This window comes from Paractinoplanes rhizophilus, assembly GCF_042664765.1.
Classification (GTDB): Bacteria; Actinomycetota; Actinomycetes; order Mycobacteriales; family Micromonosporaceae; genus Actinoplanes; species Actinoplanes rhizophilus.
Window position 1 is genome coordinate 1 of the sequence record NZ_JBHTBJ010000038.1, and the last position, 54846, is coordinate 54846.

The window sequence follows — 54846 nt, forward strand, 5'->3', positions numbered from 1 at the left end:
GCCGGGCCACCGGGCCGCCGCGCCCACCGGGCCGCCGGACTGCCGGGCCGCCGGACTGCCGGGCCGCCGGACTGCCGGGCCGCCGGACTGCCGGGCCGCCGGACTGCCGGGCCGCGGACGGCCCGGTGTTGCAGCGGGCCGGGGCGCGGCGGCGAGGGCGGCGCGTCTGTGGTTGGGGGCGGTGCCCGCCTCGTACGGAAAATGGGGTTGATCCTGGGTTCGGATCCGCTCGCGGTGGGCATTGCGGTTACCGGTCGTAGTCGCACGTGGCGGGCACGTTGGCGTGCGCGGACCTCACCGTTTGTCCCGGAGGAAGCCTTTGTCCCGGAGGAAGCTGCGATGAAGTCAGGCCACAGCACCGACGATGACCGTCCGCGGGGCGGCACGCCCACGGCCGCCGCGCCCGAGTCGGCGGAGGCCGCCGAAGCCCGTGCCCGCGGCGCCGAGGATTACGACGTCGCGGCGGCGACGACCACGGATGTCGGCGAGGAGGGCAAATTGCCGTCACCCCCCGGGGTGCCGCCGTCGGCCGGGCCCGACTCGCCGACGCAGCTGCGGGGCAAGGGGTGGTTCGCCGCGTTCAAGCGGACGTTCGGGCAGTTCTCGGACGACAACGTCTCGGACTGGGCGGCGGCGCTGACCTACTACGGCGTGCTGTCGATCTTTCCGGGGGCGCTGGTGCTCGTGTCGGTCCTCGGGCTGCTGGGCTCGAGCGGCCGGAACACCGTGCAGGACACGATCAACGAGCTGACCACCAACCAGCAGATGCGTGAGCTCGTCGACACCGTGCTCACGCAGGTCAACGAGTCGGGCGCGGCCAGCGTCACGGCGATCATCGGTCTCGTGCTGGCGTTCTGGTCGGCGTCCGGGTACGTCGCCGCGTTCATGCGGGCGTCCAACGTCGTCTATGACGTGCCGGAGGGCCGGCCGATCTGGAAGACGCTGCCGATCCGGGTCGGCGTCACCGCGGTCGTCGGGGTCATGCTGATCGCCTCGGCCTTCATCGTGGTCTTCACCGGCGATCTGGCGCGCGTGGTCGGCGAGAAGCTCGGTTTCGGCGGCGTCGCCGTGACGGTGTGGAACGTCGCCAAGTGGCCGGTGCTGGTGGTGCTGGTCAGCTTGATGTTCGCGATCCTCTACTGGGCCTCGCCCAACGCCAAGACCGGCGGGTTCCGCTGGGTGAGCCCGGGCGGGATCTTCGCGGTGGTGCTGTGGCTGGTGGCGTCCGGCGCGTTCGCGATCTACTTGGCGAACTTCGCGAACTACTCGAAGACCTACGGCACGCTGGGCGGCGTCATCGCGTTCCTGGTGTGGCTGTGGATCACGAACATCGCCATCCTGATGGGCGCCGAGCTCGACGCCGAACTGGAACGCGGGCGCGCGATCGCGGCGGGCCACGACCCGGGCGAGGAGCCGTTCCTCGAGCTGCGCGACACCCGCAAGCTCAAGAAGCACGACGACACCTGACGGCCGGCCGGTCATTTGCAGAGCATCTTGCTCATGCGGCGGCCGGCCACGGTCAGGCCGAAGGCCAGCATCGCCAGCAGGTAGAGGACGTCCAGCGCCTGCAGCGGGCGCACCGGGCCGAGGCTCAGCGCCCGGGTCAGATCGACCGAACGGTAGAGCGGTGTCACCTCGATCAGCCAGCGGACCGGTGCGGGATAGGCCGTGGGCGGAACGAACGTGCCGGAGAACAGGAACAGGGCGAACTGGGCCGAGGCGATCAGGTCGAAATCCTGCCAGCTGCGGATGATCGTGGACGTGGCCATGCCGAGCGCGCCGAACGAGAAGCCGACCAGGATCGTCGCGGGCAACATCGCGGCCGCGCGGGCGGCCGAGGTCAGGTCGAGGGCGACCATGATGACCAGGAACGCGGCCGAGTACAGCACGCCGCGCACCATCGCCCACGCCAGCTCGCCGAGCGCGATCTCGATCGGCCGGATCGGCGTGGCGAGCATGCCCTCGTAGAGGCGCATGAACTTCATCTTGCCGAAGAAGTTGAACGTGGTCTCCGACAGTGCCCCGGACATCGCCGCGGCCGCGAGCATGGCCGGCGCGACGAACTCCGCGTAGCCGACCAGGCGGCCGTCGGGCAGCCGCAGGTCGCCGATCAGCCCGCCCACGCCGACGCCGATCGAGAACAAATAAAGCACCGGCTCGAGGAAGCCGGAGAGCATCACCACCCAGTACGCCGAGCGCAGGCAGTTGATGTTGCGCTCGGTCACCGACGCCGCGCGCCGGCCCATCCCCTCGAAGGCGACCAGGCGGGGCAGAACCAGGGCCAGCATGTCAGACCACCAACCGACGACGGAACCGGGAATGGGCGAGCCACCAGCCCAGCGCGCACCAGGCCAGCAGGTAGAGCAGGTGGCACAGGCCGAGCCATCCGGGCGACCGCCCGAGCATGGCGTCGCGGCTCAGATCGACGCCGTGCCACAGCGGCAGTGCCCAGGCCACCCAGCGCAGCACCGCCGGCAGCGCGTCGACCGGGAAGAAGACCCCGGAGAACAGCGACATCGGCAGGATCGCGAACCGCAGCAGGATCGCCAGATAGCTGTCGCTGGTGACCCACGAGCTGTAGGCGATCGTCGGCGCGGCCACCGCGCAGCCCACCAGCACCGACACCACCAGCGTGAGCGGCGCCCACCACGAGCGCACCGCACCGAACAGCACCGCCACCCCGAGGAACGCGGTGGCGCTGAGCAGGATCCGGAACAGCATGAACGCGAGGTGACCGCCGAGGATGTCGGCCACCCGCAGCGGCGCCGCGGCCTGCGCGAAGTAGACCTTGAGCCACTCGAAGTAGCTCAGCACCGGCCAGGTCGCCTCGCCGATCGCGGCCTGCACCGCGGTCGACGCGATCAGCCCGGGGACGATCCAGTCCAGATAGGGCACTCCCTCGACGCCACCCGACACGTACGCCCCGACGCCCACCCCGAAGCCGAGCATCGTCAGCAACGGCAGGACGAGTGTGGACAGTGCGCTCGACCGCCAGGTGCGCCGGTAGTTGACCAGGTGGTACTCCAGAACGTAAGCGCCGGGCGTCATCGCGTTGTCCCCAAGGTCGCGGCTGAGTTACCGTTAAGGTCGGACATCTTGGCGGCGAAACCTTCCGAGTCGGCGGTTTGGGTGTCCGAACCCGAGAGGGTCGTGTCGCTCCCGCCCCGGAGCTCTTCCCGGGGCGGGAGTCTCTTTTCCGGGGCTCTCGCCCGCGCGTGGGGTCTCGTTTCGCTGACCATCTGGGCGGGGCTCATCAGTCCACCAGCGTCCGGCCCGTGAGGTGCAGGAACACGTCCTCCAGGCTGCTGCGGCGCACCAGCACGCTGGCTGGCGTCAGCGACCGCCGCTGCACCTCGGCGGCGGCCTCGTCGCCGTCGGCGACATACAGCAGGATCCGGTCGGGCAGCACCTCGAGGCGCTCGCCGAGGCCCGCGAGCTTCCCCGCATACGGCTCCTGGGACTCGGCGGCGAACCGCAGCTCGACCACCTCGCGCGTCGAATACCGCTCGATCAGGGCACGCGGCGAGCCCTCGGCCACGATGCGGCCGGCGTCCATCACCACGAGCCGGTCGCACAGCTGCTCGGCCTCGTCCATGTAATGGGTGGTCAGCACCAGCGTCACGCCCTGCTGCTTGAGCCGGAACAACCGCTCCCACACCAGGTGCCGCGCCTGCGGGTCGAGGCCCGTGGTGGGCTCGTCGAGCAGCACGATCTCGGGTTCGTTCACCAGGGCGCGGGCGATCGTCAGCCGCCTTTTCATCCCGCCGGAGAGCGGCTCGACCTTGCTCTCGGCGCGCTCGCTCAGCTGCACGAACTCGAGCAGCTCGGCGGCGCGGCGGCGGGCCACCTTGCGCGGGATGCCGAAGAAACGGGCATAGGTCGTCAGGTTTTCCCGGACATTCAGCTCGATGTCCAGATTGTCCAGCTGGGGGCACACGCCGAGCCGGGCGCGGATGCGCGGGCCGTCGCGCTGCGGATCGAGCCCGAGGATGCGCAGCACCCCGCCCGACGGCGGCGACACACACCCGATCATGCGCATGGTCGAGCTCTTGCCCGCGCCGTTGGGCCCGAGGAACCCGAACGCCTCGCCGGGCCGCACGTCGACGTCGATGCCGTCGACCGCGGTGAAGTCGCCGAACCGCTTGACCAGACCACGCGCGTGAATGAGGGAGTCGTTGTCCACGCCGACGACCCTAGGCCGCGGGTACGACAAAAAACTCAGTCGCTCGGCGAGGCCGCTCCCTGCGCCGCCGACACCAGCTCGCCGGTCAGCTCGACCACCGCCGAGAGCGTCACCGGCGTGCCCGAGTCGTAGCGCACCGCCCAGCTGAGGCCGTCGTGACCGGGCACCCGGCGGCCGACCACGCGCACCCCGCCGGTGTTCAGCGGATGATGCGCCGTGTACCCCACCGACTTGGTCACCCGGGCCCGCACCTGCTCGGGCAAGTCACCGGGCTCCAGCAGCAGGAAACCCACCACCGGGCCGTCGACCAGCACCGCGTAGTCGTCGCGCACCTCGGCCACCTCGGCCGGCGTGATCCGCAGTTCCCGCCCTGACCACGCGGCCTTGTGAATCTCGTGCCAGCCCAGTCGTCTCATGGTTTTCATTCCGGGGTTTTCCGCCGCGGGTCGGCTCAGACCGTCCGGCAACCACAGCCCCAGGTTCGTGGCCACCAGCGCCCCGTCCGGCGCGGACACCGGCGCCCAGGCCAGCACCCGCTCCTCCGGATCGAGCGCGGGGCGCAATGAAGCCGGCAGCTTCGGCCGCCGTCGTAACCAACTCACAGTCCACCTGCCGCCTGTTCGCGCAACGCGCGCGCCTGCTGTTCCAGCGAGAAGAGCTCCCCGGCCAGGGCCAGGTACTCATCCTTGTGCACCACCGGGTTGAGCCGCTGGACCTTCGACTTCAGATCACGGATCCGGGTGGTCACCGAGCCGGCCTGGAGCCGGGCGAGGGTGACCTGCACGTACCGCGGGTCGACCACGCCGTCCACGCGCAGCGGCTCCACCGCCAGTTCCGAGATCAGGCCCTGGCCGGCCAGGTCGTCGCAGGCGTCGCGCACCTTCTCGATCCACACCACCCCGCCGGACGACGCCGACGACACGCCGCCCGCCGCCCCGATCGCCGACCGGATCGCCCGGTACACGCCGTCGCCGTAGTCCTCGGGACCGACCGTGTCGAACATCGGGCCGGCCAGCACCGGCTCCTGCAGCGCGAGCTTCAGCGATTCCCGCTCGACCAGCCGCTGCGGCGCCTCGGCGGCCCGCGCGACCGGCGCGGCCACCGGCTGATCGAGACCCCGCAGGGCCGCGTTCACCGCCCGCTGCACCGGCTCGAGGTCCATCCCCAGGTCGGCGGCGAGCTTCCGCGCGTACTCCGGGCGCTTCTCCCTGTCCTTGATCTTGGCCACCAGGGGGGCGGCCTTGCGCATCGCCTCCACCCGGCCCTCGACGGTGTCCAGGTCGAACCGCGAGATCGTGTGCCGCAGCGCGAAATCCACCAGCGGCTCCCGCCCGGCGATCATGTCGCGCACCGCCAGATCGCCCTTGGCCAGGCGCAGCTCGCACGGGTCCATGTTGTCGGGACTCACCGCGATGAACGTGCGCCCGACGAACCGCTGATCCTCCTCGAACGCCCGCAACGCGGCCTTCTGCCCGGCCGCGTCGCCGTCGAAGGTGTAGATGATCTCGCCGGTGAAGCTGTCGCTGTCCATCAGCAGCCGCCGCAGCACCCCGATGTGGTCGATGCCGAACGCCGTGCCGCAGGTCGCCACCGCCGTCGGCTCGCCCGCCTCGTGACAGGCCATCACGTCGGTGTACCCCTCGACGATCACCGCCCGGCCGCGCTTGGCGATCTCACGTTTCGCCTGGTCGATGCCGTAGAGCACGTGCGACTTCTTGTACAGCGGCGACTCCGGGGTGTTCAGGTATTTCGGGCCGTCGTCGTCGTCGAACAGCTTGCGCGCCCCGAACCCGATGACGTCCCCGGTCAGGTCGCGGATCGGCCACAGCAGCCGCCGCCGGAACCGGTCGATCAGCGACCCCGACCGGGCCGGCTTGGTCAGGCCCGCGGTGTTGAGCTCGTCGGTGGTGAAGCCCTTCTGCCGCAGGTGCTTGGCGAGCGCGTCCCACGAGTCGGGGGCGAAGCCACACCCGTACCGCTCGGCCGCGTCCCGCCCGAACCCGCGCTGCGCGAGAAACTCGCGCGCCTTGCGCGCGCCCGGCGTGGAGAGCTGGTCGCGATAGAACTCGAACGCCGCGACGTGGGCCGCGAGCAGCCGCTGCCGCTGCCCGGTCTGCGGGCGCGGCGCGCTGGGCGAGTTGTCGATGTCGTACCGGAGCTGAATCCCGGCGCGCGACGCGAGCCGCTCGACCGACTCGATGAACGACAGGTGCTCGGCGTCCATCAGGAACTTGATGGTGTCCCCGCCCTGCCCGCAACCGTGGCAGTAGAACACGCCGCGAGCTGGGGAAACCGTGAACGAGGGGGTCTTCTCGTCGTGGAAGGGGCACAGGCCCTTCAGGTTGCCGCCGCCCGCCGGGCGCAGCGTCACCGACTCACTGATGATGTCGGCGATCGACGTCCGGTCGCGGACCAGCGCGATGTCCTCGTCCTTGACCCTGCCCGCCACGGCATACATCCTGCCTCGCGCTACGTCCGCGCCGCCACCAGGGTCCGGTGCCACGCGACGGCGGCGTGGTCGGTGAGCGACGCGACCTGGTCGACCACCACTCTGAGTGCCGCGGCGTCACTCTCGGCGGCCTCGAAGAGAGGCCGGAAGACCACGTCCAGACCCGATGGCGTACGCATCAGCGCGTCCACCAGCTCGACCAGGATCGTCCGCTGCTGCTCGTACCAGTCCTCGGCGGCCCGCGACCGCATCACGTAGCGCAACGCCATGCCCTTCAGCAGCGCGCACTGGTTACGCACAGTGCGCGGCACGATGAGGTCGGCGTCGTATCGCCGGACCGGGCCGGTGCCGTACCGGCTCTGCGTGGCGCCGACCGCGGAGGCGACGAAGCGGCCGGTGAGGACGCTGGTCATCCGTTTGAGAGTGACCTGGGCGCCGTAGGTGCCGTCGTAGCCGGCGACCGAGCTCACCGCGGGGTCGGCGAGCAACTGGTCCAGGGCGGCCGCGAGCGCGTCGGCCGGCTCGTCGGAATAGGTGGCGGCGACGTCGGCGCAGAGCTCGGCCCGCTCGGCCGGGTCGTCGAGCAGCGGGCGCAGCGAGAGGTAGCCGCCGTGCACGCCGTCCTCGACGTCGTGCACGGAGTAGGCGACGTCGTCGGCCCAGTCCATGACCTGCGCCTCCAGGCAGCGGCGCTCGCCGAGGCCACCCGGAAGACCGCGCATCCAGTCGAAGATCGGCCGGTCGTCGGGGTAGACGCCGAACTTGCGGTAGCCGTCCTTGCGCGGCCACGGGTATTTGCTGCACGCGTCGAGGGAGGCGCGGGTGAGGTTGAGCCCGGCGCCGGGGACCTTGGCCTCGAGCCGGGTCAGGACCCGCAGGGTCTGCGCGTTGCCCTCGAAGCCGCCGCACGCCTGGGCGGCCCGGTCGAGGGCGGTTTCGCCGTTGTGGCCGAAGGGCGGGTGGCCGAGGTCGTGGGCGAGACCGGCGACGTCGACCACGTCGGGGTCGCAGCCGAGGCGGGCGCCCATCTCGCGGGAGATCTGGGCGACCTCGAGGGAATGCGTCAGACGCGTACGCAGGAAATCGTCCGACCCGGCCGTGTGCACCTGGGTCTTGGCCGCCAGGCGGCGGAAGCCGGCGGAGTGCAGCACCCGCGCCCGGTCCCGCTGGTAGGGGGTTCGCCCGTATCCGCTGTCCTTGGCCGGTTCGGGAACCCACCGCTGGGCGTCGACCGCCGTCATGATCTCAGCCTAAGCGTCACGTCACCCTTGCCGATCTGGTTGCCGTGGAGTCCGATGCACCGAGTCGCGCGGTCACGATCGTGGCGCGCCTGTTCATCATGGCCGCCGCGGGGTTGCTGTCGGTCGGCCTGGTCGTGGGATTCGCGATCTACAGCTCGTCGGTGCAGGCCGGCGCCAACCGGGACATCGCCCGGGTCAGCGACGGCATGAGCGACCAGTGGAACGCGGACATGATGCACGACGCGCTGCGCGCGGACGTGATGTCGGCGCTGTATGCGACGTCCGCCGATCAGCGGGCGAAGTACGGCGTGGCGGAGGTCTCCGAGCACGCCGAGACGATCCTGGAGATGTACGACGCGGCGGCGGCCGAAGCGCCGGCCGCCCTGCGGCCGGAGTACGCCGAGGTACGCCCGCGCCTGGCGGCGTACGCGGACGCGGCGAAGTCGGAGGTCGCCACCGCCGCCACCGATCATGACAAGGCGGAGGCGCAGCTCGGCGACTATCTGGCGATCTACGCGGAGCTCGAGGAGAAGTTGGGCGCGCTCGACGACCACATGCTCGCGGCCGTCAAGGCGGCGAGCGACCAGGGCGTCGCCTCGGCCCGGCGCAGCGACTGGATCATCGCGCTGGCCGGGCTGGCGGGCGTGCTGATCACCGTGTTCGCCGGGGTGCGGACGCTGCGGGCGATCCGCCGGCCGCTGCGCGAGATGCTCACCGGCCTGCGCGCCGCCGCCGCCTGCGACCTGACCGTACGGGTGCCGATGATCCGCCGCGACGAGCTGGGCGAGATGGCGGGGGCGCTGAACGAGGCGATGGACGCGCTGCGCGAGACCGTGGCCGCGACGGCGGCGCGAGTCGGCTCGCTGTCGGCGGCGAGCGTCGACCTGCGCGCGCTGGCCGGGAACCTGGACTCGTCGGCCGAGCAGACCTCGGTGCAGGCGCGCAGCGCGGACGCGTCGGCGCAGCAGGTGTCGGCGGCGGTGATGGACATGACGAGCGCGACCGAGCAGATGGCGTCGTCGATCCGGGAGATCTCCCGGCAGACCACGTCGGCGTCGGTCACCACCGGCGAGGCGACCCGGAACGCGGCGAGCACGGCCGACGCGGTGGGGCGGCTGAGCGAGGCGAGCCGGGAGGTCGGCGACATCGTGCGGCTGATCACCAACATCGCCGAGCAGACGAACCTGCTGGCGCTGAACGCGACGATCGAGGCGGCCCGGGCCGGCGAGCAGGGCAAGGGCTTCGCGGTGGTCGCGACCGAGGTGAAGGACCTGGCGCAGGAGACCGCGCAGGCGACCGCGGACATCACCGGCAAGATCTCGGCGATCCAGGAGATGACCTCGGGGACGGCGGAGGCCATCGCGGCGATCACCGCGGTGATCCAGCAGATCGACGACGGCCAGCGCGCGATCGCGGCGGCGGTCGAGGAGCAGTCGTCGACCACCGATCTGATGTCGCGCAACGTGAGCGAGGTCTCGACGGCCGCCACCGAGATCAGCGGCACGGTCTCGAACATCACCCGATCGACGGAAGCGACGGCCGAGGGCGCGAACACGACGCGCGGCTCCGCCGAGCTGGTGAGCTCGGCGGCCGGCGAGATCCAGACGCTGATCAGCCGCTTCCGCTACTGACGCTTCGCCGCCAGCACGCAGAACTCGTTGCCCTCGGGGTCGGCGAGGACGACCCAGGGCACGTCGCCCTGGCCGATGTCGACGTGCCGGGCGCCCATGTCGACCAGCCGCTCGACCTCGGCCTCCTGATCCTCCGGGCGCAGGTCGAGGTGCAGGCGGTTCTTCACCGTCTTGGGGTCGGGCGAGGCCCCGAACAGCAGGCCGGGCAGCTCGCCGGGGGATCGGCGGATCTCCACCTCGTCCGGCGCCTGGTGCACGATCACGTAGCCGAGCGCCTCGGCCCACCATCGGGCCAGGCGGTGGGGATCGTCGGCGTCCACGACGACCTGTTCCCAGCTGATCGGCATATGCCCTCCTCCTTATCGAAAAGTGACGATCATGTTACGCGCCCCCGGCGGCCGCCCTCCGGTCGATGCGCCGGACGATGCGCCGCACGAGGTGGCCCGGGACCACGACGCACAGCCGGTCCGACTTGCCGCCGCAGGGTCGCCGCAGGATGGCCCACGGTGACGGCGCGCCCCGGGACGCGCCGCGGAGGCGATACCACGCAGGGGGATACGGGTGCCCGGGGTCGATCACTGTCTACAGGAGGCCATGGCGATACCCGGCGCGGTCGGCGCCAGCATCGTCGACTACACCACCGGCTTCCCGGTCGCCACGACCGGAGCCGCACCGAACTCCGACCACGAGGCCGCCGCGGCCGGCACGGCGGACGTGGTCCAGGCCGCGAACAGCCGCTCGCTGTTCGTCTCGGCCCTGCCGCACGACCTGCTCGAGGACCTGATCATCACGACCGCCGGGGGCTACCACCTGCTCCGCCTCGTGCAGACCGAGTTCGACAGCCGGCTGGTCCTCTACGTCTGGCTGGACCGGACGCGGGGGAACCTCGCGGTGGCCCGCCGCCGCATGCAGACCCTCGTCAACGGCCTGGTATTCCACTAGGAGATGCTTTGACCACCTCGAAGACCGCCGCGCCCGCGCGCCTGCTCTCGCAGGTCGCCGGCGAGCGGCAGACCGGCGCGCTGGTGGTCGGCGGCCACCCGGGCGGCGCGGTCTACGTCCTCGAGGGACGGGTCATCTATGCCGAGTCGCCGGCCGCGCCCGGGGTCGGCGAGCTGCTCACCGCGTCCGGCCGGCTGGCCGGGCGTACCTGGCAGAACGCGCTCGACATGGGCACGTCGACGGCGCGGGTGGGGCGGCTGCTCGTCGAGCACGGGCACCTCACCCAGGGCGAGCTGGAGCTGTGCGTGCTCGGCGCGACCTACGACGCCGCGTATTTCGCCCTGTCACCGGCGAACGCGCCGGTCGAGTTCCTCGGCGGCGCCACCCACTGGCTGGGCCCGGTCGTGCACATCGACCCGGCCGCGGTCGCCCGCGAGGTGCGGCGGCGCACCAAGCTGCTCGACGAGATCTTCCCCGACCCGCGGGTCGACACCGCGATCGTGACGCCGGTCCCCCGGCCGCCGCGGGAGCGGGTCACGCTGACCGCGCCGCAGTGGGAGCTGCTGGTGCACGCCGACGGCCAGCGCACGCCGGCCGACCTGGCGCAGCTGCTGGGCCGGGCCGGCTACCCGACCATCCAGGAACTGCGGCGGCTCGCGGCCCTGGGCCTGCTCGAGCTGCCCGAAGTACGCCCGCCGGACGTGCCGGAGTTCGTGCGGCTGCCCCGCGCCCGCGGCACCGCCGTGGACGTACGCCGGCCGCAGATCCGCGCCGAGGACTCGCCGACCGTGCCGGTCATCGCCGGAGTGCGGCCCGCCGCCCCCGGCCGGCCGCCGGCACCGGCACCGGTCCCGATCGAGGAGACCGGCGCGAACGGGACGGTGTACCGCCCGCCCCGGCTCGCCCGCCGCAAACCCGGGGCGAAACTGCCGAAAGAGGTGGCCGGCGAGGCGCCCCCGGCGGCGCCCGGCACCGACGAAGTCCTGCTGAAACGCATCCGCACCGCACTGCGGGCCCTGCGGTGACCCGCGCGCCCCCGACCCTTCCGCCGCCGCCACCCGAGGCGGCCGACCGCCCGAGGCCGCCGCCCGCCCGAGGAAGAAAGCGAGACCGAGGATGACCGTGGACCCGGCGGTGCTCCAGGAGCTCGACCGCCTGCGCGCCAGGGTGCCGGAGCTGTCCGGCAGCGTGCTCGCCACCACCGACGGGCTGGTGGTGGCGCACGACGCGCACGGCATCGAACCGGACGGTCTCGCCGCGCTGGCCGCCGCCCATTTCGCGCTGGCCCGGCGCTTCGCCCACGCGGTGAACCACGGCGAGTTGCGCGAATCGGTGGTCGAGTGCGACCGGGGCTACATCACGACGTACACCGCCGGCCCGAACGCGCTGCTCACCGTCGTCACGTCGGGCGACGCGAACCTCGCCATGGTGCACCTCGAGGCGCGCCGCTGCGTACGGCGGCTCGTCAAGATCCTGGCGATCGAGGCGAAACGGAACCGCCCGGAGATACCCACGCAGGCCGGTCCGGCGGCGCCGCTGGCGCGGCGCACGCCCATGGCCACCCTGCCCAACAACGCCCGGCGCCGGCAGGCGACGGGTTGATCGCACCGCGGCACCGGGCCGCGGGCCCCACCGGTACCGCCGTCGGGCGGACCGCCATCCCACCGCATACGGAGGACCTATCCATGGCCGACATGGACACCGCACTCAAGGAAATCATGGAGATCGACGGATCGATCGGCGTCGCCCTCGTGGACCACACGAGCGGCATGGCGCTGGGCACCGTCGGCGGCGGCAAGGAGCTCGACCTCACGGTCGCGGCGGCCGGCAACACCGACGTGGTCCGGGCGAAGCTGCGGGCGATGGAGATGCTCAACATCTCCGAGAAGATCGAGGACATCCTCATCACGCTCGACACCCAGTACCACATGATCCGCCCGCTCACCAGCCGCTCCGGCAAGGGCCTGTTCCTGTACCTGGCCCTGCGCCGCGACCGCGCCAACCTGGCGATGGCCCGCCACCAACTGCGGCGCATCGAGAACGACCTCGACGTCTGACCTGGACGACGCCATGTCCCGCGCCCGGCGGGGAGGGCAGCGCACGAGCCGCCCTCCCCGCCCCGGCGGTCACTTCGCGTCAGTACGGCTGCGGGTTGCCGGTATGGCTGCCGAAGGTTTGCAGCAGGATCTCGCGTTCGCCGTCGGTGAGGTTGGTGGAGATCAGTTTGCTGTGCTCGCCCATGCCGTGGAAACGCTCGCCCAGCCGGTCGAGGTTGCCCTGGTCGGTGACCAGGAAGAGCGCCGAGGTGCCCTCGGTGATCTCGGTCCGGATGGTCTCGAGCTGTTCCTTGTCGATGCCGGAGCCCTCCGTCGCCTTGCTGATCGCGCCGATCGCCGCGCCAGCCACGCCGCCGATCACCGGGACCAGGAAGAGCGTGCCGGCGAGCAGGCCCCACAGCGCGCCCCACCCGGCGCCGCGCCGCACGCTGTCGTGGCCGTGGTGCAGGCTCTCGGGCTGCGCGGCACCGACCGGCCAGGTGATGACCGCGTGGTCGACCAGCTTGACCAGGCCGTCGGCCTCGGCGTCCTTGAGCTGTTCGGACGCGTGCCGCGCGCCGTCGGGACTGTCGAACTTCCACACCGTGAACGTCGTCATCTCGCGCTCCTGAAGGGGACGGCTCCTCAACGCTCATGGTCGGCGGCGAGGCCCGGCGCCCCCTCATCCCCGGCGGGCGATTTCCAGCGCCGCGGTCAGCAGCAGCGGAATCGCGGCCAGCGCGAAGAGCAGCGGCAGCGCCAGCGGCAGGCCGAAGCCGGCGTACAGCAGCACCGCGAAGACCTCGGCGCCGAAGCCGCTCACCGACAGCACGGTGCTGCGGGCCGGGCCGGTGATCGCCTCCTGCAGCCGGGTCTCGGCCCGGATCATGGCGTATTGCAGCAGGCCGAAGGCCACGGCGACGGGGATCATGCCGGCCCGGTGCGGGATCAGCGCGCCGCCGGCGATCAGCGCCGCCGAGGTGGCGACGATCAACGGCATCGACGCGATGCGCCGGGTGGCCAGGGCGCTGCCGGCGGCCATCGCCACTGCCACGAGGGCATAGATGACGGGTACGCCGGCCGTGGGCGCACCCAGGTCGCGGGCCAGCAGCGGGAGGTACTCGTCCAGGGCGGTGAACCCGGGCAGGAGCGCGGCGATGGCGACGGCCAGCAGCGTGGACCGGTCGCGTACCGATTCGCGCAGGCCGGCGGTCAACAGCTCCCGGTAAGTGCCCGTCTTGCGGTCGTCGACCTGCTCACCCGTACGATCGATGGCCTTTGTCCGGCGGTCGGGAAGCCGAAGCGCGAGCAGCCCACCCAGGGTGACCACCGCGATGCTGGCGATGCCCACGAGGCGATAGCCGCCCGCCGAGAGCAACGGTGCGGCCAGCAGCGTCGCGGCCAGGGTGGCGAGGATGCCGATCGTGCCCGCCCGGCCGATGATCTTGGCATAGTCGTCGCCGACCTGGTCGTAGACGAGCGCCTCCAGCGAGCCGGAGGCCAGCGCGCCGCCCAGCCCCCACAGCACGAAGCCGAGCGCGAAGCCCGGGAAATGCGGCCAGATCAGCCACAGCGCGTAACCGGCGGCGGTGAGCAGCTCACCGATCGCGTAGAGGCCGCGGCGGGACCACATGTCGGCCAGCGCGCCGGACGGCACCTCGAAGACGAACGAGACCACCGACCAGATCGCGAACAGCGCGGAGATCTGGCTGGTGGACAGGCCCGCGTCGGCGAAGAGCAGCGCGTAGACCGGGTAGAGCAGGACGCCGTCGGAGCAGGCTCGGACGGCATAAAGGGTTCGGGATCAGCGTGGTGGCGATGGCATGGGTCCATGCTCCCGCGCCGGTCAAGCCAATTTCGCCGCGTCGGCCGCGGCGCGGCCGGACTCCCATCCCTCCAGGCTGTCGACCCGGCTGCCGCGGGCTTTGACGGTACGCGGGAAGGCACGCGTCACGGCCTCCCGGACCCGCAGGTCGCGCCCGCGCAGGACCGGGAGGAGATCGCTGTGCTGCTCGATCTCGTGCCGGGTGGCCCGCTCGAAGCGCTCGCCGATGCGCACCGCGTACGCGACCAGGAAGCTGCGCCGGAACGCCTTGATCCGCGCCCGGCCCTTGACCGGCTCGTCGCGGGCCATCGCCCGGTTGGCCTGCACCAGCAGCGACGTGTAGAGCAACTCGACGGCGCCGATGTCGGCGTCGAAGCCGAAGACGGTCGAGAACGCCAGCTCGGGCGACCACACGGTGTGACAGTGGTTGGCGCGCGCGACGGCGTCGAGCAGGCTGGCCTTCTCGTTCTCGTAGGGGTGGTCGACCCCGAGGCGGCGGGCCAGCGGCGTCTCGTCCGGGGCGGCGGTGAGCACCTCCTCGATGCTGTGCCGGGCGATCAACTCCTGGGCCTTCGCGGAGAACGCCTCGGCCTCGGCCGGGAAGTCGGTCGACTCGGCCTTGGCCAGCAGCGCCCGGACCCGCTCGAGGACCCGGTCGTCGGCCCCGCGGAGGCGCTTTTCCGGCTGGTCGCCCGGGGCCGGGATCAGCTTGTCGATGGCCGGGAGCCGGCGCAGCTCCAGGAGGAGGCCGAGGGCGGCGTCGAGGGTCTTGATCCGGTCGGCCCGGCTCGGTGGCGCCGGGAGGTCCTCGGCTTGCGCCCGCCACCGCGGGTCCAGATCCGGGAATTTCGGGATATAGGCCTTCGCGGCCTCGGCCACCAGCCGCGCCTGCACCGGATTTCCGCCGCGCGCCACCACGCGATGCAGCTCGGCCGGCTGCCACCCGCCCCGGACCAGCCGGTCCACTCCCTCGGCGACGGCCGCACGCAGTTCCGTCTCGGCCGCGGGCGTCACCGTCAGCTTGTCCAGGCCGTCCTCGTAGCTGAGCGTGCCCCGCAGCACCTCCCGGATGGTGGCGCTGGTCATCCGCCCGACTCGTCGGTCTCGGCGCCGACCGGGACGGTGTCGTCGTCGCGGCTGTCCAGCCAGCCGTAGGGCAGCGAGACCTTGCCCGGCGAGTTCACCCGGCCGCGGGGCTGGCCCAGCGCCTCGGCCGGGAACGGCACCGACGGATCCAGCCGCTCGAGCAGGTCGTCCAGCTCGGCCAGCGACGAGATCATGGCGAGGCTCCGGCGCAGCTCGCCGCCGACCGGGAAGCCCTTCAAATACCACGCCACGTGCTTGCGGAAGTCGGCGCAACCGTGCTTCTCGTCGCCCAGCGTGTCGACCAGCAGCTCGGCGTGCCGGGACATGATCTTGGCCACCTCACCCAGATACGGCAGGACCGGGCGGTAGCCGGCGCCCTGGGTGAACGCGGCCTCCAGATCGGCGAACAGCCAGGGCCGGCCCAGGCAGCCGCGGCCCACGACGACGCCGTCGGCGCCGGTCTGCTCGATCATGCGAAGCGCGTCCGAGCCCTCCCAGATGTCGCCGTTGCCGAGCACCGGCACGTCCAGGGCCTGCTTGAGGGTGGCGATCGCCGCCCAGTCGGCCGCGCCCGAATAGCGCTGCTCGGCGGTGCGGGCGTGCAGCGCCACCGCGGCGACCCCGGCGTCCTGCGCGATCAGGCCGGCCTCGACGTACGTGAGGTGGTCGTCGTCGATGCCCTTGCGCATCTTGATCGTCACCGGGATGCCGAACGGCTCCGCCGCCGCCACCGCCTGCCGCACGATCCGGCCGAAGAGCCGCCGCCGCCACGGCAGGGCCGAGCCGCCGCCCCGGCGGGTCACCTTGGGGACCGGGCAGCCGAAGTTGAGGTCGATGTGATCGGCCAGCCCGTCCTCGCCGACCATCCGCACCGCGCGGGCCGTGACGTCGGGGTCGACGCCGTAGAGCTGCAGGCTGCGGAAATCCTCGTCCTCGGCGAAGGCGATCATCTTGAGCGTCTTGGGGATCCGCTCGACCAGCGCCCGCGTGGTGATCATCTCGCAGACGTAGACGCCGCCGCCCTGCTCCCGGCAGAGCCGCCGGAACGCCACGTTGGTGATGCCCGCCATCGGCGCGAGCACGACAGGCGGATTCACGGCGCGGTCGCCGAGCATGAGCGGTGCAGTCACGCCCTACAGCGTGACACGCCCAGCCCGGCAACCTCGAATCGCCCGCTCCCTACTGACCGCCCGACCGCTCGACCAACGTGGTGAGCATGCCGACCATCTGTCGCGTCTCCGACCGCAACTCACGCATTTCGCGCCTCAGCCCGGCGAGACTTTCGGAGTGCTGCAACTCCGAGATGGCGAGCGCCTCCAGAACGTGGGTCTGCGACGAGAGGGCAGAGGCTATCGAGCGCAGGTCGTCGGAATCCTGCGCCGCGCTCTGGCTATCCACGGTCGTCCCGCTCGATCAGCGTGTCGAGCATGCCGATGATCTGCGTGACGCCGCCCTTGAGCTCAGTCACCGTTCCGGTGAGCTGGTCGACCCTCCCGCTGAGCTGGCGCAGAGTCTGACCGTCTTCGGACTGGGTTTTCCGGATAGCTTTCAACAGGGTGTCTTGAGCGCGAAGTTTCTCGTTGACGCCGGCCAGGTCAAGGTCCTGGCTGGCGCGGAGGCGTTCCTGCTCGTCCATGCGGACCTCCAGTGAGGTGACGCGCTCTTCGATGGTGGCGGTCATCGGTCGATTCCTCCAGGGGTGAGGGTAACCGGGCCCAAGGCCCAGTGGGGGTAGCGCCATGAGAATAGTCGACCGACTAGCTGTCACGCGACAGCAGTGGAGGTACGAAACCTCGGGAATTTCTGGCAGAGTCGAGGGGGTGAGCGACGATGGTTCGAGTCCGCGGCGGCTGGTTGTGGTGTTCGAGTCGGCGGTGGCGGAGGCGATGTTGCGGCTCGCCGTCGAGGTCGGCTTCCAGTCGGTGCTGGTGGAGCCGGACGAGACGCGGCTGCGGGGCACCCCGCGCCCGCACGGCGACCTCTTCGTGCACGATCTGACGGCCGCCCACCTCGACGGGCACACCGACGTCGTGCTGAGCGACCATCATCGGCCCGAGATCGGGGTGGTGCTCAAGGAGGCGCTCGCCGCCGAGACGCGCTGGATCGGCATCCTCGGGAAGCCGTCCATCGAGGGGCCGCACGTCAAGATGCTGCGCGACCTGAGCGTCCCGGAGGATCAGATCGCGCGGGTGCACCGCCCGATCGGCCTCGACATCGGGTCGAAGACCCCGGCCGAGATCGCCATCGCGACCTTGGCCGGGCTCATCGCGGACCGCAACAACCGGCCGGGCGGCTTCTTCTGACCGGCCGCCCGCAGTGCCCGGGCGGCCGGCGAGCTCAACACCCGGGCAGGCGCTTGAGCAGGTAGTCCTCGACCTGGGCGAGCGCGACCCGCTCCTGCTTCATGGTGTCGCGGTCGCGGATCGTCACCGCGTCGTCGGTGAGCGTGTCGAAGTCGACCGTCACGCAGAACGGCGTGCCGATCTCGTCCTGGCGGCGGTAACGCCGGCCGATCGCCTGCGAGTCGTCGAACTCGACGATCCACCGCTTGCGCAGATCGGCGGCGAGGCCGCGGGCCTTGGGCGACAGGTCGGGGTTGCGCGACAACGGCAGCACGGCCACCTTGATCGGCGCGAGCCGCGGGTCGAAGCGCATGACCGTGCGCTTGTCGACGCCGCCCTTGGTGTTGGGCGCCTCGTCCTCGTCGTACGCCTCGAGCAGGAAGGCCAGCACCGCGCGGGTGAGGCCGGCGGCCGGCTCGATCACGTACGGCACCCAGCGCTCCTGCTTCTCCTGGTCGAAGTATGAGAGGTCGACGCCGGAGTGCTTGGAGTGCGTGGTCAGGTCGAAGTCGGTGCGGTTGGCGATGCCCTCGAGCTCCGCGAACTCCGAGCCGCCGAACTGGAAGCGGTACTCGATGTCGACCGTCCGCTTCGAGTAGTGCGAGAGCTTTTCCTTCGGGTGCTCGTAGAAGCGCAGATTCGACTCCGAGAGGCCGAGGTCGCGGTACCAGTTCCAGCGCTCCTGCAGCCAATACTCGTGCCACTTCTCGTCGCTGCCGGGCTCGACGAAGAACTCCATCTCCATCTGCTCGAACTCACGCGTACGGAAAATGAAGTTGCCCGGTGTGATCTCGTTGCGGAAGCTCTTGCCCACCTGGGCGATGCCGAACGGAGGCTTCTTGCGGGCCGCCGTCGCGACGTTGTTGTAGTTGACGAAGATGCCCTGCGCGGTCTCGGGACGCAGGTAGTGCAGCCCCTCGGCGCTCTCGGTGGGGCCGAGGTACGTCTTCATCAGCCCGTTGAACATCTTGGGCTCGGTGAAGGTGCCCTTGTTGCCGCAGTTCGGGCAGTTGAGTTCCTGCAGCGAGGACGGGAGCGAGCCGTGCTTGGCCTCGTACGCCTCTTCGAGGTGGTCGGCCCGGAACCGCTTGTGGCACGACTGGCACTCGGTGAGCGGGTCGACGAACTCGGCGATGTGGCCGGACGCCTCCCACACCTGGCGCGCGAGGATGACGGCGGAGTCGAGGCCGACGATGTCGTCCCGCTGCTGCACCATGGTGCGCCACCACTGGCGGCGGACGTTCTCCTTCAGCTCGACACCCAGCGGACCGTAGTCCCAGGCCGAGCGGGTTCCTCCGTAGATCTCGCTGGAGGGGAAGACGAAGCCACGGCGCTTGGCCAGGCTGACGACGGCGTCGATACGGTCGGCGGGCATGTTCCTCCTACGCCGGCTGGGTGTCGGCGGGGACAAATCGGTAGTTGATCCGGACGAAGAGCGAGATTACTCCCCGATCTCGCACACCTCGAACGTGCCCGTCCCGCTATCGACCCCGAGGTATGCCTCGAGCCGGGCGCTGCTGCCGTCGTCATAGGTGGCGTCCACCGGAACGGCGCCGGTCAAAAGATCGAGATCACCCATCGTGTACGACTCGATGACCGGCTCCGCGGAGACGCGGGCGCGGAACTGGGCCGGGCTCTCGTTTTTCTGCGCGTCGTCGCAGAGCAGGTTGTACGCCTGGTCGTATCGGCCGGCGCGCACCGCGTTCAGATACGAGCTGACGGCGGCGTGGGCACGCTCCTGGTATGCCCCCTGGGAGGCGACCGCGACGCCGATCAGGGCGGCCGTGCCGAGCCCGCAGACCAGCACGACGACGCCGATCGCGATGCCGATGGACCAGCCGACGCGCTTGCCCTTGCCCTCGACCGGCGGGGCCGGGAACGGCGGGTGGACGCCGGGGCCCTGCGGCGGTGCGGGAACGTACGGCGCCGTCGTCATACCGCCAGATTAGTCGTCAGCGCCACGGCTCGGCGGCCCGGTCGCTGGCCGTCACGGTCAGCTCCCCGCCCGGCGCGGCGCTGGCCAGCGTCTCGAAGGCCGAGGGCGTGTCCACCGACTCGGCGAGCAGCGGGGTCGCGTGCACCTTGACGTCGAAGGCGCCCAGGGCGCGACGGTAGGCTCCCACCGACTCCCACTCGGTCACCAGGGTCCAGTGGGCGGGGTCGTCGAGGGCCCGGGTGAGCCGCCCGGAGAGGTAACCGGGGCGCTCGGCCAGCGCGGTGAGGGCGGCGTGCGCCCGGAGCACGAAGCCGTCCTGCGTGTCCGGCGCGACCACGAAACGGTTGAGCACGAGCATGCGACGAGCGTACGCAGCGCGAGGAGGCGACATGGTGGCACCGTCCGAGAACGTGCTGCGCCGGCTGGCGAGGGTGAATCCGACGACGGCGTTCATCGTGGCGCTCGTGCTGATGCTGGCCGGCCTGTTCCTGCCCGGCATTGTCGGCGCGGCGCTGCTGTTCGTGCTGGCCGCCGGGCTGGCCGCGCTGACCTTCACGACCTGGCCGGTGCAGCCGCCGCCGACCCGGGTGCTGCGGATCGTGATGCTGGCTCTGCTGATCGCGGCGGTGGTGGCCAAGGCGCTGTGACGGACTCATGCGCTTTTGACAATCATTATCATTGCCGGGGACAGTGGTGGGTATGCCCCGTGCCCTGCTCGCCGCGCTCCTGACGCTCGCCGTCGCCGCCGGCTGCGCCGGGCGCGCCGCCGCGAACGGGTTCACCGGCGGGAAGCTTGACGTCGTCACGGCGTTCTACCCGTTGCAGTTCCTCAGCGAGCGGGTCGGGGGCGACGCGGTGACCGTCACGAATCTCACCAAGCCGGGCGCCGAGCCGCACGACGTCGAGCTCAATCCCCGCCAGGTCGCCCAGGTCGCCGACGCGGGCGTCGCGGTCCACCTCCGGGGCTTCCAGCCGGCCGTCGACGCCGCGGTGGCCCAGGAGGCGAAGGGCCGCTCGTTCGACGTCGCCTCGGTCGTCGCGTTGCAGCCGTTCAGCGACGACGACGAGGACCGAGAGGGCAGCAAGGACCCGCACGTCTGGCTCGACCCCCTCCGCTTCGCCACGATCGCCGGCAAGCTGGGCGATCGGCTGGCCGAGGCCGACCCCGCGCACGCGGCCGGCTACCGCGCACGCGCTTCCCAGCTTCAAGATCAACTTCAAGGGCTCGATCACACGTACGCCGAGAGCCTGGCGAACTGCGCGCGGCGCGAGCTCGTCACCAGCCACGAGGCGTTCGGTTACCTGGCCGCCCGGTACGGCCTCACCCAGGTCGGCATCACCGGCATCTCCCCCGAGGCCGAGCCGTCCCCGCGCCGCCTCGCCCAGGTCGCGGCGCAGGCCCGGGCCACCGGCACCACCACGATCTTCTTCGAGACGCTGGTGAGCCCCAAGGTCGCCGAGACCATCGCGCGCGAGGTGGGCGCGAAGACCGCTGTGCTGGACCCGCTCGAGGGCCTGACCGATGCTGAGCCAACCCGCGGCGGAAAACCCCAGAATGAACCCCAAAAAGGGGCCGACTACTTCACCGTCATGCGCGCCAACCTGGCCGCCCTCACCACGGCATTGGGGTGCACCTCATGAGCGTCGTCGACGTCCGTCATCTCGCCGTCGGCTACGACGGCCGCGAGATCCTGCACGACGTCTCGCTGTCGGTGCGCGGCGGCGAGGTGGTCGCGATCCTCGGCGCCAACGGCTCCGGCAAGTCCACGCTGATCCGCACGATCCTCGGCCTCGTCCCGTCCACCCGCGGCGAGATCGAGCTGTTCGGCACCGACCGGCGGAAGTTCCGGGACTGGGCCCGGGTCGGCTACGTCCCGCAGCGGCTCGGCGCCGGCTCGGGCGTTCCCGCCACGGTCGGCGAGGTCGTCGCCTCCGGCCGGCTGGCCCGCCGCGGCATCTTCCGCCCGTCCGGCGCCGCCGACCGGGCAGCGGTCCGCGAGGCGCTGACCGCCGTCGGCCTGCAGATGCGGATCGGCGACCCGGTCGCCACCCTCTCCGGCGGCCAGCAGCAGCGCACGCTCATCGCCCGCGCCCTGGCCGGCCGGCCCGACCTGCTGGTGCTCGACGAGCCGACCGCCGGCGTCGACGCGGCCAGCCAGGAGGCGTTCGCCGCGGCGCTGGGCGAGTTCGCCGCCCGGGGCGGCACGATCCTGCTGGTCGCGCACGAGCTCGGCCCGCTGCGCCCGCTGATCGACCGGGCGATCGTCGTGCACGAGGGGCAGATCGCGCACCAGGGCGTCCCGCCCGAGCCGGCCGGACACCACGCCGACCCCGGCCACGACCACACCCACCCGCACGCCGCCCCGGAGAAGGCGAAGATCTGCGTGGCGCCCACCGACCGCATCACCACGGCGGGCTGACAATGGACCTTTTCGCGTACAATTTCATGATCCGCGCCTTGATCGGCGCGCTGGTGATCGGCCTGGCCGCCCCCGCGCTCGGCATCTACCTGGTGCAGCGCCGGCTGTCGCTGATCGGCGACGGCATCGGCCACGTGGCGCTGACCGGTGTCGGCGTCGGCCTGCTGCTGCACCACTCCCCGGTGATCAGCGCGGTGCTCGTCTCGGCGGCCGGCGCGGTCGGCATCGAGCTGATCCGCCAGCGCGGCCGCACCTCCGGCGACCTGGCGCTGGCGCTGCTGTTCTACGGCGGCATCGCCGGTGGCGTGGTGCTGGTCGGCCTCTCCGACGACAGCAGCAACGCCAACCTCATGCAGTACCTGTTCGGCTCGCTGATCACGACGTCGCCGCAGGACCTCGTGGTGATCATCGGGCTGGGCGTGGCGGTGCTGCTGACGATGACGCTCTTCCGGCCGGCGCTCTTCGCGATCTCCAACGACGAGGAGTACGCGCGGGTCAGCGGCCTGCCGGTGCGCACGCTCAACCTGCTGATGGCGGTGACCACCGCGGTCACGGTGACGATCGCCATGCGTACGGTGGGATTGTTGCTCGTCTCGGCGCTGATGGTCGTCCCGGTCGCCGCGGCACAGCAGGTCACCCGGGGTTTCCGCAGCACCATGGCGCTGGCCATGGCGATCGGCCTCGGCGCCGCCGCCGGCGGCGTGGCCGTCTCGGCCGAGATCGACACCGCGCCCGGCGCCACCACGGTGATCCTCGCGCTGGTGGTCTTCGTGGCGCTGGCGGTCGGGGTGGGCACGGTGCGGGCGCTCCGGCGGCGGGCCGCCGGGCAGCCGCGGGAGGTGGAACCGCCCGATGTCGTCCTGCAGAGTTGACCGGTGGCACGCGATAAATTGGCGGGGACGATGACGACGACGACCGGGTACGAGGCCTACGAGTCGGCCGGGGAGCTGCTTCGCGCCCTGTCCGCGCCGATCCGTGTCGCGATCGTCGCCGAGCTCGGCGTGGGAGAGCGTTGCGTGCACGAGCTCGTGGAGAAGCTGGGCGCCCCCCAGCCCCTGGTCTCCCAGCATCTGCGGGTGCTGCGCGGCGCCGGGGTGGTGCGGGGCGCGCGGCGCGGCCGCGAGATCGCATACTCCCTGGTGGACGATCACGTCGCGCACATCGTCGCCGACGCGGTCAGTCACGCGAGGGAGGTCCGGTCGTGAGCGCCGAGGCGAGCGCGCAGCGGAACACGAAGCAGCGCAGCGCGGTCAGCGCCGTGCTCAACGACGTCGACGGCTTCAACAGCGCCCAGGACCTGCACGCCAAGCTGCGCGAGCGCGGCGAGCGGGTCGGCCTCACCACGGTCTACCGCACGCTGCAGGGCCTCGCCGACGCCGGCGAGATCGACGTGATGCGCCCGCCCGGCGGCGAGCACCTGTACCGCCGGTGCAGCCAGGGCCATCACCACCATCTGGTGTGCCGGGCCTGCGGCCGGGCCGTCGAGGTGGAGGGCCCGGCCGTCGAGTCGTGGGCCGACCGGGTCGCCGACCAGCACGGCTTCGTCGACGTGTCGCACACCGTCGAGATCTTCGGCACCTGCCCGGAGTGCGCCGCCAAGCGCTGATCCTCTCCACATGGGACGCTCTTCGCGTGAAGCTCTACGCCGAGCGGCTCCCCACCGCCATCCGCCAGCTGCTCACCGACATCGTCGTCGTGATCTGGGTCTACCTGTGGATCAGGGTGGGCCTCTGGGTCAACGACGTGATCGAGAAGCTGGCCGTCCCCGGGCAGAAGCTGCAGAGCGCGGGCGGCGGCATCGCCGACAACCTCGCCGACGCCGGCAGCAAGGTCAACCGGGTGCCGCTGGTCGGTGACCAGCTGGTCCGGCCGTTCAACGGCGCCGCCGACGCGGCCCGGGCCATCGCCGACGCCGGGCGCCAGCAGCAGGAGATCGTGGATCGGATGGCGTGGGTCCTGGCGATCGTCGCGGTCTCCGTGCCGCTCGCGCTGGTGCTTTTCCTCTGGCTGCCGTTGCGGTTGCGCTGGATGCGACGGGCCGGGGTGGCTTCTTCGGTACGCGCGGAGCCGGCCGGCCGTGATCTGCTGGCCCTGCGCGCGCTCGCCTCGCAACCGCTCGACGAGTTGACGAAGCTGGGCCCGGACATCGCGCAGAGCTGGCGCAACGGCGACGCCGAGGCGGTGGACGCGCTGGCGGCGCTCGAGCTCAGGCGCCTGGGTCTGACCGCTTCGGGTCGTCGCCGATGAGCTCGTCGTCCTCCTCCTCGTCGGCCAGGCCGATCAGGTTGCGCCGATAGAGGGGGATGGCCGCCCACAACCCGACGAAGAAGAGCGCGGTCACGCCGGCCAGCACCAGCGCGACCGTGCGGCTGAGGATGAAGTCGGTGACCAGCAGCACGCTGCTGACCATCGCGATCAGCAGGAACGCGAGGCCGCCGCCGGCCATCCGGTGGGCGTAGCGGACCAGCTCGGGCTTGCGTCCCTGGCGGAAGAGCGCGCGGTGGAACGCGACCGGCGCGATGATCATCGCGGTGGAGCACGCGGCGGCGAGCAGCGCCACCACGTACACGTTCTCCTCGAAGCGGGTGGCGCGCGGGAAGCCGTTGGTGAACGGGAGCGTCAGCAGGAAGGCGAACAGGATCTGGATACCGGTCTGCGCGACCCGCAGCTCCTGGAGCAGGTCGTTGAAGTTCCGGTCCCATCGGTGCTTCTCGGTCTCGTTGCCGATCCGGCGCCGCTCCCGCGGCCTCATGACGGCCGGATGCGGTCCAGCGCGACGGTTGCCACCGACTCCGGCGCCTGCTCGGGCGCCCAGTGACTCACCCCGCGCAGCACCACGAACTGATAGTCGGCTTCGACCCAGTCGCGGGTGCGCAGCGCGGCGGTGCGGGCGACGACCCCGTCGCGGTCCGGCCAGATGTACGTCGTGGGCACCGTGATCACCCCGGCCCCGCCGAGGTCGCGCCCCTGGAGGGCGCGGTACCAGTTCAGGCCGCCGGTGAGCCGGCCCCGGTCGGCGCGCATGGCGTCCACATACAGGGCGGCGCGGTCGCCGATCGGGCGCAGCATCGCCCGGAGCCCGCCGGCCAGCAGGACACGCTCGGCCACCTTCGAGCGGAACAGGGCGAAATACGCGAAGCGGGCGCGCTGGGTCGGGCGTACCCGCATCGCCAGCCGCAGCGCCTTGGGGTGCGGCACCGAGATCGAGGTGAGCGATCGCACCCGGCCCGGGTGCTGCGCGGCCAGCAGCCAGCCCACCTGCGCGCCCCAGTCGTGCCCGATCACGTGCGCCGACTCGATGCCGAGCGCGTCCAGCACCGCGATCGCGTCGGCGACCGGCTCGGCGATCCGATACGCCCCCACCTCGTCCGGCCGCGCCCCGCGTGAGTATCCGCGCTGGTCCAGGGCATAGGTGCGCAGGCCGGCCGCATGCAGCTTGGGGAGGATCAGATCGAACTCACGGTGATCCTGGGGAAACCCGTGCAGCAGCAGAACGGGCTCGCCGTCGGCCGGTCCACCCTCGTACACGTCAAAGGTGAGCCCGCGCGCCTTGATCTCCATGTTGTTGATCACTCCCTCGCTGTCCCGCAGCTCAGAACGGTGTTAGCGTCATCGAAGCACATCCACTGAAGATTGTTCGCGTCGCGAACAACCTTCACCGACAGGGGAGCGCACAGCGCTGAGAGTGCGGGGACAACCCGCAGACCCTCGTACCTGATCTGGGTAATGCCAGCGCAGGAAGCTCGGTCTTTCTCCAGCCGCGCCGCAACGCAGCGGCGTGCGTCTCCTCCCACTACGTCTCCAGACGAGGCCAAACTGGGAGGCTCATCATGGCTAGCAACTCCAACCGATGGCGGACGATCGACATCGTCATCGCCAGCATCGTCGCGGTCGCGTTCGGCGTCATCTTCTGGGCGTGGAACCTGCTCTGGAACGGGCCCGCCGACGCCATCCCGCTGCCCGGCCGGGCCGTTCTCTACGGCATGTGGCTGGTGCCGGCGGTGCTCGGAGCGCTGATCGTGCGCAAGCCGGGCGCCGCGTTCTACACCCTGACGATCGCCTCGCTGGTCTCGGTGGCGATCGGCACGAGCTGGGGCTGGACCCTGGTCGTGCAGGGCCCGCTCGAGGCGCTCGGCGCGGAGCTGATCTTCGCGGTGTTCGCCTACCGGGTCTACAACCTGCCGGTGGCGATGCTGGCCGGCGCCACCGCGGGCGTCGTGGCCTCGGTGTACGACGCGTTCGTCTGGTACGGCGGCACCTCGTGGGCCACGCTGCGCATCCCGTACATCCTGATCGCGTCGGCGTCGGCGCTGGTGGTCGCCGGGATCGGCAGCGTGCTGCTGGTGCGGGCGCTGGCTCAGACGGGTGTGCTCGACCGCTTCCCGGCGGGCCGATCGCGCGCGCTGGTCTGATCCGTGGTGCCATGTGAATCATGAGTCGGGTCGAGCTGCGGAGTTTCGGGTGGCGGCATGCGGGCCGCCGCGCGTGGGCGGTCCGCGACGTCGACCTGACCATCGAGCACGGTGAGCGGGTGCTGCTGCTCGGTCCCTCCGGGGCCGGCAAGAGCACCCTGCTCGCGGCGCTGGCCGGGCTGCTCCCCGACGATTCCGGCGAGCAGGCCGGCCAGGCGCTGATCGACGGCGTGGATCCGCGCGCGGCCCGCAACCGTGCCGCGTCCGACGCCTGGCCATCCGGACGCGGAGAACCCGGGCCCGGGGTGGGCATCGTCTTCCAGGACCCGCAGACCCAGCTGGTGATGGCCCGCAGCGGCGACGACGTCGCGTTCGGCCTGGAGAATCGCGGCGTGCCGGCCCGGGACATCTGGCCACGGGTCAGCGACGCGCTGGATCGCGTCGGCTTCCCGTACCCGATCACCCGGTCGACCGCGGCGCTCTCCGGCGGCGAGGCGCAGCGGCTCGCGCTGGCCGGCGTGCTCGCGTTGCGGCCGACCCTGCTGTTGCTCGACGAGCCGACGGCCAACCTCGACCCGGCCGGGGCCGAGCTGGTCCGGGAGGCGATCGTGCGATCCCGCGACGAAGCCACCCTGATCGTGGTCGAGCACCGGGTGGCCGAGGCCCTGCCGCTGGTCGACCGGGTGGTGGTGCTGGAGCCGGGCGGCGGCATCCGGGCCGACGGCGCGCCCGAGGTGGTGTTCGCCGCGTACGGGGACCGGCTGGCCGCCGACGGCGTGTGGGTGCCCGGCTTCGCCATCCCGCCGCTGAAGGCCGCCACGCCCGCCACCGGCGAGCTGATCCGCGCCGAGGAGGTCACGGTCGGGCAGCGGCTGCGCGCCCCGGTCACGATGGCGGTGGGCGCCGGCGAGGTGCTGGCGGTGACCGGGCCGAACGGGACCGGCAAGTCGACGCTGGCGCTGGTGCTGGGCGGACTGCTCGCGCCGGGCGGCGGCGCGGTGACGGCGTTCGGCGATCCGCGGCCGCCGCACAAGTGGAAGGCCGCGACGCTCACCCAGCGGATCGGGTCGGTCTTCCAGAACCCCGAGCACCAGTTCGTCACCGCGCGGGTCGCCGACGAGCTCGCGGTCGGGCCCCGCCGGCTGGGCCGCAGCGCCGCCGCCGTCCAGGAGACGGTCGACCAGTTGCTCGAGCGCCTGCGGCTGACCAAGCTGGCGCAGGCGAACCCGTACACGCTCTCCGGGGGCGAGGCCCGGCGGCTGAGCGTCGCGACGGCGCTGGCCACCGCGCCGCGCCTGCTGGTGCTCGACGAGCCCACCTTCGGCCAGGACCGGCGGACCTGGATCGAGCTGGTCACCCTGCTCGCCACGCTCCGCGACGACGGGCACGCCGTGGTTGCGGTCACCCACGACGACGACTTCGTGCAGACGCTCGCCGACCGTACGCTGCCTCTGGGGTCTCCGAAGCTGAACGACCCCCTCCCCCGCCGGCGGCGGCAGTGACCTTGACCCTGCAGCCGGTCGCCGATCCGGCCGCGCCCCTCGCCCGGCGCAACCCGGTCGCCAAGCTCGCCGCCGCCCTGCTCTTCACGCTGCCGCTGGTCGCCACGCTGGACCCGCTGACCCCGACGCTGGCCCTGGTGATCGAGCTGACCGTGCTGCCGCTGTTCGGCCTGCGCTACGCGACGCTGGCCCGGCGCGCCTGGCCGCTCGTGCTGGCGGCGATCGGCCTGATCGTGACGATGGTGCTGTTCGCGGCCGACCGCGGCGGCGCGCTGCTGCTCGACCTCGGCCCGTTCGACATCACGACCGACGTGCTCATCTCGGCGCTCGGGCTGGTGCTGCGGCTGTTCGCGATCGCGCTGCCCGGCGTGATCGTCTTCGCCACCACCGATCCCACCGACCTGGCCGACGCGCTGGTGCAGAACGCCAAGGCGCCGCCCCGGTTCGCGATCGGCGCGCTGGCCGCGCTCCGCCTGCTGCCACTGCTCGGCGAGGAGTGGCAGATGCTCACGCTGGCCCGCCGGGCCCGGGGCGTGGACAGCGGCATCCGCGCGTTCCCGGCGACGGCGTTCGCCCTGCTCGTCGGCGCCCTGCGGCGCGGCGGGCGGCTGGCGGTGGCGATGGACGCGCGCGGCTTCGACTCGTCGGTGCCGCGCACCTACGCCCGCCGTCAGGTCTTCACGGGGGCCGATGCGCTGCTCATGATCGGCGCGCTGGCCCTGGCCGCCGTGGTGCTCACCACCACGATCCTGACCGGCTTGTTCCGCCCGATCATCGGCTGAGCTCGTCCGTGACGAGGGACCGCCCGGCCGAGGCTCGTGCGCCAACTTCGTGGCGGTGGTCGCCTTCGTCCCGGCAATACGCTCGTACCTGCCTGTCCCGGTCCGCGCCGCCGCCCGCCTCCGAGCCGCCGTCCACCTCCGAGCCGCCGTCCACCTCCGCGCCGCCGTCCACCTCCGCGCCGCCGCCCGCGTCCGCGCCGCCGCCCGCGTCCGAGCCGCCGCCGCGTCCGAGCCGCCGCCCGCCTCCGCGCCGCCGCCCGCCTCCGGCCCGCCCACTGAGGGCCACGCCCGAAATATCACATTATATCAGCAGTGCCCGGGCCAGCGCGGTGCGATCATGATGAGCTGCCGCTCGCCCCGCACACTCTGTTATCAAGATCTCGGCGGTGGCGGGCGCGGGCGGTGGCGTGCGCCCGCCGCGATGGCGTGCGCCGGCGATGGCGTGCGCCGGCCGCGGTGGCGTGCCCGCCACGGTGGCGTGCGCCCGCCGCGGTGGCCGCACGAACGGGCAGCTTGCATGGCGGTTCGACCCCTGGCTGGCGAGGAAGCGCGATCCGCGGCCGCCTCTCCCGGCCCGGCCAACCCGTGGGGCGACCCCGTGAGAGCGCTCTCTCCGCTCCGCAACGGCTCGGACACGGCGGCCTCCGGAGGCTTGCCTTGCACCCGCGGCGGGCTGGGACGATGGGCTCATGCTGGTTGCGTTTTCGGTGACACCGCTCGGAGCGGGTGAGTCGGTCGGCGACCTCGTCGCCGAGGCGGTGCGGGTGGTGCGGGCGTCGGGGCTGCCGCATCGCACCGACGCCATGTTCACCACGATCGAGGGTGAGTGGGACGAATGCTTCGCCGTGGTCAAGCAGGCCGTCGAGGCGGTCGCCCAGGCCTCGCCGCGGGTCAGCCTGTCGCTCAAGGCCGATGTGCGGCCGGGGGTCACCGACGCGCTGCACGCCAAGGTCGAGCACATCGAACGGGCCCTGCGCGAGTGAGACGCCTGGTCATGTGGGACGTCGACTACACCCTGCTACGCGGCGGCGGGGTGGCGGGACGTGCCTGGAAGAGGGCGTTCACCGAGATCACCGGCCGCGAGTGGCTGGCGACGCCGGTGTTCGGCGGGCGCACCGACATGGACATCTGCGCCGAGGTGTTCGCCGCGCACGGGGTCACCGACTGCACGCCCGAGCGGTTCTTCCTGCGGTACGTGGAGCACGTCCGGCTGACCCAGCACGAGTTCGGCGAGCAGGGCGCGCTGATGCCGGGAGTCCGGGATGTGCTCGGCCGCCTCGGCGACGACCCGAACGTGGTGCAGACGCTGGTCACCGGCAACGTCCCCGAGGTCGCGCGGGCCAAGGTGGCCGCCTTCGACCTCGCGGACGCCTTCGACGCCGACGTGGGCGGGTACGGCACCGACGACAGCGTGCGGGCCACGCTGGTCAAGCGCAGCATGGAACGAGCCGAGGCGAAGTACGGCGAGCGCTTCACCCCGGTCGTGGTCGGAGACACCGTCCACGACGTGACGGCCGCGCTGGCCAACGGCGCGCTCGCCGTGGGCGTGGCGACCGGCGCCACCAAGATGGCCGACCTGGTCCTCGCGGGCGCCCACGCCGTGCTCCCCGACATGTCCGACGTGGAGGCCACCGTGCGGGTCCTCACCGCCTGAACCCGGGCCAACGACCCGCGCCCGACGCCATCCCGCTGCCCAACGACGCCGCCCCGCGCCCCACGACGCCCGCAGCCCAACGACGCCACCCGTGCCCGACGGCGCTCGCAGCCCAAAGACGCCACCCGTGGCCGACGACGCCCACGCCCGACGACGCCCGCGGCCTACGACGACTTGGGCGGCGCCACCGGGTTCGGCACGGCGCCGCCGAAGCGACGGTCCCGCCCCGCGTACAGCTCACACGCGTACCACAAATGGCGGCGGTCGAAGTCGGGCCAGAGCGTGTCGAGGAAGACCATCTCCGCGTACGCCGACTGCCAGAGCAGGAAATTCGACGTGCGCTGCTCGCCGGACGGGCGCAGGAAGAGATCGACCTCGGGCACCTCGGGGTGGTAGAGGTAGCGGGCGATCGTCTTCTCGTTCACCCGGTCGGGCTTGAGCTTGCCGGCGGCCACGTCCCGGGCGATCCGCTGGGTGGCGTCGGCGATCTCGGCCTGGCCGCCGTAGTTCACGCAGAACTGCAGCGTCAGCGTGCTGTTGTCCTTGGACATCTGCTCGGCGGTCTGCAGCTCCTGGATCACGCTCTTCCACAGCCGGCCCGCGCGTCCCGACCAGACCACCCGCACGCCGAGGTCGACGAGCTGATCGCGGCGGCGCCGGATGACGTCGCGGTTGAAGCCCATCAGGAAGCGCACCTCCTCGGGCGAGCGCTTCCAGTTCTCCGTCGAGAAGGCATAGGCCGACAGGTACGGGACGCCCAGCTCGATGGCGCCCTCGATCGTGTCGAAGAGCGAGAACTCACCCTGCTCGTGGCCCTTGGTGCGGGAGAGCCCCCGCTCCTTGGCCCAGCGCCCGTTGCCGTCCATCACGATCGCGACGTGCCGGGGCAGCGCCGCCTTGGGCAGCTCCGGCGGGCGGGCGCCGGACAGGTGCGGGGTGGGCGGACGCGGCATCAGGGGTTCTCCCGTCGATCGACAAGCGGCAGCGAGCGCAGCGCCCGCTCCATGTGCCATTGCAGGTGGGCGGCGACCAGGCCGCTGCACTCGCGCCGCACCGGCTGCTCGGCGGCATCGGCGATCATCCAGTCGCCGTCGGTGAGGGCGCTCATCAGCAGCAGCGTCGCCGGCGCCGGATGGGCCGAGCCGGGCGGCCGGCAGTCGGGGCAGACCGCGCCGCCGGCCGGCACCGAGAACGCGGCGTGCCGGCCGGGAGTGCCGCAGACCGCGCACTCGGCGACCGCGGGCGCCCAGCCGGCCGTGGCCATGGCACGCAGCAGGTAGGCGTCCAGCACCAGGCCGCCGGCGTGCTCGCCGGCCGCGAGCGCCTTGAGGGCGCCCAGCGTGAGCTGGAACAGTCGCAGCGACGGCTCGCGCTCGACCGGGGTGAGCCGCTCGGCGGTCTCGGCGATCGCGCTGGCCGCCGTGTAACGCGGGTAGTCGGTGAGGAACTGCTTGCCGTAGAGCGCGACGGCCTCGACCTGGCTGACCGAGTGCAGCGAGCTGCCGACGCCCTCGGGGGAGCCGGCGAGCTGCAGGTCGACGTGGCCGAACGGCTCGAGCCGGGCGCCGAAGCGGGACATGGTGCGCCGCACGCCCCGGGCGACCGCGCGCAACCGGCCGTGGCGGCGGGTCAGTAGCGTGATGATCCGGTCGCTCTCGCCGAGCTTTTGCACGCGCAGCACGACCGCGTCGTCGCGGTAGAGCTGCCGGCGGTAGCCGGATCCGGTGGGCACGGAAGCCATTCTGCCCCGCGGGTACGACAAACCCTGACCCGGATCTCAGGGTCATCTAGGGGGCGGCTCAGTGAGAGGACCGATAGTGCGAGCCGGGCCGGGCCAATAGCGTCGAGCCATGACCACGACCCTGATCCGGCGCGCCGGAGTCCTCGCTCTCATCGCCGCGTCGACGACCGCCCTGACCGGCTGCGCCGGGGTCATCGGGGCCAAGATGACCTACGACGACACCCTGCCGAGCAAGGTCACCGACATCGTGCTGACCGGCGGCGCCGGCGACGTGGTGGTCACCACCACCGCGGGCGTGACCGAGACCGCGGTCCACCGGGTCATCCGCCGGTCGACCAACCCGGGCGAGTCCTACAAGCTCGACGGCACGACGCTGACCATCGACACCTCCTGCGGGGTCAACTGCTCGGTGTCCTACGAGATCAACACCGCCCCCGGTGTCAAGGTGCGCGGCAAGGAGCGGTCCGGCGACATCCGCCTCGAGGGGGTGGCCGACACCGACCTCGAGGTCACCTCGGGTGACCTCACCGTGAGCGACGCCATCGGCCCGGTGCAGATCAAGGCGACCTCGGGCGACATCAAGGTGCTCAACGCCAAGGGCGCGGTGAAGATCAAGTCGACCTCCGGCAACATCGAGGCGCGCGACGCAGGCGGCCCGGTCGACATCGGCGTCACCTCCGGCGACGTCCAGGTGTCGCTCGCCGCGCCCAACTCGGTGACCGCCCACTCGACCAGCGGCGACATGACGATCACGGTGCCGGCCGACGGTAAATACAAGCTGGTCACCAAGTCCGGCTCGGGCGACGTGCACACCAATGGGCTGACCAGCGACGCCACGTCCAAGAATGTGATCGACGTGCGCGTCGCCAGCGGCGACGTCACCGTAGCCTCTGTTCCGTGACCTTCTACCAGCCGCTGGGTGACGACCGCTACGCACCGACCGAGTCGACCGAGAGCCCCTGGGACAGCGCCATGCAGCACGGCGGCCCGCCCGCCGCGCTGCTCGGCCACCTCCTGCGCCTCGACGGGCTGAGACTGGCTCGCATCTCGGTGGACTTCCTCGGGCCGATACCGCGCCGCGAGTTCCGGGTGGAGGTGTCGCCGCTCAAGCCGGGCCGGCTGACCGCGCTCAACGAGGCCCGCATGGTGATCGACGGCCGGGTCGCGGTGACCGCGCGGGCCTGGCACATCGCGCCCGGCCCGCAGCCGCCGGTGGTCACCGGGACCGTCGCGCCCGAGCCGCTGCCCGAGCAGGAGCACACATTCGGCGACAGCTTCGGCGCGCGGTGGGGCTACGGCCGCGCGATCGAGTGGCGCTGCACGGTGGGCAGCCTGGACGCCCTCGGCGAGACCCACGTGTGGACCCGGGTGCGGATGCCGCTGATCGACGGCGTCGAGCTGACCGGCCAGGACCGCGCGCTGATCGTGGCCGACTCGGCCAACGGGCTGTCGGCCGAGCTCCCGGTCGACAAGTGGCTGTCGATCCCGCCCACGATGACGACCACGCTGCTGCGCGAGCCGGTCGGCGAGTGGGTGCACATGGCCTGTCGCACCGTCCTCTCCGACGACGGCCTGGGCCTGGCCGAGGCCACCATGTCCGATAATTTCGGAAAAATCGCCCAGGTGGCCCAGCCGTTGCTCGTCCGCGCCCGCTGACCGGCGCCGGCCAAGAGGCCGACCGGGCCCGGGAAGAGGCCCGCCGCCCGCTCAGCTCGGCAGCGAATCCGAGGCCGGCCGCAACTGCGCCGGCGCCGGCGCCGGGGCGGGTGACACCGGCATCCGCCGCGCCGCCACCCCCGGCACCAGCGTCAACCGGCGCCCGGCGGCCACGTCCTCGACCCAGCCCACGGCCAGCACGACCATCGACAGCAGCACCGCCACCACCGCCAGCCGCCAGCCGATGCCGACCCAGCCGAAGATCGGCAAGCCGGCCCACCCCGCGAACCTCGCCACCGCCACGATCAGCGGCACGTGCCACAGATAGATCGTCAGCGCCCGCGAGTTCAGCACCGTCAGCACCCGCCGTGGCCGCACCATCGGCGACACGCCCAGCGCCACCAGGATGAACGCCGCCGACCACAGCGCGTTGGCCAGCGGGATGTCGTTGAGGTCGAGGCCCCGCGGGCCGGGGTGGGTGAGCGCCCACGCCGCGCCCGCCACGGCCAGCGCGCCGATCAGCCACCAGCGGCGGCGCTTCAGGAGGCCGTCGTGATGGGCGAACCCGAGCAGCCAGGCCCCGCCGTACAACGCGAGATCGCGGAGCACTTGCGGCGGCGCGAGCCCGGCAACGGTGATCACGGCCAGCGCGACGTAGGGAACCAGCACCGCGACCAGCGGCGCGCGGCGGAACAGCGGCAGCACCAGCGGCGACAGCAGCACGAACCAGAGGAAGTCGCGCAGGTACCAGGTGGCCGCGAGGCCCTCCAGCCAGAAGCCGGTGGCCGGGGGATCCTCCAGCGGGAACGCCCACAGCAGCACCCGCCAGTCCCACACCAGGCCGGCCGTCAGCATCGAGGGGACCGCCACCGCGGCCAGCACCCACATCGAGGGCAGCAGCCGATGCAGCCGCTTCTCGACCGCCCACGGGCCGTACCGGTCGAGCGACGCCGCCATCAGCGAGCCGGCGAGGGCGAACATCACCGACATGGCGGGGAAGACGATGGTGAGGGCAGCCCAGCCCGTGGAGTGGTAGACCACCACACGAACGGTCGCGACGGCGCGCAACAGGTCGAGATACTGGTTCCGCGATCGCATAGGCCTCATGACTTACCCAGGCCAGGACCAAGGTCGCAAATCAGCGTGAATTATCCCATACTACGGAAAACTAGAAACCAAGCTTGCGCAATTGACGAGGATCACGCTGCCATTCCTTCGCGACCCGCACGTGCAGGTCAAGGTATACCTTGCCACCCAGAAGGCCCTCTATTTCCCGCCGGGCCCGGCTGCCCACCTCTTTCAATCGAGCGCCCCGCGACCCGATCACGATCGACTTCTGGCTGTCGCGCTCCACGTACAGATCCGCGTAGATCTTCGTGAGCCCGCCCTCGACGATCATTTCCTCGACCAGCACCGCGATCGAATGCGGCAGCTCGTCGCGCACCCCTTCGAGGGCCGCCTCGCGGATCAGCTCGGCGATCAGCACCTGCTCCGGCTCGTCGGTCAGCACGTCGTCCGGATACAGCTGCGGCGACTCCGGCAGATACTTGATCATCACGTCGACCAGCTGCCGCACCTGATGCCCCGACACCGCACTGACCGGCACGATCTCGGCGAAGTCGTACAGCTTGCTCACCGCCAGCAGATGCTCGGCCAGCCGCCGCGAGTCCACCAGGTCGACCTTCGTGACCACCGCGATCACCGTCGCCTTGAGCTGCGCCATCTCGGCCGAGATGAACCGGTCGCCGCGCCCCACCGGCTCGTCCGCCGGGAAGCACACCCCGATCACGTCGACCTCGCTCCACACCTCCCGCACGAGATCGTTGAGCCGCTCCCCCAGCAGCGTCCGCGGCCGGTGCAGCCCCGGCGTGTCCACCAGCACCAGCTGCGCGTCCTCGCGATGCAGAATCCCCCGGATCACGTGCCGCGTGGTCTGCGGCTTGTTCGATGTGATGGCGATCTTCTGCCCGACGATCGCGTTGGTCAGCGTGCTCTTGCCCGCGTTCGGCCGCCCGACAAAACACGCGAACCCGGCCCGGTACACCCCATCGCTCGCGTCGCTACGCGCCGCTTCGACATGCCGGTGGACTTTCGGCAGGCGATCACCATCAGGCTTTTTATCCGTACGGGCCGGCGCCGCCCCGCCGGAGCCGGGTCGTCCCCGGCCCTGGGCAGGCTTGCCCTGCCCCCGAGCCGCCCCGGCCCTCGGCTGTTGACCGTCTCTCTTCCCGCGGCCCGGTGACACGTCGGGTGAACTGCCCTCGGCACCGCGACGAGCGGCCCGCCGCTCCTGACGACGAAGCTCGTTCCGCTCACCCGGAGTAGGCCGGCGCTCTCCCGAAGCAGGGCGCTCACCCGGAGCAGGCCGCTCACCCGAAGTGGGCCGCCGCTCCTGCGCAGCCCTCTTGTCGCGGCTGGGGTCGGTCATGCGGTGACCGAGCCGAGCAACGAGCCGTCCGGCGCGGCCACGTGGATCGGCGCGTCCGCCGACAGGTCCCGCACCGCGGCGTGCCCCGCGCCGTCCAGCTCCGACGCCTCGGTCACCACCGCCGCCGCCTCCAGCCGCGCGGCGCCCGACGCCACCGCCGACGCCACCGCCAGCTGCAACGCGGTCACCGACAGGCTCGGCAGCACCACCGTGGCCGCCGCGTACGTGCGACCGTCCTGGTCCCGTACCGCCGCACCCTCGACCGCACCCACCCGCGCGCGTGCGCTTCGCGCCAGAATTACCAGCTTGTTGTCCTCGGCGCTCAGCGCCGTGCCGTCGGTCGCCGGCACGGCGGCCCCTGCGTAGATCTGCTCAGGCATCCGCAGTCTGTCTTTCCTCGGTCTCGGTCTCGGTGTCGGGCTCGGCCGGCTCCTCCGGCGGCGTGACCCGGCGCACCAGCACCGAGTCGATCCGGTTGCGCCGCCCGGTCGTGCCCTCGGCCACCAGGTGCAGGCCGCCCACGTCGACCTTCGCGCCCGGAATGGGCACGCGGCCCAGCGTCTGCGCCAGCAATCCGCCCACGGTCTCCACCTCGTCGGCGGGCAGCTCGACCCCGAACAGCTCGCCCAGGTCCTCGATCGGCAGCCGGGCCGTCACCCGCACCGCGCCGTCCTCGAGGTGCTCGACCGGGGGCCGCTCGACGTCGTACTCGTCGGTGATCTCCCCGACGATCTCCTCGAGGATGTCCTCGATCGTGACCAGACCGGCCGTGCCGCCGTACTCGTCCACCACGATCACCAGGTGGGTGCGGGCCGCCTGCATCTCGGAGAGCAGGTCGTCGACCGGCTTCGACTCCGGCACGAACGTGGCCGGCCGCATCACCTCGGCCACCGCCTGCGCCGTCGCCGCCGGATCGCCCGACTGGGTCCGGCGGATCACGTCCTTGAGGTAGAGCACGCCCAGCACGTCGTCGACGCTCTCCCCGATCACCGGGATCCGCGAGAAACCGGAGCGCAGGAAGAGGTAGAGCGCCTGCTGGAGAGTCTTGGACTCCTCTATCCACACCATCTCGGTCCGCGGCACCATCACCTCGCGGGCGATCGTGTCGCCCAGCGCGAACACCGAGTGGATCATCTCGCGCTCGCCGTGCTCGACGACCCCGCGCTGCTCCGCCAGGTCGACCAGCTCGCGCAGCTCCACCTGGCTGCCGAACGGCCCCTCCGGGAAGCCCCGGCCCGGCGTGACCGCGTTGCCGATCAGGATCAGCAGCGAAGCGAGCGGATTGAGCACCTTGCCCAGCCAGCGCACCAGCGGCGCGGCGGCCCGGCCCACGGCGTACGCGTGCTGGCGCCCGATCGTGCGGGGGGCGACCCCGACCACGACGAAGCTCACCACCGTCATCACGCCGGCCGTGACCAGCGCGGCCTGCCAGCCGATCCCCCAGCTGTCCACGGCGACCAGCGCGATCATCGTGGTCGCGGTGAGCTCGCACAGCAACCGCAGCAGGAGCAGCAGGTTGAGGTGGCGCACCACGTCCTTGGCCACGGCGGCCAGCGCGGCCGCGCCACGCTGACCCTCCCGGGCCATCTCGGCCGCGCGCGCCGTCGACACCGTGCCGAGCGCCGCGTCGGCCATCGAGGCCAGCCCGGCCAGGAAGACCAGGATCACCGCGACGGTGATCAGCTGCACGTCCGGCAGGCCGGCCGAGGCCGGGCCGCCCGCGAGCAGATGTCCGGGACCCACGTGATCAACTGCCGCGAGCAGGGGTGCGGGATCCACGCGATCAACCAGCCTGCCGTCCGGCCCGCCAGCCTTGCAGCAGGCGGTTCTGCAGCGCGAACATCTCGCGCTCCTCCTCCGGCTCGGCGTGGTCGTAGCCGAGCAGATGCAGCGCGCCGTGCACCGTCAGCAGGTGCAGCTCGTCGGCGGCCGAATGCCCCGCCGCGGCGGCCTGCTTGGCGGCCACCTCGGGGGCCAGCACGATGTCGCCGAGCAGCGCCGGCTCCCCGGTGCCGGCCTCGCCGGGACCGTGGTCGACGCTGCCCTCGTCCATCGGGAACGCGAGCACGTCGGTCGGGCCGTCGCCACCCATCCAGCGGTGGTTCAGCTCGGCCATGTAGTCGATGTCGACGAGCAGGATCGACAGCTCGGCGAGCGGGTTGACCCCCATCTCGTCGAGGGCGTACCGGGCCACCGCGAGGATCGCGTCGGTGTCGACCTCGACTCCCGACTCGTTGGCGATCTCGATGGACATTGCGGGTTATTCACGACCTTCCGTGAGATGCGGTAAGGGTGAGCTGAGCTGCGGCGTCTCCACCGTCGTGAATAATCCGCACCGGTGCTCTTACCCCTTGAACTCAGCGCCGACGCCCGGAACGGCCACCCGATGAGGCGGCCCGTCCGGGCACGGCGCGGACGGATTGGGTGGCGCTTTGCTCCTGCTCGGCGTCATACCGTGCGTACGCGTCAACGATCTCCGCCACCAGCCGGTGGCGCACCACGTCGGCACTGGACAGCTCGGCGAAGTGCACGTCCTCGACCCCGTGCAGGATCTCGCGCACGACCTTGAGGCCGCTCGAGGTGCCACCCGGCAGGTCGACCTGCGTGACGTCGCCGGTGACGACGATCTTGGATCCGAAACCGAGACGCGTGAGGAACATCTTCATCTGCTCGGGCGTGGTGTTCTGCGCCTCGTCCAGAATGATGAACGCGTCGTTGAGCGTGTTGTGGGTGACGATCAGGTCGTCGGTGACATAGAGCGAGTCGGCGGCCGCGACCGAGATGCACACGGTCCCGGCCTCGCCCTCGGGCTCGATCGCCTCGATCATCCGCATCGGGCGACCGCCTCCGGACACATCGTATTTCGCCTGCTTGCGGCCGAGCCGGAACGGCTGGATGCCCTCGGGCAGACGGATGTCGAGGACGAAGGCGTCATGCCGGTAGCCGACCGGGCGCCCGTTCGCCTTACCGGGCTTGCGGCCGAGCGCCAGGCGACGTCGCCAATAGGCCACCCCGCCCAGCGAGCGGACGAGGAAGACGACGTCGTCGCGCAGTCGTTCGGAGCACGTCGTGTACTGGATGCGGCACGTGCGACCACGCTGGGTAACCGGGCCGCCGTCGCTGTCGAGCAGGCCCTGGAGCACCGCCAGCCGGATCGCGGCGCTGTTCCACAGATAGGCCGGCGGCACGAACTTCGTCTCCGAGCGGGTCCCGGCCAGGCCGAGCTGCCGGAGCACGGCCGTCACCGGGTTGGCGGTGATCACGCCGCCCCGCCCGCCGCCGCCCTCGCGGCGCAGCACGTAGTCGTACCCGTGCCTGTGGAACACCTCGACGCCCGGCAACGCGGCCTCAAGGCTCTCCGCGAGCTCGGGGTCGGCGGTGGAGAACGCCGGCGTGGTCGAAGTCGTAAGGCAGCCGTCGCCGAGGAGCAGACCCAACGCGTACGCGTCGAGCGGCACCTCCTGCGGCACGAACTCGACCGGATCGACCATCGGAAGCTCATAGCGGCGCACCGCGCCCCGGCGCAGCTTGCCGATCATCTCGTCGGTCTGCAGCACCCGCCATGGGCGGCCGTGACTGCGGTCGTCGACCGAGCGGACCGTCCATAGGTGCTCCCCGCAGGCCAGCGTCGACGCGCCGTCCTGGGTCGTCAGCCGGTAGACCGGCTTGCGGCCCTGCGGGTAGACCCCGAGCACCGGGGTCGGCAAGCCGTCGGAGCCGACCACCAGGTCACCGACCCGGAGGTCGCCGAGCTGCCGCCAGCCGTCGGGCGTCAGCACCTTGGTCGTGAGCGGCTGCGCCCGACCACGCATGTAGGCCAGCGGCGCGACCTCGATCGTGCCGGCGGCCATCAGGCGCGGGATCGACTCCGGGTCGAGCATGTCGTGCAGGGCGTCGTAGAGCGGCCGCAGGTACGGGTCGATCTTTTCGGTGAGGGTGCCGGGCAGGAAGCCCAGCCGCTCGCCGGCCTCGACCGCCGGGCGGGTCAGGATGATGCGGCTGATCTGCTTGGCGGTCAGCGCCTGCACCGCCTTGGCCATCGCCAGGTACGTCTTTCCGGTGCCGGCCGGGCCGATGCCGAAGACGACCGTGTTCTCGTCGATCGCGTCGACGTAGTGCTTCTGGCCCAGCGTCTTGGGGCGGATGGTGCGCCCGCGCCGGGAGAGGATGTTGAGCGTCAGCACCTCGGCCGGGCGCTCGGAGGTGTTCTCCTCGAGCATGTTGGCGGTACGGCGGACCGAGTCGACGGTGAGCGTCTCGCCCTTCTCGATGAGCTCGATCAGCTCGGAGAAGAGGCGTTCGGCGGTGGCGTTCTCGGCGGGGTCGCCGGTGATGGTGATCTCGTTACCGCGGACGTGGACGTCGCTGGCGAGGGTTCGCTCGATGAGCCGCAGGATTTCGTCCTTGGCACCCAGCAGGTTGACCATGATCTTCGGATCGGAGACCGAGATCTTGGTCTGCACCCGCGCCGCGCCGCTGGAGCCCGCGCTGGAAGGGTTCGGCGTACCGGTCATAGGGCGGCCCGGGGGCCTCCGCCACCTGCTTTCATGCTCAGCGCCGCTGACACGTCGACGCGTTCATCAATGATCTTGCTTGGGCTTTCCGCTGCGGGTCACCACAGCGATCGTGCCATCGTATCCGCTGGGCACGCTCGCCGCCGATGCCATTATCGTCCGCTCACTCACCGGAACCGTCCCAGGCCGCGCCGCCGTCGAACGCCTCCTGCACGCGCGTGAACCGGTAGGTCGCCCAGTGCATCAGCACCACCGCGCCGCTCGCGTCGCGGGTCAGCCGCAGCTGCTCGCCCGCCTCGCGGCCGGAGACCGTGCGCAGCACGTCGGGGCGGCCGGGCAGCGGCCGGAAGATCGACGGGGGCAGGTCGGCCGGCGTGCCGGCGACCCGGGCCTGCAGGGCGCCGTCGTGCCAGGAGAAGACGAACTGCGATCCCTCGCTCCACCAGTTGCCGAGCGCGGAGCGGATCTCGCGCGGGGCGGGCGGCGCCGGCGACCAGGGCTCGATCTCGGCCGGGTCGAGCTCGACGGCCATCCGTAGCAGCTCGTGCACCAGTTCGTTGATCTGGTCGGCGGTACCGGAGGAGCCGAGCACGGCGCAGCCGAGGGCATCGGGGGTGCCTTCGCCGCCGCGCCGGCCGTGGACGCCGGCCAGGAAGCCGGGCATGGCGCCGTTGTGCCCGACGTCCATGGCGCGCCGGCCCTGCGGGTGCAGCATCAGGCCGAGGCCGAAGCCGGAGATCCAGTTGACCTCGTCGCGGGTGGTCAGCGGCCAGCGCATCTCGTCGACGGTGGCGGCGGCCAGCACGTTGCCGTCCGGGTCGATCAGCTCGGGCGAGACGAGGAACGACGCCCAGGTGGCCATGTCGTCGGCGGTGCTCCAGAGCTGGGCGGCCGGCCCGGCGCCGCCGAGGTCGAGGTCGGGCTCGGGGCGGGCGGCGTCGGAGAACTCGTCGACGAGGTAGCCGACCGCGGCCTGGGCCGGGGTGGCGGTGGTGGTGGCGGTGAGGCCGAGCGGCTCGAGGATCCGGTCGGTGAGCAGGCTGTCCCAGGTCGTCCCGTGCAGCCGGGCGACCAGCTGGCCGAGCACCCCGAACGCGAGGTTGGAGTAGTGGAAGCGGCGGGCGTTGGGGAGCACCCGCTCGGCCCGGTCGAGCTCGGCGAGCAGGCGGTCGGCGTCGGGCGAGACGAGGGTGTCCCAGACGTCGCCGTGCGGTTCGCGCTGGAGGCCGGAGGTGTGCGAGAGCAGCCGGCGGATGGTGGCGTCGTCGTGGGCCGGCAGGTCGAGGTACGCCGAGAGCGGTTTGTCGAGGTCGAGCAGCCCTTCGTCGCGCGCCTGCATGACCAGCACGGCGGTGAAGGTCTTGGTGACCGAGCCGATCCGGAAGCGGGTGTCGGGGCCGAGCGGGTGGCCCGGGTTGCCGGAGTCGCCGACGGTGAACACCCACGGCTCGCGGTCGGCCCGGTGCAGCGCGACCGAGAGGGCGGGGACGCGCCCATCGGCCTGGGCTTTGCGAGCCGCCCGTTCGTATCGGGCGAGGGCGCCGCTCATCGAATCGCCAGCATCGGGCCGAGGGGCTCGCCGCCGAGCAGGTGCGCGTGGACGTGGAACACTTCCTGCCCCGCGTACGCGCCGGTGTTGAACAGCAATCGGAAACCGTCGGTGCGCAAGCCCTCGGCCTCGGCCACCGCCGCCGCCGCGGCGAGAAGGTCGGCGGAGCCGGCCGGATCGTTCGTCGCGAGCGCGACCACGTCGGGGTGATGTTCCTTGGGGATCACCAGGACGTGCACGGCGGCCTTGGGGTCGATGTCCCGGAACGCGAGGGTCGTCGCGGTCTCGTGCACGACGGTGGCCGGGATCTCACCCGCGACGATCCGGCAGAACAGGCAGTTGTTGTCCACCCGCCAGATCTTAGGGTTAGCAGATGATCGAGATAACGGACGTCATCAAGCGGCTCTCCCTTGAGGAGAAGGTGTCGCTGCTGGCCGGGCAGGACTTCTGGTCGCTGCCGGCGATCGAGCGGATCGGGCTGCGCTCGCTGGTGATGTCGGACGGGCCGATCGGGGTGCGCGGGACGGGGTGGGCGCCGGACGATCCGTCGATCGCGCTGCCCAGCCCGACCGCGCTGGCCGCGGCCTGGGATCCGGAGCTGGCCGAGACGGCGGGCCGGTTGCTCGGGCAGGAGGCGCGGCGCAAGGGCGTGCACGTGCTGCTGGGCCCGACGGTGAACCTGCAGCGCACCCCGCTCGGCGGCCGCCACTTCGAGTGCTATTCCGAGGATCCGCTGCTCAGCGGCGAGGTCGCGGAGGGTTTCGTGCGCGGGGTGCAGGCGTACGGGGTGGGCACGACGGTGAAGCATCTGGTCGGCAACGACTTCGAGACCGACCGGATGGAGGTGGACGTCCGGATCGGCGAGCGGGCGCTGCGCGAGATCTATCTGGCGCCGTTCGAGCGGGTCGTCGAGGCCGGCGGCTGGGGCGTGATGAGCGCGTACAACGGGGTGAACGGCTCGCCGATGGCTTCGAACGGGCGGCTCCAGGACGAGATCCTCAAGGGCGAGTGGGGCTTCGACGGGGTGGTCGTCTCGGATTGGCGGGCCGCCCGGTCGACGGTCGGGGCGGCGCTGGGCGGGCTGGACATCGCGATGCCACAGCTGGAGAACCCGTGGGGCGCGGCGCTGGTGTCGGCGGTCCGGTCCGGCGAGGTGCCGGAAGAGGTGATTGACGACAAGGTAGGGCGGGTGCTGCGGCTCGCCGTACGCGTCGGCGCTTTTGATGATTTGCCGGAGATTTCCGGGGGGCTCGATGGGGATCGGGTCGCGCACGAGGTGGCGGCCCGGTCGTTTGTGCTGGCCCGCAACGAGAACTTCACCCTTCCGCTGGAACCGGCCGCCCTGACCCGGGTGGCTGTGATCGGCGCGCTGGCGATGGACGCGCGGGTGCTCGGCGGCGGCAGCGCCCAGGTGTCCCCGCCGCACACGATCTCGCCGATGGAGGGCCTGGCCCGGGCGCTGTCCGGGGTGGACGTCGAGTACGCGATCGGCGCCGACCCGCGCCCGTTCCTGCCGGCCCTGCACAATCCCACCGAGGTGGTCATCGGCGAGCACACGTTCACCGTGGACCCCGCGGCCGTGCGCTGGATCGGCTCGCTCCCCGGCGGGCTCGACAAGGATGTGGTCGAGGGCCTGCGCCTGATCACCACCTACACCCCCGGCGTGGGCGGCGAGCACACCTTCGCGGTCTCCGGCTTCGGCACGTTCCGGCTCTCGATCAACGACAAGATTTTGTACGAGGGCACCCTGCACCCGCCCGGCACCGGCCGGGCCGACCTGCTGCTCTCCCCGCGCGAGCAGCGCGTTGCCGTCGAGCTGACGGCCGGCGTGCCGGCCCGGATCGTGCTCGAGCAGACCATCGCCCGCGGCGCCGGCCACTCGGTGGCCACCACCCTCGGCCACCGCCCGCCGGCCCCCGACGAGGACGGCATGATCGAGGAGGCCGCCGCCCTGGCCGCCGAGTCCGATGTCGCGGTCGTCGTCGTGGGCACCACCGAGCAGGTCGAGTCGGAGGGCTTCGACCGCACGTCGCTGGCCCTGCCCGGCCGCCAGGACGAGCTGGTCGCCCGGGTGGCCGCCGCCAACCCGCGCACGATCGTGGTGGTGAACGCCGGCTCGCCGGTCCTGATGCCGTGGTCGTCCTCGGTCGCCGCGATCCTGCTGACCTGGTTCCCCGGCCAGGAGGCCGGCGCCGCCCTGGCCGACGTCCTGCTGGGCGTGACCGAGCCCGGCGGCCGCCTGCCCACCACGTGGCCGCGCGCCGAGGCCGACTGCCCGGTCCTGGCGATCGAGCCGGTCGACGGCGTCGTGGCGTATGACGAGGGCATCTTCGTCGGCTATCGGGGCTGGCTGCGTTCCGGAAAGACCCCGCTCTACGCCTTCGGCCACGGTCTCGGCTACACCACCTGGCACTACGAGGAGATGGCGGTCACCGCGACCGAGGCGGTGGTCACCCTGACCAACGCGGGCGCGCGGGCCGGCCGCGAGGTCGTCCAGGTGTACGTGTCCGCGCACGCGTCCGCGCCCGAGCGCCCGGCCCGCTGGCTCGCCGGTTTCGCGAACGTCGAGGCCCACCCCGGCGAGACGGTGACCGTCCGGATCCCGCTGCCGCCCCGCAGGTTCCAGATCTGGGACGGCGGCTGGCAAACCATCGCGGGCGAGTACACAGTGGCCGCCGCGCACGCCCTGGACGACCTCCGCCTGGAGGCGCCGCTGACCATCTCGTGACCGGGTCAGGAGCGGGACTGCCACGCCTTCCACAGCTCGGCGTAGCGGCCGCCCGCGGTCACCAGCTCGTCGTGGGTGCCCTCCTCGAGCACGGCGCCTTCCTCGAGGACCACGATGCGGTCGGCGGTGGCCGCCTGGGTCAGGCGGTGGGCGACCAGCAGGGTGGTGCGACCACGGGTCGCGGCCAGGGCGGACTCCTCCAGGGCCCGCGCCCCGGCGCTGCCGGCCTCGGCGGTGGCCTCGTCGAGGATGGCCACAGCGGGGTCGAGCAGGACCAGGCGGGCCAGGGCCAGCTGCTGGCCCTGGGCCGCGGTGAGCGGATGGCCGCCCTCGCCCACCGGCGTGCGCAACCCGGACGGCAGCGCCAGCGCCCAGTCCAGGGCGCCGACGGTCGCCAGGGCCTCGCGGACCTCCTCCACCGAGGCCGACGGGCGGGCCAGCCGGACGTCCTCGATCAGCGGGCCGGCGAAGACGTGGGTCTCCTGGCTGATCACCGCGATCACGCCGGGAGCGAGCTCGTCCACCGGCACGCCGCCCGCCGACGCCGTACCGCATGGGGGCCGCAGGATGCCGGCGGCGATGGACGCCACGGTGGTTTTCCCGGCGCCGGTGGAGCCGACCAGCGCGACCCGCTCACCCGGCGCGACCCGCAGGGTGATGTCGCGCAGCACCGGCACCCGGGCGTCGTACTCGAAGCACACGTGATCGAGCGCCAGGTCCGCCTTGTCCAGCTGCACCTCCCCGGCCGCCGCGACCCGGAGCGTGCCCACCCCGACCAGGCGGGCCAGGCCGGCGCCGGCCTCCTGGATCTCGTCGAAGGTGAACAGGATCATGCCGACCGGGTTGAAGAGCCGGTGGAACAGCACCGCCGCGGCCGCCGTCTCGCCGACCGTCACCCAGCCGGAGCGCACGAACCAGAAGCCCGCCACCAGGATCGTCGCCAGGCCGACCAGTTCGGCCCGGTTGATCCGGCCGACGAAGCGGGTGAACAGCGTGAACACCCCGACCGACAGGTCACGGGCCCGCGCCGACGCGGCGTCGATGCCGGCCAGGTGGCGCGCCTCGAGGCGGTACGCGTGCACCGTGCGTACGCCCTGGAGGCTCTCCATCAGCATCTGCGACCGTTCACCGATCGCGATCCGCTCCCGGGCGTAGACGGGCGCGGACCGCGGCAGGTACCAGCGCAGCGCGGCGAGGTACAGCGGCAGGGCGGCGAGTCCGGCCGCGCCGAGCCGCCAGTCCAGCCCGAACATGGCGGTCACGCTGAGCACGGCCAGCAGGATCGCCGAGATGACGGTGGGTAACACCTCGGCGGCGGCCGTGCCGATCGCGGCCACGTCGGCGCCGACCCGGGACAGCAGGTCGCCGCGGCCGGTGCGGTCGAGGACGGTGGCGGGCAGGCGCAGCGCGATGCCGACGGTCTCCTCGCGCAGGGCGGCGAGTATCCGCTCGCCGAGGCGGCTGACCAGGGTCGCGGTGGCGCCGGAGGCCAGCCCGCCGACGAGGGCGGCCACGATGACCAGGACGGCGATGGGGATCAGGGCGGCGGGCGCGGCGTCTTCGCGTACGAGGTCGACGAGCCGGCCCAGCGCGGTGACCGGAACCACCGACGCGGTCGCGCCGATCAGCCCGGTCAGGAGCGTGCCGGCCAGCTCGAGGCGGCGGGTGCGCAGCTGGCCGAACAACCATCCGCCGGTCTGCCGCGCGGTGGCGACCGGCAGCGCCGCGCTCATCGCAGCACCGCCGCCCGGTAGGCGGGATCGGCGGCGGCGAGCGAGGCGTGCGTGCCGGTGGCCACGATCTCGCCGTCGCGCAGCACCACGACCCGGTCGGTGACGGCGAGCAGGGCCGGGCTGGTGGTGACGATCAGCGTGCCGAGCGTGGATCCGGGGCGGTGCCGCAGGTCGCGGATGCCGCGGGCGATCGCGTGCTCGGTGACCGCGTCGACGGCGGTGGTCGGGTTGTGCAGCACGAGCAGCCGGGGCCCGGCCAGCAGCGCGCGGGCCAGCGCGAGTCGCTGCCGCTGACCGCCGGAGAGGGCGGAGCCGCGTTCGGCGATGGCGTGGTCGAGACCGTCCGGGTGGGCGGCGACCACGTCGTCGGCGGCCGAGGCGTCGAGCACCCGGTCGAGGTCGCCGGATTTCTCGGACAGCACGATGTTCTCCCGGATCGTGCCGGAGAACAGCTCGGGATAGTGCGGCGCCACCAGCACGTCCGGCGAACCGTCGTCGTAGAGCCGCAGAAGCGACGCCGCGTCGGTTTCCACGACCACGCCCAGGCACTCGCCGGACGTCGGCAGGACCGGCGGATGGCCCGCGGTGCTCGGCGCGGACGGGGCGCGCAGGACCTCGGCGATGCGGTCGGCCGAGGCCCGCGAGGTCGCGATCCACGAGGGCGCCGCCGACAGGGTGGCGAACGGCTCCCCGAGGAAGGCCGCCAGGCCGATCACCGTGACCAGCTCGCCGGCGCTGATCCGCCCGGTCAGCGCGAACCAGCCGGCCAGGATCGCGATCCCGCCGGCCAGCAGCGTGCTGACCATGGTGGAGGCGGCCTGGAAGCCGCCCTGGGTGCGCGCCGCCAGCAGGGTCGCCCGCAGCGACTCCCGGCTCACTTCGCGGTATCGCGCGTCGGCCGCCTCCTGCGCGCCGATGCCGCGCAACGGCCGCAGCCCGGTGACCAGGTCGGTGGCGACCGAGGAGGCCCGGCCGGCGACCTCCTGACGCGCGGCGACCCGCCGGGTGATCAGCGGCGCGGCCCGCTGCATCGCGATCAGCACGACCGGCGTGCCGACCAGCACGACGAGCCCGAGCGGCACCGAGATCAGGCAGAGCCCGACCGCGCTGACCGCGGTGGCCACCAGCGCCCCGACGATCCGCGGCACGTAGTCGAGCAGGTAGGACGCGTGGTCGGCGTCGGTCGTCGAGATGGTGAGCACGTCGCCGGTGCGCACGTCCACGCGCGGGGTGAGCACCTTGGCCGCGACCTCGAGGCGCAGCGCGTGCGACTCGTCGGCGAGGGCACGCATCAACTGCCGGGCGCCGTTGCGGTACGCCGTGGTGAGCAGCAGGAACAGCAGGCCGAGCAGGCCGACCCAGAGCGCCAGCCGGGCCATCGAGCCGGACGCCACGGCCAGGTCGACGGTCTCGCCGATGACGATCGGCACGGTCGCCTCGCAGGCCTGGTGCAGGGCGATCAAGGAACATCCGGCCAGCAGCCGCCATCGATTGCGGGATACGGCCCGCCAGAGCACGTTCACCGCCGGCGCCGGGAGCTGGCCAGATTCAGTCATCGAATACCGACCTTCGCGCGGCGGACCCGGCAGATCAAGACTTCCGGGCGCCCAATGCTCGCGAAGCGCGTCCGGACCGTGACGGAAGGTACGGTCCGCACCAATCCGCACCAGGTTCGGGCGGGTCGGCCTCCAGCGACGGTGTGGGTTAACTCTCTGTAATGTCAACCGCTTTGACTCTGCGTAGTTTTCGGCTAGAGTCGGATCAGTCCGATTCACCCCTTATGCCAGGTAGGTAGAGTTTCCATGTCGCTCGCTCCCATAACGTTGCGTAACTCCTCGGCCGACTACCGTGACCTTGCGCCAATGATTCACCGGCAGCGACTGGTGGTGGAGGGGTACCCGACATTCGTGATCACCGATGAGCACATCAAGGACTACCTGTCCCAGCTCTCGGTGGTCACCGACATGATCACGCTGATCGAGCCGGTCACGCACTGCAGCGACCTCTACGGCTGGGCCGGCTGGATCCACTGGGAGACCTCGGGCGCGCACTTCTACTCCTGGGAGCGCCCGATCTCGTTCTTCAGCGTCGACATCTACACCTGCAAGGCCTTCGACCCGGCCGAGGTCGTCGCGTTCACCGAGCGGTACTTCCGGACCACCGAGATCGTCGCGAAGGGCTTCTGATGTCCTACGACCTCGACGAGTCCACGGTCCGCCAGGCCGTCGCCACGGCCCTCGCCCTGCACGCCGACCGGCCCGGCCGATTCCTGGCCCTGGCGGTCGCGCCCGCCTCCCCGCTCGCCGACGTCGCCCGCACGGTCGAGCGGCAGGTCTTCGAGGAGTCGTTCGGCAACGACACCACCACCATGGCCGGCGAGTACACCCGCTATGAGAACGACAGCCTGTTCTTCCTGGTGCTCGACCGCCGGACCGGCCTGCCCGCCGGCGCCGGCCGGGTCATCGACGGCGGCGGCAAGACCCTCGACGACGCGCCCGCCCGCATCGGCACCGACCTGTCCGTCATCGTCGCCCGGCACGGCCTGGCCAACGGCCGGATCTGGGACTTCGCCACGCTCGCGGTGCTGCCCGCCTACCGCGGCGGCAAATCCGGCCTCGCGGTCAGCTCGCTGCTGTACCGCACCTTCCTCAACGCGGGACGACTGGCCGGCGTACGCCATGTCGTCGCCCTGCTGGACCAGCGCGCCCACCGCAACCTGAAGCTGCTGGGTGTGGAATTCGCGCCGATGGCCGGCTCGGCGCCGTTCGAGTACCTCGGCTCCCCCGCCACCGAGGCGCTCCACGTGCCGTTCCCCGAGCTGATCCCGTCGATCGCCCGGCAGGCCGACCGGCTGCGCCGCCTCGGCCGGCCGTTCCGCGGCGGCATCCGGGCCCGGGGCCTGCGCCGGCTGATCGTCCGCCGGGTCGCGGCGCGGATCGCGCACCAGGTCTCCTCGGGCGACGGCCTCGACGAGCGCATCGCGCTGCCGGGTCTGGACCGCCGCCGGCTGGTCCGCCAGCTCTGATCCCGACCGCCCAGGCGGGGACTCACCAGCGGCCCAGGCGGGTGGACAGCACCGAGAGCGCGGCGACGCCCGCGGTCGACGTACGCAAAACCTCGCCGCCCAATCGCACGGCGACCGCCCCCGCGGCTTCGAAGCAAGCCCTCTCGGCATCGTCGATGCCGCCCTCGGGCCCGACCACCAGCACGATCTCCCCGCTCGCCGGCAGGCCGGCCGTGGCGAGCCGCACGGTCGCCTCCTCGTGCAGCACGAACGCCGCCGCCGCGGCGGACAGGCGGGCCGCGATCTGCTTGGTCGAGCAGTCCGGGTCGCCGCCGACCACCGGCAGCCAGGCGCGCCGGGCCTGCTTGGCCGCCTCCCGCGCGGTGGCCGCCCACTTCTCGCGCGACCTGGCGCCGCGGTCGCCGCGCCACTGCGCCACCGACCGGGACGCGGCCCACGGCAGGATCTCGTCGACCCCGATCTCGGTCATCGCCTGCACGGCGAGCTCGCCCCGGTCGCCCTTGGCGATCCCCTGCGCGACGACCAGGCGCGGGTCGGCGGCCGGTGTCGCGTCCCGGGTCAGGACGCGCACTTCGACCGTGCCTTTGCCGACCGCGGTCACCTCGGCCGTCGCGCTCCCGCCGCGCCCGTCGGCGAGGATCAGCGTCTCGCCGGCGCGCAGCCGCTGCACGGTCGCGGCGTGGTGGCCCTCGGGCCCGGTCAGCGTGCCGAACGGACCGGCGGGCAGGTCGTCGACCAGGAACAGGGGCGCGGACACCGGAGAATTATGCGCCGTGCCGGTCGGCCAGCACCGTCACCACCGCCAGCAGGACGGTCAGCAACGCCGCGAGGCCGGCCAGCCGCAGCCGGGAGCGGCTCGGCCAGCCGACGGCCGGCCGCGGCCCGTCTTCGCCGAGCACCACCGCGCTGAGCTCGGCGCCCACGTCGCCGGCCGGCAGCCGGTCGGCCGGGTCCGGGCGCAGCAGGCCCTCGAGCACCGGGCCGAGCGGGCCGGCCAGCCGGGCCGGGTCGGGCGGCTCCTCGGCGATGGCGCTCAGCGTGTCGTCGAGGGTGGCCCGGGCGTACGGCGGCCGTCCCTCTACCGCGTGGTAGAGCGTGGCGCCCAGCGACCACAGGTCCGACTCGGGCAGCGCGAGGCCGTCCATCCGCTCGGGCGCCAGGTATTTGGGCGAGCCGAGGACGATGCCGGCCGCGGCCAGCGCGCGCAGGCCGTCGTCGGTGACCGCCGGGCCGAAGTCGGTGAGCACCACCCGGCCGTCGTCGGCGATCAGCACGTTGCTCGGCTTCACGTCGAGGTGCAGCAGGCCGGCCCGGCGCACGGCGAGCAGGGCGTCGAGGACGGCGAGGCCGATGCCGGCGACCCGGGCCGGCGGCAGCGCGCCGCACTCGTCGAGGATCTGCTGGAGCGAGCGGGACGGCACGTACTCCATGACGATCCAGGGCGCGTCGGCGTCCGGGAGCACGTCATACGTGCGCACGACGTTCGGGTGACCGATCGCCGCGAGGGCGCGGGCCTCGCGGACCGTCCAGTCGAGGAACAGGTCGCGCTCGTCGGGGTCGAGCTCGTCGGGCGGCGCGGTCTTCTTGATCGCTACCGGCCGCCCGGCGGCCTCGTCGTCGGCCAGCCACACCCGGCCCAGGCCCCCGGCGCCGAGCGGGTGAACCAGCCGGTAGCGCCCGGCCACGATGGTGCCTGTCCTCACCGGCGGACCACAGCCGTAAGCGTCACTCTGCACTCAATCCGGAAGATCAGTACGGACAACCCGAACCGTACATCACCCACCCGATACCGGTTCGAAGCTGCGCAGGACTTGATCGAAAATGCTGACATCCGTCGCCCAGGAGTCGGCGGGCGACCGCATGTCGAGCACGAACATGCGCCGGCCGTCGGCCGCCTGGACCGCCCATCGCGTCACGCGCACCGCCCCGCCCGAGGATGGCAGATAGGTGAACTCCCACACCACCACGCCGGGTGCGTCCGGCGGCTGCTCGATCCGGATCCGGCGGTACCCGGGCAGCCGGATCCGGGCCTCGGCGGCGGTGAACGCGGCGACCACGTTCCCGGGCGGCGGCTCGGCCCGGATCTCCACCCGGAGCCGGCCGTCGCCCGCCCGCAGCCCGCCGCCGGGCAGCTCGGCGGCCTCCGGCCAGCCCCGCGGCAGGGCGACGCGGAACAGGGGCGACGTGGTGGACCAGGCGAAACCGGCCGGCAGCTCCGGCAGGCCCACCGCCGCCGGCGGCGGCAGGCTGGCGGGCTCGTCGTCCCGGCCGGTCATGAGGAACAGCGCGGCCAGCACGATCAGCACCGCGACAGCGGCCACGATCACGGCGAGGCGCGGCCCAGGCGCGGCGGCCGGAGGCGCGGCGGCAGGTGGCAGAACGTCCGGTGGCAGAGCGGCGGGTGGCAGGGCGGCCAGTGGCTCGGCGGCCGGATCCGGGGACGAGGCGGACGCCGCCTTCTGGGCCGGCTGCTTCAGCACGGCCCGGAGGCCCTCCGCCACCTGGGGCGGGGCGAGCCGGGCCGCGGGATCGAGGCGCAGCAGGCCCTCGATCACCGGGGCGAGCGCGCCGGCCCGCCGGGGCGGATCCGGCGGCCCCTCGGTGATGGCGAGCAGCGTCGCGGCGGTGGTGTCCCGCACGTACGGCGGCAGGCCCTCGACGGCGTGGTAGAGCGTGGCGCCCAGCGACCACAGGTCGGACTCGGGCAGCGCGACCCCGTCGTACAGCCGCTCGGGAGCCAGGTATTTGGGTGAGCCCAGGACGATGCCGGCGCCGGCCAGCGCCCGCACGCCCTCGGTGGTGACCGCCGGGCCGAAGTCGGTGAGCACCACCCGGCCGTCGTCGGCGATCAGCACGTTGCTCGGCTTGACGTCCAGGTGCAGCAGGCCGGCCCGGCGCACGGCCAGCAGCGCCTCGAGGACGGCCAGGCCGATCCCCGCCACCCGGGCCGGCGGCAGCGGGCCGGACTCGTCGAGCACCGCCTGCAGCGACCGGGACGGCACGTACTCCATCACGATCCAGGGGGCGTCGTCGCCGGGCACGACGTCGAGCGTGCGCACCACGTTCGGGTGACCGACCAGGGCGAACGCGCGCGCCTCGCGGACCGTCCAGACCCGGAACAGGTCCTGCTCGTCGGGCGTGAGACCGGCCGGGATCTCGCATCTCTTGATGGCGACCGGGTCGTCTCGATCGAGCTCGTCGCAGGCCAGCCACACCCCGCCCATGCCCCCGGCGGCCAGCGGCTGCACCAGCCGATAGCGCCCGGCGACGAGCTGCCCGACCGTGGTCACCATCCCAGGCCACCCTTGAAGATCAACAAGCGTTGATGAGCCAAGCCGACCGTACTGCATGGACGCACGGTGTGGGGTAGGTCGCTCTCCGGACTCGACCCTGCGGTGCGGCGGGCGTATGGTCGGCTGCGACTTCCTCCGAGGCGATGCTGGGCGATGAGGCACATGCCGATACCTGGACATGGTCGGATCTGGCGGGCGCTGCCTCTTCTCTGCGCCGGCCTGCTGCTTCTCCTGCCTGGCACAGCGCCGGCCGCGCACCGGGAACCGTCCGCCGCGCCGGCCGCGCACCAGGAACCGTCCGCGGCACCGGCCACGCACCGGGCCCCGGCCACGCCCTCCGCGCCCGACCTGGCCATCCAGTTCGAGGCGCTGCTCGGGCAGCACTCGGTGCTCGCGGCCGACCTGATGCGCAGCCGCATCCGTGGCGACGACGACTTCGTGCAGTCCGCCAACGCGGCGCTGGGCAAGAACACCACGGCCATGACCACGCTGATCGGGCAGTTGTTCGGCAAGCCCACGGCGGACAAGTTCGGTCCGATGTGGTCGCAGCACATCGTGGAGCTCTTCGCCTACGCCGGCGCGCTCGCGGCGCACGACGCGGAGGCGCTCGACGACGCGCGCGGCGTGCTCGTGGAGTACGAGCAGGAGCTGGGCGACTTCTTCGCCGACGCGTCCAAGGGCCGCCTGCCGAGATCGGCGGCCCGGGCCGCGGTCGTGCAGCATGTCGGACATCTGACAGAGCAGGCCGACGCGTACGCGGCGAAGGACTACCCCACGGCCGACTCGCTCTACCGGATGGGCTACCGGCACACGTACGACCTGGGGCTGACCCTCGCGAACGCGCTGCTGCCGACCGGCGACGCCGACACGTTGAAGCAGCCGCTGTGGCGGTTGCGCTCCCAGCTCGGCAAGCTGCTCGCCGAGCACGCCGCGCTGGTGGAGGACCTGACCCGCGCGGCCGTGACCCGCTCCCCCGACTTCGCCGCCTCCGGCCAGATGATCAACGGGAACACCCGCGACCTCGCCGCCGCCGTGGACTCGCTGTTCGGCCCGGCCGCGGCCCGGCAGTTCCAGGCGCTGTGGGGCGACCACGTCGAGCAGCTGGTGGCGTACGCGACCGCGACGGCCGGGGGCGACCAGGCCAAGCAGGCGCAGGCCAAGGCGGCGCTGGCCGGCATCGAGACGCGGACGGCCGCGTTCCTGAACGGCGCGACCGGCAGGCGGATGAGCTCCGCGGAGCTCGAGGCGGCGCTGCAGCAGCACGACCTGATGCTGCTCAAGCACGCCGACGCGTACGCGGCCAAGGACTACGCCACGGCGCACGACGTCGCCTACGACACGTACCAGGAGATGTTCGACCTGGCGCGCACGATGGCCGACGCGTTCGGGGCGACGGTGGCGGCGCGGCTGCCGAAGGGCGGGGCGCAGACCGGGTACGGCGGTATGGCCGCGGTCGTGGAACAACGCTGATGCCGTCGTACGCCCGGGGTCCGGTTCTCGCCGCGCTCGTGCTGATCCTGCTCGCGGTGCTGGCCGGCGGCCCGCCGGCCGCCGTCTCCGCGCCCGCCCTCTCCGCGCCCCTCTCCGCGTCTGCTGCCGAGGCGCCGTCGCCAGAACAGCAGGGGACCTTCCGCTCGGCCCGCACCTACGACACGGTGGCCGAGCCGGTGCGGCTGCGCATCCCCGCGCTCGACGTGGACAGCAAGGTGCAACGCCTCGGCCTCCAGCGCGACGGCTC

At 72.1% G+C, this 54846-nt stretch carries 58 protein-coding genes, 3 pseudogenes and 1 riboswitch (1 of these 62 only partly in view); of the genes and pseudogenes, 26 read left to right on the forward strand and 35 right to left on the reverse strand.

Annotation, left to right across the window (positions count from 1 at the left end; translation table 11 throughout):
- Positions 1 to 339 precede the first annotated feature (339 nt).
- Positions 340 to 1467 (forward strand): YihY/virulence factor BrkB family protein, encoded by a 1128-nt coding sequence (locus ACFQS1_RS32815; protein ID WP_378975888.1) that lies wholly within the window; start codon positions 340 to 342, stop codon positions 1465 to 1467.
- An 11-nt stretch (positions 1468 to 1478) separates the two neighbouring features.
- Here ACFQS1_RS32815 and ACFQS1_RS32820 read toward each other — a convergent pair whose 3' ends face one another.
- From ACFQS1_RS32820 to ACFQS1_RS32845, 6 genes are all read right to left on the reverse strand, one after another.
- Positions 1479 to 2288: an ABC transporter permease gene (locus ACFQS1_RS32820; RefSeq protein WP_378975889.1), complete on the reverse strand. Its 810-nt coding sequence runs from the start codon at positions 2286 to 2288 to the stop codon at positions 1479 to 1481.
- Position 2289: 1 nt separating this feature from the next.
- Positions 2290 to 3048, reverse strand: coding sequence for an ABC transporter permease (locus ACFQS1_RS32825; protein WP_378975890.1), 759 nt, complete (start codon positions 3046 to 3048; stop codon positions 2290 to 2292).
- A 205-nt stretch (positions 3049 to 3253) separates the two neighbouring features.
- Complete coding sequence (locus ACFQS1_RS32830; RefSeq protein WP_378975891.1) at positions 3254 to 4183, reverse strand: ABC transporter ATP-binding protein; 930 nt, start codon at positions 4181 to 4183, stop codon at positions 3254 to 3256.
- A 35-nt stretch (positions 4184 to 4218) separates the two neighbouring features.
- Positions 4219 to 4785 carry a hypothetical protein gene (locus ACFQS1_RS32835; RefSeq protein ID WP_378975892.1) on the reverse strand — a complete coding sequence of 189 codons (567 nt, stop codon included), beginning with the start codon at positions 4783 to 4785 and terminating at the stop codon, positions 4219 to 4221.
- Entirely contained in the window at positions 4782 to 6641 is a 1860-nt protein-coding gene (gene dnaG / locus ACFQS1_RS32840) for a DNA primase (protein WP_378975893.1), read from the reverse strand. Before dnaG ends, ACFQS1_RS32835 begins: the two co-directional genes overlap by 4 nt.
- Before the next feature lie 11 nt (positions 6642 to 6652).
- The gene (locus ACFQS1_RS32845) at positions 6653 to 7873 is read right to left on the reverse strand and encodes a deoxyguanosinetriphosphate triphosphohydrolase (protein ID WP_378975894.1); all 1221 of its coding nucleotides are present in this window, start codon (positions 7871 to 7873) and stop codon (positions 6653 to 6655) included.
- A gap of 80 nt (positions 7874 to 7953) precedes the next feature.
- Between ACFQS1_RS32845 and ACFQS1_RS32850 the strand changes: the two genes are divergently transcribed.
- Positions 7954 to 9504 carry a methyl-accepting chemotaxis protein gene (locus tag ACFQS1_RS32850; protein WP_378975895.1) on the forward strand — a complete coding sequence of 517 codons (1551 nt, stop codon included), beginning with the start codon at positions 7954 to 7956 and terminating at the stop codon, positions 9502 to 9504.
- On the opposite strand, the gene ACFQS1_RS32855 is transcribed toward ACFQS1_RS32850, so the two are convergent.
- Positions 9498 to 9851 carry a VOC family protein gene (locus tag ACFQS1_RS32855; RefSeq protein WP_378975896.1) on the reverse strand — a complete coding sequence of 118 codons (354 nt, stop codon included), beginning with the start codon at positions 9849 to 9851 and terminating at the stop codon, positions 9498 to 9500. The genes ACFQS1_RS32850 and ACFQS1_RS32855 overlap by 7 nt on opposite strands.
- A gap of 214 nt (positions 9852 to 10065) precedes the next feature.
- Between ACFQS1_RS32855 and ACFQS1_RS32860 the strand changes: the two genes are divergently transcribed.
- The 4 genes from ACFQS1_RS32860 to ACFQS1_RS32875 all read left to right on the forward strand — a co-directional run bounded on the left by ACFQS1_RS32860 (position 10066) and on the right by ACFQS1_RS32875 (position 12503).
- The gene (locus ACFQS1_RS32860; protein WP_378975897.1) at positions 10066 to 10446 is read left to right on the forward strand and encodes a hypothetical protein; all 381 of its coding nucleotides are present in this window, start codon (positions 10066 to 10068) and stop codon (positions 10444 to 10446) included.
- Between the two features lie 8 nt (positions 10447 to 10454).
- On the forward strand, positions 10455 to 11471 hold the full coding sequence (locus ACFQS1_RS32865; RefSeq protein ID WP_378975898.1) for a DUF4388 domain-containing protein: 1017 nt from the start codon (positions 10455 to 10457) through the stop codon (positions 11469 to 11471).
- A gap of 91 nt (positions 11472 to 11562) precedes the next feature.
- Complete coding sequence (locus tag ACFQS1_RS32870) at positions 11563 to 12048, forward strand: roadblock/LC7 domain-containing protein (RefSeq protein ID WP_378975899.1); 486 nt, start codon at positions 11563 to 11565, stop codon at positions 12046 to 12048.
- 83 nt (positions 12049 to 12131) lie between these two features.
- Positions 12132 to 12503 carry a hypothetical protein gene (locus ACFQS1_RS32875; RefSeq protein WP_378975900.1) on the forward strand — a complete coding sequence of 124 codons (372 nt, stop codon included), beginning with the start codon at positions 12132 to 12134 and terminating at the stop codon, positions 12501 to 12503.
- Between the two features lie 79 nt (positions 12504 to 12582).
- Here the strand turns inward: ACFQS1_RS32875 and ACFQS1_RS32880 are convergent, their stop codons facing one another.
- The 6 genes from ACFQS1_RS32880 to ACFQS1_RS32905 form a co-directional block, all read right to left on the reverse strand.
- On the reverse strand, positions 12583 to 13101 hold the full coding sequence (locus tag ACFQS1_RS32880; protein WP_378975901.1) for a DUF1269 domain-containing protein: 519 nt from the start codon (positions 13099 to 13101) through the stop codon (positions 12583 to 12585).
- Between the two features lie 63 nt (positions 13102 to 13164).
- Positions 13165 to 14244 (reverse strand): MFS transporter, encoded by a 1080-nt coding sequence (locus ACFQS1_RS32885; RefSeq protein ID WP_378975955.1) that lies wholly within the window; start codon positions 14242 to 14244, stop codon positions 13165 to 13167.
- 84 nt (positions 14245 to 14328) lie between these two features.
- Positions 14329 to 15393: a DUF2786 domain-containing protein gene (locus ACFQS1_RS32890; RefSeq protein WP_378975902.1), complete on the reverse strand. Its 1065-nt coding sequence runs from the start codon at positions 15391 to 15393 to the stop codon at positions 14329 to 14331.
- Positions 15390 to 16508: a tRNA dihydrouridine synthase DusB gene (gene dusB, locus ACFQS1_RS32895; RefSeq protein ID WP_378975956.1), complete on the reverse strand. Its 1119-nt coding sequence runs from the start codon at positions 16506 to 16508 to the stop codon at positions 15390 to 15392. Before dusB ends, ACFQS1_RS32890 begins: the two co-directional genes overlap by 4 nt.
- Before the next feature lie 64 nt (positions 16509 to 16572).
- Complete coding sequence (locus tag ACFQS1_RS32900; RefSeq protein ID WP_378975903.1) at positions 16573 to 16791, reverse strand: hypothetical protein; 219 nt, start codon at positions 16789 to 16791, stop codon at positions 16573 to 16575.
- The gene (locus ACFQS1_RS32905; protein WP_378975904.1) at positions 16784 to 17074 is read right to left on the reverse strand and encodes a hypothetical protein; all 291 of its coding nucleotides are present in this window, start codon (positions 17072 to 17074) and stop codon (positions 16784 to 16786) included. The genes ACFQS1_RS32900 and ACFQS1_RS32905 overlap by 8 nt, the downstream gene beginning before the upstream one ends.
- 139 nt (positions 17075 to 17213) lie before the next feature.
- Between ACFQS1_RS32905 and ACFQS1_RS32910 the strand changes: the two genes are divergently transcribed.
- Entirely contained in the window at positions 17214 to 17696 is a 483-nt protein-coding gene (locus ACFQS1_RS32910; protein WP_378975905.1) for an XdhC family protein, read from the forward strand.
- A 34-nt stretch (positions 17697 to 17730) separates the two neighbouring features.
- On the opposite strand, the gene ACFQS1_RS32915 is transcribed toward ACFQS1_RS32910, so the two are convergent.
- The 3 genes from ACFQS1_RS32915 to ACFQS1_RS32925 all read right to left on the reverse strand — a co-directional run bounded on the left by ACFQS1_RS32915 (position 17731) and on the right by ACFQS1_RS32925 (position 20029).
- Positions 17731 to 19110, reverse strand: a complete 1380-nt coding sequence (locus ACFQS1_RS32915) for a glycine--tRNA ligase (protein WP_378975906.1) — start codon at positions 19108 to 19110, stop codon at positions 17731 to 17733.
- A 66-nt stretch (positions 19111 to 19176) separates the two neighbouring features.
- Positions 19177 to 19671, reverse strand: a complete 495-nt coding sequence (locus ACFQS1_RS32920) for an Rv0361 family membrane protein (protein WP_378975907.1) — start codon at positions 19669 to 19671, stop codon at positions 19177 to 19179.
- Between the two features lie 16 nt (positions 19672 to 19687).
- Positions 19688 to 20029, reverse strand: coding sequence for an antibiotic biosynthesis monooxygenase family protein (locus tag ACFQS1_RS32925; RefSeq protein ID WP_378975908.1), 342 nt, complete (start codon positions 20027 to 20029; stop codon positions 19688 to 19690).
- 31 nt (positions 20030 to 20060) lie between these two features.
- Here ACFQS1_RS32925 and ACFQS1_RS32930 point away from each other — a divergent pair, with 31 nt between their 5' ends.
- The 7 genes from ACFQS1_RS32930 to ACFQS1_RS32960 are packed head-to-tail and all read left to right on the forward strand — an operon-like array spanning position 20061 to position 24338.
- Positions 20061 to 20318, forward strand: a complete 258-nt coding sequence (locus ACFQS1_RS32930; RefSeq protein ID WP_378975909.1) for a DUF6703 family protein — start codon at positions 20061 to 20063, stop codon at positions 20316 to 20318.
- Between the two features lie 52 nt (positions 20319 to 20370).
- Positions 20371 to 21312, forward strand: coding sequence for a metal ABC transporter substrate-binding protein (locus ACFQS1_RS32935; protein ID WP_378975910.1), 942 nt, complete (start codon positions 20371 to 20373; stop codon positions 21310 to 21312).
- Positions 21309 to 22091 carry a metal ABC transporter ATP-binding protein gene (locus tag ACFQS1_RS32940; RefSeq protein WP_378975911.1) on the forward strand — a complete coding sequence of 261 codons (783 nt, stop codon included), beginning with the start codon at positions 21309 to 21311 and terminating at the stop codon, positions 22089 to 22091. The genes ACFQS1_RS32935 and ACFQS1_RS32940 overlap by 4 nt, the downstream gene beginning before the upstream one ends.
- Before the next feature lie 2 nt (positions 22092 to 22093).
- Positions 22094 to 22963, forward strand: a complete 870-nt coding sequence (locus ACFQS1_RS32945) for a metal ABC transporter permease (protein WP_378975912.1) — start codon at positions 22094 to 22096, stop codon at positions 22961 to 22963.
- A gap of 30 nt (positions 22964 to 22993) precedes the next feature.
- Positions 22994 to 23296, forward strand: a complete 303-nt coding sequence (locus ACFQS1_RS32950; protein WP_203821098.1) for an ArsR/SmtB family transcription factor — start codon at positions 22994 to 22996, stop codon at positions 23294 to 23296.
- Complete coding sequence (locus tag ACFQS1_RS32955; protein ID WP_378975913.1) at positions 23293 to 23697, forward strand: Fur family transcriptional regulator; 405 nt, start codon at positions 23293 to 23295, stop codon at positions 23695 to 23697. Before ACFQS1_RS32950 ends, ACFQS1_RS32955 begins: the two co-directional genes overlap by 4 nt.
- A gap of 26 nt (positions 23698 to 23723) precedes the next feature.
- Positions 23724 to 24338 (forward strand): hypothetical protein, encoded by a 615-nt coding sequence (locus ACFQS1_RS32960; RefSeq protein ID WP_378975914.1) that lies wholly within the window; start codon positions 23724 to 23726, stop codon positions 24336 to 24338.
- Here ACFQS1_RS32960 and ACFQS1_RS32965 read toward each other — a convergent pair.
- Together ACFQS1_RS32965 and ACFQS1_RS32970 are read right to left on the reverse strand one after the other, a co-directional pair.
- The gene (locus ACFQS1_RS32965; RefSeq protein WP_378975915.1) at positions 24298 to 24843 is read right to left on the reverse strand and encodes a DUF6328 family protein; all 546 of its coding nucleotides are present in this window, start codon (positions 24841 to 24843) and stop codon (positions 24298 to 24300) included. The two genes, ACFQS1_RS32960 and ACFQS1_RS32965, sit on opposite strands and share 41 nt — an antisense overlap.
- Positions 24840 to 25652 carry an alpha/beta fold hydrolase gene (locus tag ACFQS1_RS32970; protein ID WP_378975916.1) on the reverse strand — a complete coding sequence of 271 codons (813 nt, stop codon included), beginning with the start codon at positions 25650 to 25652 and terminating at the stop codon, positions 24840 to 24842. Before ACFQS1_RS32970 ends, ACFQS1_RS32965 begins: the two co-directional genes overlap by 4 nt.
- Positions 25653 to 25744: 92 nt before the next feature.
- Positions 25745 to 25850, forward strand: a riboswitch (TPP riboswitch).
- Between the two features lie 68 nt (positions 25851 to 25918).
- Between ACFQS1_RS32970 and ACFQS1_RS32975 the strand changes: the two genes are divergently transcribed.
- The 5 genes from ACFQS1_RS32975 (at position 25919) to ACFQS1_RS32995 (ending at position 30441) form a co-directional block, all read left to right on the forward strand.
- Positions 25919 to 26503: an ECF transporter S component gene (locus ACFQS1_RS32975; protein ID WP_378975957.1), complete on the forward strand. Its 585-nt coding sequence runs from the start codon at positions 25919 to 25921 to the stop codon at positions 26501 to 26503.
- A gap of 20 nt (positions 26504 to 26523) precedes the next feature.
- A complete protein-coding gene (locus ACFQS1_RS32980; protein ID WP_378975917.1) occupies positions 26524 to 28005 on the forward strand; it encodes an ABC transporter ATP-binding protein in 1482 nt (493 codons plus the stop codon).
- On the forward strand, positions 28002 to 28787 hold the full coding sequence (locus ACFQS1_RS32985) for an energy-coupling factor transporter transmembrane component T family protein (RefSeq protein ID WP_378975918.1): 786 nt from the start codon (positions 28002 to 28004) through the stop codon (positions 28785 to 28787). The genes ACFQS1_RS32980 and ACFQS1_RS32985 overlap by 4 nt, the downstream gene beginning before the upstream one ends.
- A gap of 689 nt (positions 28788 to 29476) precedes the next feature.
- A complete protein-coding gene (locus tag ACFQS1_RS32990) occupies positions 29477 to 29770 on the forward strand; it encodes an MTH1187 family thiamine-binding protein (RefSeq protein WP_378975919.1) in 294 nt (97 codons plus the stop codon).
- Entirely contained in the window at positions 29767 to 30441 is a 675-nt protein-coding gene (locus ACFQS1_RS32995) for an HAD family hydrolase (protein ID WP_378975920.1), read from the forward strand. The genes ACFQS1_RS32990 and ACFQS1_RS32995 overlap by 4 nt, the downstream gene beginning before the upstream one ends.
- A 164-nt stretch (positions 30442 to 30605) precedes the next feature.
- On the opposite strand, the gene ACFQS1_RS33000 is transcribed toward ACFQS1_RS32995, so the two are convergent.
- Positions 30606 to 31394, reverse strand: a complete 789-nt coding sequence (locus ACFQS1_RS33000) for an isoprenyl transferase (RefSeq protein WP_378975921.1) — start codon at positions 31392 to 31394, stop codon at positions 30606 to 30608.
- A complete protein-coding gene (gene recO, locus ACFQS1_RS33005; RefSeq protein WP_378975922.1) occupies positions 31394 to 32182 on the reverse strand; it encodes a DNA repair protein RecO in 789 nt (262 codons plus the stop codon). The genes ACFQS1_RS33000 and recO overlap by 1 nt, the downstream gene beginning before the upstream one ends.
- 109 nt (positions 32183 to 32291) lie before the next feature.
- Between recO and ACFQS1_RS33010 the strand changes: the two genes are divergently transcribed.
- Positions 32292 to 33083 carry a DUF4097 family beta strand repeat-containing protein gene (locus tag ACFQS1_RS33010; RefSeq protein WP_378975923.1) on the forward strand — a complete coding sequence of 264 codons (792 nt, stop codon included), beginning with the start codon at positions 32292 to 32294 and terminating at the stop codon, positions 33081 to 33083.
- The gene (locus ACFQS1_RS33015) at positions 33080 to 33838 is read left to right on the forward strand and encodes a thioesterase family protein (protein WP_378975924.1); all 759 of its coding nucleotides are present in this window, start codon (positions 33080 to 33082) and stop codon (positions 33836 to 33838) included. The genes ACFQS1_RS33010 and ACFQS1_RS33015 overlap by 4 nt, the downstream gene beginning before the upstream one ends.
- 51 nt (positions 33839 to 33889) lie before the next feature.
- Here the strand turns inward: ACFQS1_RS33015 and ACFQS1_RS33020 are convergent, their stop codons facing one another.
- From ACFQS1_RS33020 to ACFQS1_RS33065, 10 genes and pseudogenes are all read right to left on the reverse strand, one after another.
- Positions 33890 to 34936, reverse strand: a complete 1047-nt coding sequence (locus tag ACFQS1_RS33020) for an acyltransferase family protein (RefSeq protein ID WP_378975925.1) — start codon at positions 34934 to 34936, stop codon at positions 33890 to 33892.
- A 70-nt stretch (positions 34937 to 35006) separates the two neighbouring features.
- Positions 35007 to 35882: a GTPase Era gene (gene era / locus ACFQS1_RS33025; RefSeq protein WP_378975926.1), complete on the reverse strand. Its 876-nt coding sequence runs from the start codon at positions 35880 to 35882 to the stop codon at positions 35007 to 35009.
- 380 nt (positions 35883 to 36262) lie between these two features.
- Positions 36263 to 36646, reverse strand: a complete 384-nt coding sequence (locus ACFQS1_RS33030) for a cytidine deaminase (RefSeq protein WP_378975927.1) — start codon at positions 36644 to 36646, stop codon at positions 36263 to 36265.
- Complete coding sequence (locus ACFQS1_RS33035; protein ID WP_378975958.1) at positions 36639 to 37955, reverse strand: hemolysin family protein; 1317 nt, start codon at positions 37953 to 37955, stop codon at positions 36639 to 36641. Before ACFQS1_RS33035 ends, ACFQS1_RS33030 begins: the two co-directional genes overlap by 8 nt.
- Before the next feature lie 94 nt (positions 37956 to 38049).
- Positions 38050 to 38520 carry an rRNA maturation RNase YbeY gene (ybeY, locus tag ACFQS1_RS33040; protein WP_378975928.1) on the reverse strand — a complete coding sequence of 157 codons (471 nt, stop codon included), beginning with the start codon at positions 38518 to 38520 and terminating at the stop codon, positions 38050 to 38052.
- A gap of 103 nt (positions 38521 to 38623) precedes the next feature.
- Positions 38624 to 38992, reverse strand: a pseudogene (locus ACFQS1_RS33045) (PhoH family protein); the annotation flags it as partial.
- Positions 38993 to 39253: 261 nt separating this feature from the next.
- A pseudogene (locus ACFQS1_RS33050) lies at positions 39254 to 40078 on the reverse strand (LAGLIDADG family homing endonuclease); the annotation flags it as partial.
- Positions 40067 to 40780 (reverse strand): annotated as a pseudogene (locus tag ACFQS1_RS33055) (PhoH family protein); the annotation flags it as partial. The pseudogenes ACFQS1_RS33055 and ACFQS1_RS33050, both read right to left, overlap by 12 nt.
- Before the next feature lie 163 nt (positions 40781 to 40943).
- The gene (locus ACFQS1_RS33060; RefSeq protein WP_378975929.1) at positions 40944 to 42329 is read right to left on the reverse strand and encodes a serine hydrolase domain-containing protein; all 1386 of its coding nucleotides are present in this window, start codon (positions 42327 to 42329) and stop codon (positions 40944 to 40946) included.
- Positions 42326 to 42679, reverse strand: a complete 354-nt coding sequence (locus ACFQS1_RS33065) for an HIT domain-containing protein (protein ID WP_378975930.1) — start codon at positions 42677 to 42679, stop codon at positions 42326 to 42328. The genes ACFQS1_RS33060 and ACFQS1_RS33065 overlap by 4 nt, the downstream gene beginning before the upstream one ends.
- Before the next feature lie 23 nt (positions 42680 to 42702).
- Between ACFQS1_RS33065 and ACFQS1_RS33070 the strand changes: the two genes are divergently transcribed.
- Positions 42703 to 45057 carry a glycoside hydrolase family 3 protein gene (locus ACFQS1_RS33070; protein ID WP_378975931.1) on the forward strand — a complete coding sequence of 785 codons (2355 nt, stop codon included), beginning with the start codon at positions 42703 to 42705 and terminating at the stop codon, positions 45055 to 45057.
- 5 nt (positions 45058 to 45062) lie between these two features.
- Here the strand turns inward: ACFQS1_RS33070 and ACFQS1_RS33075 are convergent, their stop codons facing one another.
- On the reverse strand, positions 45063 to 46790 hold the full coding sequence (locus ACFQS1_RS33075; RefSeq protein ID WP_378975932.1) for an ABC transporter ATP-binding protein: 1728 nt from the start codon (positions 46788 to 46790) through the stop codon (positions 45063 to 45065).
- Positions 46787 to 48346 carry an ABC transporter transmembrane domain-containing protein gene (locus ACFQS1_RS33080; RefSeq protein ID WP_378975933.1) on the reverse strand — a complete coding sequence of 520 codons (1560 nt, stop codon included), beginning with the start codon at positions 48344 to 48346 and terminating at the stop codon, positions 46787 to 46789. The genes ACFQS1_RS33075 and ACFQS1_RS33080 overlap by 4 nt, the downstream gene beginning before the upstream one ends.
- 351 nt (positions 48347 to 48697) lie before the next feature.
- Here ACFQS1_RS33080 and ACFQS1_RS33085 point away from each other — a divergent pair, with 351 nt between their 5' ends.
- Both ACFQS1_RS33085 and ACFQS1_RS33090 read left to right on the forward strand, forming a co-directional pair.
- Complete coding sequence (locus tag ACFQS1_RS33085; protein WP_378975934.1) at positions 48698 to 48976, forward strand: S-adenosylmethionine decarboxylase; 279 nt, start codon at positions 48698 to 48700, stop codon at positions 48974 to 48976.
- On the forward strand, positions 48976 to 49815 hold the full coding sequence (locus ACFQS1_RS33090) for a hypothetical protein (RefSeq protein ID WP_378975935.1): 840 nt from the start codon (positions 48976 to 48978) through the stop codon (positions 49813 to 49815). Before ACFQS1_RS33085 ends, ACFQS1_RS33090 begins: the two co-directional genes overlap by 1 nt.
- 22 nt (positions 49816 to 49837) lie before the next feature.
- On the opposite strand, the gene ACFQS1_RS33095 is transcribed toward ACFQS1_RS33090, so the two are convergent.
- The 3 genes from ACFQS1_RS33095 to ACFQS1_RS33105 form a co-directional block, all read right to left on the reverse strand.
- Positions 49838 to 50572: a 16S rRNA (uracil(1498)-N(3))-methyltransferase gene (locus ACFQS1_RS33095; RefSeq protein WP_378975936.1), complete on the reverse strand. Its 735-nt coding sequence runs from the start codon at positions 50570 to 50572 to the stop codon at positions 49838 to 49840.
- A 7-nt stretch (positions 50573 to 50579) separates the two neighbouring features.
- The gene (locus ACFQS1_RS33100; RefSeq protein WP_378975937.1) at positions 50580 to 51518 is read right to left on the reverse strand and encodes a serine/threonine-protein kinase; all 939 of its coding nucleotides are present in this window, start codon (positions 51516 to 51518) and stop codon (positions 50580 to 50582) included.
- A 72-nt stretch (positions 51519 to 51590) separates the two neighbouring features.
- Positions 51591 to 53108, reverse strand: coding sequence for a serine/threonine-protein kinase (locus ACFQS1_RS33105; protein WP_378975938.1), 1518 nt, complete (start codon positions 53106 to 53108; stop codon positions 51591 to 51593).
- Positions 53109 to 53270: 162 nt separating this feature from the next.
- Here ACFQS1_RS33105 and ACFQS1_RS33110 point away from each other — a divergent pair, with 162 nt between their 5' ends.
- The gene (locus ACFQS1_RS33110; protein ID WP_378975939.1) at positions 53271 to 54578 is read left to right on the forward strand and encodes a hypothetical protein; all 1308 of its coding nucleotides are present in this window, start codon (positions 53271 to 53273) and stop codon (positions 54576 to 54578) included.
- Positions 54578 to 54846 carry the 5' end (the start) of a class F sortase gene (locus tag ACFQS1_RS33115; RefSeq protein ID WP_378975940.1) on the forward strand. 358 nt of this gene lie beyond the right edge of the window, so 269 of the gene's 627 nt are visible here — the first part of the coding sequence; it begins with the start codon at positions 54578 to 54580; the stop codon falls past the right edge of the window. The genes ACFQS1_RS33110 and ACFQS1_RS33115 overlap by 1 nt, the downstream gene beginning before the upstream one ends.

Coding starts and splice junctions, on each gene's coding strand:
- ACFQS1_RS33080 (WP_378975933.1), bottom strand. CDS start 48,346: ATGACTGAATCTGGCCAGCTCCCGGCGCCGGCGGTGAACGTGCTCTGG.
- ACFQS1_RS33000 (WP_378975921.1), bottom strand. CDS start 31,394: ATGCCGCGTCCGCCCACCCCGCACCTGTCCGGCGCCCGCCCGCCGGAG.
- ACFQS1_RS33105 (WP_378975938.1), bottom strand. CDS start 53,108: ATGGTGACCACGGTCGGGCAGCTCGTCGCCGGGCGCTATCGGCTGGTG.
- ACFQS1_RS32940 (WP_378975911.1), top strand. CDS start 21,309: ATGAGCGTCGTCGACGTCCGTCATCTCGCCGTCGGCTACGACGGCCGC.
- ACFQS1_RS32930 (WP_378975909.1), top strand. CDS start 20,061: ATGGTGGCACCGTCCGAGAACGTGCTGCGCCGGCTGGCGAGGGTGAAT.
- ACFQS1_RS32915 (WP_378975906.1), bottom strand. CDS start 19,110: ATGCCCGCCGACCGTATCGACGCCGTCGTCAGCCTGGCCAAGCGCCGT.
- ACFQS1_RS33060 (WP_378975929.1), bottom strand. CDS start 42,329: ATGAGCGGCGCCCTCGCCCGATACGAACGGGCGGCTCGCAAAGCCCAG.
- ACFQS1_RS32880 (WP_378975901.1), bottom strand. CDS start 13,101: ATGACGACGTTCACGGTGTGGAAGTTCGACAGTCCCGACGGCGCGCGG.
- ACFQS1_RS33075 (WP_378975932.1), bottom strand. CDS start 46,790: ATGAGCGCGGCGCTGCCGGTCGCCACCGCGCGGCAGACCGGCGGATGG.
- ACFQS1_RS32965 (WP_378975915.1), bottom strand. CDS start 24,843: ATGAGGCCGCGGGAGCGGCGCCGGATCGGCAACGAGACCGAGAAGCAC.
- ACFQS1_RS32925 (WP_378975908.1), bottom strand. CDS start 20,029: ATGCTCGTGCTCAACCGTTTCGTGGTCGCGCCGGACACGCAGGACGGC.
- ACFQS1_RS33070 (WP_378975931.1), top strand. CDS start 42,703: ATGATCGAGATAACGGACGTCATCAAGCGGCTCTCCCTTGAGGAGAAG.
- dusB (WP_378975956.1), bottom strand. CDS start 16,508: ATGCTCGGCGACCGCGCCGTGAATCCGCCTGTCGTGCTCGCGCCGATG.
- ACFQS1_RS32870 (WP_378975899.1), top strand. CDS start 11,563: ATGACCGTGGACCCGGCGGTGCTCCAGGAGCTCGACCGCCTGCGCGCC.
- ybeY (WP_378975928.1), bottom strand. CDS start 38,520: ATGTCCATCGAGATCGCCAACGAGTCGGGAGTCGAGGTCGACACCGAC.
- ACFQS1_RS32890 (WP_378975902.1), bottom strand. CDS start 15,393: ATGACCAGCGCCACCATCCGGGAGGTGCTGCGGGGCACGCTCAGCTAC.
- recO (WP_378975922.1), bottom strand. CDS start 32,182: ATGGCTTCCGTGCCCACCGGATCCGGCTACCGCCGGCAGCTCTACCGC.
- ACFQS1_RS32815 (WP_378975888.1), top strand. CDS start 340: ATGAAGTCAGGCCACAGCACCGACGATGACCGTCCGCGGGGCGGCACG.
- ACFQS1_RS32980 (WP_378975917.1), top strand. CDS start 26,524: ATGAGTCGGGTCGAGCTGCGGAGTTTCGGGTGGCGGCATGCGGGCCGC.
- ACFQS1_RS33030 (WP_378975927.1), bottom strand. CDS start 36,646: ATGCCTGAGCAGATCTACGCAGGGGCCGCCGTGCCGGCGACCGACGGC.
- ACFQS1_RS33090 (WP_378975935.1), top strand. CDS start 48,976: ATGTCCTACGACCTCGACGAGTCCACGGTCCGCCAGGCCGTCGCCACG.
- ACFQS1_RS32855 (WP_378975896.1), bottom strand. CDS start 9,851: ATGCCGATCAGCTGGGAACAGGTCGTCGTGGACGCCGACGATCCCCAC.
- ACFQS1_RS32825 (WP_378975890.1), bottom strand. CDS start 3,048: ATGACGCCCGGCGCTTACGTTCTGGAGTACCACCTGGTCAACTACCGG.
- ACFQS1_RS33020 (WP_378975925.1), bottom strand. CDS start 34,936: ATGCGATCGCGGAACCAGTATCTCGACCTGTTGCGCGCCGTCGCGACC.
- ACFQS1_RS32945 (WP_378975912.1), top strand. CDS start 22,094: ATGGACCTTTTCGCGTACAATTTCATGATCCGCGCCTTGATCGGCGCG.
- ACFQS1_RS32970 (WP_378975916.1), bottom strand. CDS start 25,652: ATGGAGATCAAGGCGCGCGGGCTCACCTTTGACGTGTACGAGGGTGGA.
- ACFQS1_RS33110 (WP_378975939.1), top strand. CDS start 53,271: ATGCCGATACCTGGACATGGTCGGATCTGGCGGGCGCTGCCTCTTCTC.
- dnaG (WP_378975893.1), bottom strand. CDS start 6,641: ATGTATGCCGTGGCGGGCAGGGTCAAGGACGAGGACATCGCGCTGGTC.
- ACFQS1_RS32845 (WP_378975894.1), bottom strand. CDS start 7,873: ATGACGGCGGTCGACGCCCAGCGGTGGGTTCCCGAACCGGCCAAGGAC.
- ACFQS1_RS32820 (WP_378975889.1), bottom strand. CDS start 2,288: ATGCTGGCCCTGGTTCTGCCCCGCCTGGTCGCCTTCGAGGGGATGGGC.
- ACFQS1_RS32920 (WP_378975907.1), bottom strand. CDS start 19,671: ATGACGACGGCGCCGTACGTTCCCGCACCGCCGCAGGGCCCCGGCGTC.
- ACFQS1_RS32990 (WP_378975919.1), top strand. CDS start 29,477: ATGCTGGTTGCGTTTTCGGTGACACCGCTCGGAGCGGGTGAGTCGGTC.
- ACFQS1_RS32875 (WP_378975900.1), top strand. CDS start 12,132: ATGGCCGACATGGACACCGCACTCAAGGAAATCATGGAGATCGACGGA.
- ACFQS1_RS33010 (WP_378975923.1), top strand. CDS start 32,292: ATGACCACGACCCTGATCCGGCGCGCCGGAGTCCTCGCTCTCATCGCC.
- ACFQS1_RS32950 (WP_203821098.1), top strand. CDS start 22,994: ATGACGACGACGACCGGGTACGAGGCCTACGAGTCGGCCGGGGAGCTG.
- ACFQS1_RS32905 (WP_378975904.1), bottom strand. CDS start 17,074: ATGACCGCCACCATCGAAGAGCGCGTCACCTCACTGGAGGTCCGCATG.
- ACFQS1_RS32935 (WP_378975910.1), top strand. CDS start 20,371: ATGCCCCGTGCCCTGCTCGCCGCGCTCCTGACGCTCGCCGTCGCCGCC.